The sequence below is a fragment of the Myxococcota bacterium genome (assembly GCA_041389495.1).
GTDB lineage: Bacteria > Myxococcota_A > UBA9160 > UBA9160 > UBA4427 > JAWKRT01.
Genome location: JAWKRT010000006.1, coordinates 115343 through 171623, shown reverse-complemented (window position 1 = coordinate 171623; position 56281 = coordinate 115343). Strand labels below are relative to the sequence as shown.

At 73.8% G+C, this 56281-nt stretch carries 52 protein-coding genes and 1 pseudogene (2 of these 53 cut by a window edge); 34 read left to right on the top strand and 19 right to left on the bottom strand.

Features of this window, described 5'->3' with window-relative positions; all coding sequences use genetic code 11:
* Both R3E88_21855 and R3E88_21850 read left to right on the top strand, forming a co-directional pair.
* Positions 1-2840 carry the 3' portion of a transglutaminase family protein gene (locus R3E88_21855; GenBank protein MEZ4219125.1) on the top strand. It extends 481 nt beyond the left edge of the window, so the window shows 2840 of its 3321 coding nt (coding positions 482-3321); its start codon lies beyond the left edge, outside the window; the stop codon is at positions 2838-2840.
* A gap of 25 nt (positions 2841-2865) precedes the next feature.
* Positions 2866-4713, top strand: coding sequence for a class II glutamine amidotransferase (locus R3E88_21850; GenBank protein ID MEZ4219124.1), 1848 nt, complete (start codon positions 2866-2868; stop codon positions 4711-4713).
* Positions 4714-4723: 10 nt separating this feature from the next.
* Here the strand turns inward: R3E88_21850 and R3E88_21845 are convergent, their stop codons facing one another.
* From R3E88_21845 to R3E88_21835, 3 genes are read right to left on the bottom strand one after another with little or no spacing between them, the layout of a single operon-like run.
* Positions 4724-5743, bottom strand: a complete 1020-nt coding sequence (locus tag R3E88_21845; GenBank protein MEZ4219123.1) for an alpha-E domain-containing protein — start codon at positions 5741-5743, stop codon at positions 4724-4726.
* A gap of 5 nt (positions 5744-5748) precedes the next feature.
* A complete protein-coding gene (locus tag R3E88_21840; protein ID MEZ4219122.1) occupies positions 5749-7227 on the bottom strand; it encodes a circularly permuted type 2 ATP-grasp protein in 1479 nt (492 codons plus the stop codon).
* A gap of 58 nt (positions 7228-7285) precedes the next feature.
* A complete protein-coding gene (locus tag R3E88_21835) occupies positions 7286-7585 on the bottom strand; it encodes a helix-turn-helix domain-containing protein (GenBank protein ID MEZ4219121.1) in 300 nt (99 codons plus the stop codon).
* 361 nt (positions 7586-7946) lie between these two features.
* Here R3E88_21835 and R3E88_21830 point away from each other — a divergent pair, with 361 nt between their 5' ends.
* The 5 genes from R3E88_21830 to R3E88_21810 all read left to right on the top strand — a co-directional run bounded on the left by R3E88_21830 (position 7947) and on the right by R3E88_21810 (position 11639).
* Positions 7947-8285, top strand: coding sequence for a P-II family nitrogen regulator (locus R3E88_21830; GenBank protein ID MEZ4219120.1), 339 nt, complete (start codon positions 7947-7949; stop codon positions 8283-8285).
* A gap of 64 nt (positions 8286-8349) precedes the next feature.
* On the top strand, positions 8350-9768 hold the full coding sequence (glnA, locus tag R3E88_21825) for a type I glutamate--ammonia ligase (GenBank protein MEZ4219119.1): 1419 nt from the start codon (positions 8350-8352) through the stop codon (positions 9766-9768).
* A 135-nt stretch (positions 9769-9903) separates the two neighbouring features.
* On the top strand, positions 9904-10800 hold the full coding sequence (locus R3E88_21820) for a ThuA domain-containing protein (GenBank protein MEZ4219118.1): 897 nt from the start codon (positions 9904-9906) through the stop codon (positions 10798-10800).
* Between the two features lie 3 nt (positions 10801-10803).
* A complete protein-coding gene (locus R3E88_21815; GenBank protein MEZ4219117.1) occupies positions 10804-11205 on the top strand; it encodes a hypothetical protein in 402 nt (133 codons plus the stop codon).
* Between the two features lie 23 nt (positions 11206-11228).
* A complete protein-coding gene (locus R3E88_21810) occupies positions 11229-11639 on the top strand; it encodes a GFA family protein (GenBank protein MEZ4219116.1) in 411 nt (136 codons plus the stop codon).
* A gap of 15 nt (positions 11640-11654) precedes the next feature.
* Here the strand turns inward: R3E88_21810 and R3E88_21805 are convergent, their stop codons facing one another.
* From R3E88_21805 to argH, 7 genes are all read right to left on the bottom strand, one after another.
* Positions 11655-12182, bottom strand: a complete 528-nt coding sequence (locus tag R3E88_21805; GenBank protein MEZ4219115.1) for a thioredoxin family protein — start codon at positions 12180-12182, stop codon at positions 11655-11657.
* A gap of 150 nt (positions 12183-12332) precedes the next feature.
* Positions 12333-12815, bottom strand: a complete 483-nt coding sequence (locus R3E88_21800) for a tetratricopeptide repeat protein (GenBank protein ID MEZ4219114.1) — start codon at positions 12813-12815, stop codon at positions 12333-12335.
* A gap of 52 nt (positions 12816-12867) precedes the next feature.
* The gene (gene dapB / locus R3E88_21795; GenBank protein MEZ4219113.1) at positions 12868-13656 is read right to left on the bottom strand and encodes a 4-hydroxy-tetrahydrodipicolinate reductase; all 789 of its coding nucleotides are present in this window, start codon (positions 13654-13656) and stop codon (positions 12868-12870) included.
* Positions 13653-14528 (bottom strand): 4-hydroxy-tetrahydrodipicolinate synthase, encoded by an 876-nt coding sequence (gene dapA / locus R3E88_21790; GenBank protein MEZ4219112.1) that lies wholly within the window; start codon positions 14526-14528, stop codon positions 13653-13655. Before dapA ends, dapB begins: the two co-directional genes overlap by 4 nt.
* Before the next feature lie 33 nt (positions 14529-14561).
* On the bottom strand, positions 14562-15407 hold the full coding sequence (gene dapF, locus R3E88_21785; GenBank protein MEZ4219111.1) for a diaminopimelate epimerase: 846 nt from the start codon (positions 15405-15407) through the stop codon (positions 14562-14564).
* A gap of 33 nt (positions 15408-15440) precedes the next feature.
* Positions 15441-15710: a hypothetical protein gene (locus tag R3E88_21780; GenBank protein ID MEZ4219110.1), complete on the bottom strand. Its 270-nt coding sequence runs from the start codon at positions 15708-15710 to the stop codon at positions 15441-15443.
* 8 nt (positions 15711-15718) lie between these two features.
* On the bottom strand, positions 15719-17164 hold the full coding sequence (gene argH / locus R3E88_21775; GenBank protein MEZ4219109.1) for an argininosuccinate lyase: 1446 nt from the start codon (positions 17162-17164) through the stop codon (positions 15719-15721).
* Between the two features lie 284 nt (positions 17165-17448).
* On the opposite strand from argH, the gene R3E88_21770 reads away from it, so the two are divergent.
* The 10 genes from R3E88_21770 to R3E88_21725 all read left to right on the top strand — a co-directional run bounded on the left by R3E88_21770 (position 17449) and on the right by R3E88_21725 (position 26391).
* Entirely contained in the window at positions 17449-19845 is a 2397-nt protein-coding gene (locus R3E88_21770; protein MEZ4219108.1) for a PBP1A family penicillin-binding protein, read from the top strand.
* Positions 19846-19898: 53 nt separating this feature from the next.
* Positions 19899-20426: a tetratricopeptide repeat protein gene (locus tag R3E88_21765; GenBank protein ID MEZ4219107.1), complete on the top strand. Its 528-nt coding sequence runs from the start codon at positions 19899-19901 to the stop codon at positions 20424-20426.
* Positions 20423-20968: a signal peptidase II gene (gene lspA / locus R3E88_21760; protein MEZ4219106.1), complete on the top strand. Its 546-nt coding sequence runs from the start codon at positions 20423-20425 to the stop codon at positions 20966-20968. Before R3E88_21765 ends, lspA begins: the two co-directional genes overlap by 4 nt.
* Positions 20969-21465: 497 nt before the next feature.
* Complete coding sequence (locus tag R3E88_21755) at positions 21466-22245, top strand: IclR family transcriptional regulator (protein MEZ4219105.1); 780 nt, start codon at positions 21466-21468, stop codon at positions 22243-22245.
* Between the two features lie 218 nt (positions 22246-22463).
* Complete coding sequence (locus R3E88_21750) at positions 22464-22916, top strand: FHA domain-containing protein (protein MEZ4219104.1); 453 nt, start codon at positions 22464-22466, stop codon at positions 22914-22916.
* Between the two features lie 21 nt (positions 22917-22937).
* A complete protein-coding gene (locus R3E88_21745) occupies positions 22938-24326 on the top strand; it encodes a serine/threonine-protein kinase (protein MEZ4219103.1) in 1389 nt (462 codons plus the stop codon).
* Between the two features lie 50 nt (positions 24327-24376).
* Complete coding sequence (locus R3E88_21740) at positions 24377-24640, top strand: hypothetical protein (protein MEZ4219102.1); 264 nt, start codon at positions 24377-24379, stop codon at positions 24638-24640.
* Between the two features lie 141 nt (positions 24641-24781).
* Complete coding sequence (locus R3E88_21735; protein ID MEZ4219101.1) at positions 24782-25306, top strand: hypothetical protein; 525 nt, start codon at positions 24782-24784, stop codon at positions 25304-25306.
* Positions 25307-25401: 95 nt separating this feature from the next.
* Positions 25402-26001 (top strand): DUF4124 domain-containing protein, encoded by a 600-nt coding sequence (locus R3E88_21730; GenBank protein ID MEZ4219100.1) that lies wholly within the window; start codon positions 25402-25404, stop codon positions 25999-26001.
* A gap of 15 nt (positions 26002-26016) precedes the next feature.
* Positions 26017-26391, top strand: coding sequence for a hypothetical protein (locus tag R3E88_21725; protein MEZ4219099.1), 375 nt, complete (start codon positions 26017-26019; stop codon positions 26389-26391).
* Between the two features lie 16 nt (positions 26392-26407).
* Here R3E88_21725 and hflX read toward each other — a convergent pair whose 3' ends face one another.
* Entirely contained in the window at positions 26408-27883 is a 1476-nt protein-coding gene (gene hflX / locus R3E88_21720; GenBank protein ID MEZ4219098.1) for a GTPase HflX, read from the bottom strand.
* Between the two features lie 81 nt (positions 27884-27964).
* Here hflX and R3E88_21715 point away from each other — a divergent pair, with 81 nt between their 5' ends.
* The 5 genes and pseudogenes from R3E88_21715 to R3E88_21695 all read left to right on the top strand — a co-directional run bounded on the left by R3E88_21715 (position 27965) and on the right by R3E88_21695 (position 34984).
* Positions 27965-28213, top strand: coding sequence for a hypothetical protein (locus R3E88_21715; GenBank protein MEZ4219097.1), 249 nt, complete (start codon positions 27965-27967; stop codon positions 28211-28213).
* A gap of 122 nt (positions 28214-28335) precedes the next feature.
* Positions 28336-28944, top strand: a complete 609-nt coding sequence (locus tag R3E88_21710; GenBank protein ID MEZ4219096.1) for a DUF4919 domain-containing protein — start codon at positions 28336-28338, stop codon at positions 28942-28944.
* A gap of 248 nt (positions 28945-29192) precedes the next feature.
* Positions 29193-30446: pseudogene (locus R3E88_21705) on the top strand (malic enzyme-like NAD(P)-binding protein).
* A gap of 115 nt (positions 30447-30561) precedes the next feature.
* Positions 30562-32229 carry a carboxyl transferase domain-containing protein gene (locus R3E88_21700; protein ID MEZ4219095.1) on the top strand — a complete coding sequence of 556 codons (1668 nt, stop codon included), beginning with the start codon at positions 30562-30564 and terminating at the stop codon, positions 32227-32229.
* Position 32230: 1 nt separating this feature from the next.
* Positions 32231-34984, top strand: coding sequence for a biotin/lipoyl-containing protein (locus tag R3E88_21695; GenBank protein ID MEZ4219094.1), 2754 nt, complete (start codon positions 32231-32233; stop codon positions 34982-34984).
* Positions 34985-35011: 27 nt separating this feature from the next.
* Here the strand turns inward: R3E88_21695 and R3E88_21690 are convergent, their stop codons facing one another.
* Complete coding sequence (locus tag R3E88_21690) at positions 35012-36649, bottom strand: alkaline phosphatase family protein (protein ID MEZ4219093.1); 1638 nt, start codon at positions 36647-36649, stop codon at positions 35012-35014.
* Positions 36646-37965, bottom strand: a complete 1320-nt coding sequence (locus R3E88_21685; protein ID MEZ4219092.1) for an SGNH/GDSL hydrolase family protein — start codon at positions 37963-37965, stop codon at positions 36646-36648. The genes R3E88_21690 and R3E88_21685 overlap by 4 nt, the downstream gene beginning before the upstream one ends.
* A gap of 93 nt (positions 37966-38058) precedes the next feature.
* On the opposite strand from R3E88_21685, the gene R3E88_21680 reads away from it, so the two are divergent.
* The 3 genes from R3E88_21680 to R3E88_21670 all read left to right on the top strand — a co-directional run bounded on the left by R3E88_21680 (position 38059) and on the right by R3E88_21670 (position 40762).
* The gene (locus tag R3E88_21680; GenBank protein ID MEZ4219091.1) at positions 38059-39393 is read left to right on the top strand and encodes a glutathione S-transferase family protein; all 1335 of its coding nucleotides are present in this window, start codon (positions 38059-38061) and stop codon (positions 39391-39393) included.
* Between the two features lie 254 nt (positions 39394-39647).
* Complete coding sequence (locus R3E88_21675) at positions 39648-40271, top strand: hypothetical protein (GenBank protein MEZ4219090.1); 624 nt, start codon at positions 39648-39650, stop codon at positions 40269-40271.
* Positions 40268-40762: an emopamil-binding family protein gene (locus tag R3E88_21670; GenBank protein ID MEZ4219089.1), complete on the top strand. Its 495-nt coding sequence runs from the start codon at positions 40268-40270 to the stop codon at positions 40760-40762. The genes R3E88_21675 and R3E88_21670 overlap by 4 nt, the downstream gene beginning before the upstream one ends.
* On the opposite strand, the gene R3E88_21665 is transcribed toward R3E88_21670, so the two are convergent.
* The 5 genes from R3E88_21665 to R3E88_21645 form a co-directional block, all read right to left on the bottom strand.
* Positions 40744-41277 carry a GNAT family N-acetyltransferase gene (locus R3E88_21665; protein ID MEZ4219088.1) on the bottom strand — a complete coding sequence of 178 codons (534 nt, stop codon included), beginning with the start codon at positions 41275-41277 and terminating at the stop codon, positions 40744-40746. The two genes, R3E88_21670 and R3E88_21665, sit on opposite strands and share 19 nt — an antisense overlap.
* A gap of 4 nt (positions 41278-41281) precedes the next feature.
* Positions 41282-42034 carry a twin-arginine translocase subunit TatC gene (tatC, locus tag R3E88_21660; GenBank protein ID MEZ4219087.1) on the bottom strand — a complete coding sequence of 251 codons (753 nt, stop codon included), beginning with the start codon at positions 42032-42034 and terminating at the stop codon, positions 41282-41284.
* A complete protein-coding gene (gene tatA, locus R3E88_21655) occupies positions 42027-42389 on the bottom strand; it encodes a twin-arginine translocase TatA/TatE family subunit (GenBank protein ID MEZ4219086.1) in 363 nt (120 codons plus the stop codon). The genes tatC and tatA overlap by 8 nt, the downstream gene beginning before the upstream one ends.
* A 304-nt stretch (positions 42390-42693) precedes the next feature.
* The gene (locus tag R3E88_21650; GenBank protein MEZ4219085.1) at positions 42694-43119 is read right to left on the bottom strand and encodes a PilZ domain-containing protein; all 426 of its coding nucleotides are present in this window, start codon (positions 43117-43119) and stop codon (positions 42694-42696) included.
* 161 nt (positions 43120-43280) lie between these two features.
* Positions 43281-45710, bottom strand: a complete 2430-nt coding sequence (locus tag R3E88_21645) for a sigma 54-interacting transcriptional regulator (protein MEZ4219084.1) — start codon at positions 45708-45710, stop codon at positions 43281-43283.
* Between the two features lie 494 nt (positions 45711-46204).
* Between R3E88_21645 and R3E88_21640 the strand changes: the two genes are divergently transcribed.
* From R3E88_21640 to R3E88_21630, 3 genes are all read left to right on the top strand, one after another.
* Positions 46205-47020 carry a hypothetical protein gene (locus tag R3E88_21640; GenBank protein MEZ4219083.1) on the top strand — a complete coding sequence of 272 codons (816 nt, stop codon included), beginning with the start codon at positions 46205-46207 and terminating at the stop codon, positions 47018-47020.
* 46 nt (positions 47021-47066) lie between these two features.
* Positions 47067-47603: a GNAT family N-acetyltransferase gene (locus R3E88_21635; protein MEZ4219082.1), complete on the top strand. Its 537-nt coding sequence runs from the start codon at positions 47067-47069 to the stop codon at positions 47601-47603.
* A 65-nt stretch (positions 47604-47668) separates the two neighbouring features.
* Positions 47669-49018, top strand: coding sequence for an aminotransferase class I/II-fold pyridoxal phosphate-dependent enzyme (locus R3E88_21630; GenBank protein MEZ4219081.1), 1350 nt, complete (start codon positions 47669-47671; stop codon positions 49016-49018).
* A 21-nt stretch (positions 49019-49039) separates the two neighbouring features.
* Here the strand turns inward: R3E88_21630 and R3E88_21625 are convergent, their stop codons facing one another.
* Positions 49040-50293 carry a M20/M25/M40 family metallo-hydrolase gene (locus tag R3E88_21625; GenBank protein ID MEZ4219080.1) on the bottom strand — a complete coding sequence of 418 codons (1254 nt, stop codon included), beginning with the start codon at positions 50291-50293 and terminating at the stop codon, positions 49040-49042.
* Positions 50294-50793: 500 nt separating this feature from the next.
* Between R3E88_21625 and R3E88_21620 the strand changes: the two genes are divergently transcribed.
* From R3E88_21620 to R3E88_21595, 6 genes are all read left to right on the top strand, one after another.
* Complete coding sequence (locus R3E88_21620; protein ID MEZ4219079.1) at positions 50794-52422, top strand: peptidoglycan DD-metalloendopeptidase family protein; 1629 nt, start codon at positions 50794-50796, stop codon at positions 52420-52422.
* Between the two features lie 169 nt (positions 52423-52591).
* Positions 52592-53056: a hypothetical protein gene (locus tag R3E88_21615; protein MEZ4219078.1), complete on the top strand. Its 465-nt coding sequence runs from the start codon at positions 52592-52594 to the stop codon at positions 53054-53056.
* On the top strand, positions 53053-53688 hold the full coding sequence (locus R3E88_21610; GenBank protein MEZ4219077.1) for a DUF84 family protein: 636 nt from the start codon (positions 53053-53055) through the stop codon (positions 53686-53688). The genes R3E88_21615 and R3E88_21610 overlap by 4 nt, the downstream gene beginning before the upstream one ends.
* Entirely contained in the window at positions 53685-55070 is a 1386-nt protein-coding gene (locus R3E88_21605) for a glutamate--cysteine ligase (protein ID MEZ4219076.1), read from the top strand. Before R3E88_21610 ends, R3E88_21605 begins: the two co-directional genes overlap by 4 nt.
* A gap of 62 nt (positions 55071-55132) precedes the next feature.
* Entirely contained in the window at positions 55133-55693 is a 561-nt protein-coding gene (locus tag R3E88_21600) for a YkvA family protein (GenBank protein ID MEZ4219075.1), read from the top strand.
* A 58-nt stretch (positions 55694-55751) separates the two neighbouring features.
* A protein-coding gene (locus R3E88_21595; GenBank protein ID MEZ4219074.1) for a response regulator crosses the window boundary here: on the top strand, positions 55752-56281 show its beginning. It continues 631 nt past the right edge of the window; the window shows 530 of its 1161 coding nt (coding positions 1-530); the start codon lies at positions 55752-55754; its stop codon lies beyond the right edge, outside the window.

The window sequence follows — 56281 nt, the reverse complement described above, 5'->3', positions numbered from 1 at the left end:
GGCTCGAGCCGGGCGTGCAGACGCCGGAGGAGACGCTCGCGCTCGCGCGCGGCTCGTGCCGCGACAGCGCGTGGCTGCTCGTGCAGATCCTTCGGCGCCTCGGCATCGCGGCGCGCTTCGCGTCGGGATACCTGATCCAGCTCGCGCCCGACGTGCGCTCGCTCGACGGGCCGTCGGGGCCGGCGGCCGACTTCACCGACCTGCACGCGTGGGCGGAGGCGTACCTGCCCGGCGCGGGCTGGATCGGGCTCGACCCGACGTCGGGGCTGCTCGCGGGCGAGGGCCACATCCCGCTCGCGTGCAGCCCGTCGCCGTCGAGCGCCGCGCCGATCAGCGGCGCGCTCGAGCCGTGCGAGGTCGACTTCGAGCACGCGATGTCGGTCGCGCGCATCCTCGAGACGCCGCGCGTCACGAAGCCGTACGACGAGGCGCAGTGGCGCGCGATCGACGCGCTCGGCGACGCGATCGACGGGAGGCTCGCGGCGCACGACGTGCGCCTCACGATGGGCGGCGAGCCGACCTTCGTGTCGGTGGACGACATGCTCGGCGCGGAGTGGAACACGGAAGCACTCGGGCCGACGAAGCGCGTGCGCGCGCACGACCTCGCGCTGCGGCTGCGCGAGCGCTTCGCGCCCGGCGGGCTGCTGCACTACGGACAGGGCAAGTGGTACCCGGGCGAGCCGCTCCCGCGCTGGGCGTTCTCGATCCACTGGCGCGACGACGGCGTGCCGCTCTGGAGCGACCCGGAGCGCATCGCCGACGAAGCGGTCGACCACGCGCCCACCACCGCGCAGGCGCGCGCCCTCGCGGAGGGCATCGCGTCGCGGCTCGACATCGCCCCGTCGTTCGTCGCGCCGGCGTACGAGGACCCGCTGCACGCGGTCGCCGCCGAGGCGGCGCTCCCGGAGAACGAGACGCTCGATCCGGCGGATCCGCGGCTCGCCTCGAAGCCCGAGCGCGCGCGCCTCGCCCGCGCCCTCGCGCGCGGCCTCGCCGAGCCCGCGGCCTTCGTGCTGCCCGTGCAGGCGTGGAACGCGCGCGACGGCGGGCGCAGCTGGCTCTCCGAAGTCTGGAAGACGCGGCGTGGCCACCTCTTCCTCGCGCCGGGCGACTCGCCGGCGGGCTTCCGGCTGCCGCTCGGATCGCTGCCCTCGATCGGTGCGCTCGACTACCCCTACGTCGTCGCGGCCGATCCGAGCGTGCCGCGCGCGCCGCTCGCGCGTCCGCCCGTGCGACGCCAGCCGTTCGCGCGCAGCGGCGAGCGCGCGCCCGCGCCGCCCGAGGGCAGCGGCGCCGCGGACGCGACGTCGCTCGGCCACGTGCGCACGGCGCTCGCCGTCGAGCCGCGCGACGGTCGGCTCTGCGTCTTCCTCCCGCCCTGCGAGACGGCCGACGACTACGTCGAGCTCGTCGCGGCGATCGAGGATGCGGCGGCCGAGCAGGACGTCGCGATCCACCTCGAAGGCTATGCGCCGCCGCCCGACGCGCGCCTGCAGAAGATCTCGGTGACGCCCGACCCGGGCGTCGTCGAGGTGAACGTGCACCCGGCCGCGAGCTGGCGCGAGCTCGTGCACACGACGACCGCGCTCTACGACGACGCGCGCGCGGCGCGGCTCGCGACGGAGAAGTTCCTGATCGACGGCCGCCACACGGGCACGGGCGGCGGCAACCACGTCGTGCTCGGGGGACGGACGACGGCCGACAGCCCGTTCCTGCGCCGCCCCGACCTGCTGCGCAGCATGCTCGGCTACTGGATCGACCACCCGTCGCTCTCGTATCTCTTCTCGGGGCTCTTCATCGGGCCGACCAGCCAGTCGCCGCGCATCGACGAGGCGCGACACGAGTCGATCTACGAGCTCGGCATCGCGTTCGACGAGCTCGAGCGAAGGAGCGCGGCGGGCTCCGCGCCGCCGTGGCTCGTCGACCGCGTGCTGCGCGACCTGCTCGTCGACGTCACGGGCAACACGCACCGCGCGGAGTTCTGCATCGACAAGCTCTACTCGCCCGACTCGCCGGCCGGGCGGCTCGGCCTGCTCGAGCTGCGCGCGTTCGAGATGCCGCCGCACGCGCGCATGAGCCTCGCGCAGCAGCTGCTGCTGCGCGCGCTCGTCGCGCACTTCTGGGAGCGGCCGTACCGGCGCCCGCCGCGGCGCTGGGGGACCGCGCTGCACGATCGCTTCCTGCTGCCGCACTTCGTGTGGAGCGACTTCCGGGAGGTCGTCGGCGACCTGCGCGAGGGCGACATCGCGATCGACGAGGCGTGGTTCGCGCCGCACTTCGAGTTCCGCTTCCCGGTCCTCGGGCGCTTCGCGTACCGCGACGTCGAGGTCGAGCTGCGCCAGGCGCTCGAGCCGTGGCACGTGCTCGGCGAAGAGGGCGCCATCGGCGGCACGGCGCGCTACGTGGACTCGTCGCTCGAGCGCGTCGAGGTGCGCGTGCGCGGGCTCGACGAGCGGCGCCACGCGCTCGGCTGCAACGGCGTGCGCGTGCCGCTGCGCGCGACGGGCGCGCGCGGCGAGCACGTCGCGGGCATCCGCTTCCGCGCCTGGCAGCCCGCGCGCTGCCTGCACCCGACGATCCCCGTCGACGCGCCGCTCGTCCTCGACCTCGTCGACACGTGGAACGGCCGCGCGGTCGCGGGCTGCCGCTACGACGTCGGCCACCCCGGCGGGCGCAACCACGAGGCGCCGCCCGTGAACGCCTACGAAGCCGAGGGGCGGCGGCTCGCGCGCTTCTCGGTGCTCGCGCACACGCCCGGCGCGTGCGCGCTGCGCGAGCTCGCGCCCGACCCCGACTTCCCGCTGACGCTGGATATGCGAAGGTTGGGCGGCGCCGCGTGACGCGGGCGCGCGCGAAGGACACCCGATGAGCGAGCTGCTGGCCCTGTGCTTCGACGGCGATGCCTCGCCCGCGGTGCGTTTCGCGGACCCGCAGGCGCCGTCGGGCGGCGGGCGCGCACCCGCGCGCCACTACGGCTGGGGCATCGGCTGGTATCCGAAGAGCGAGCGCGGCGCGTCCGTGCTGAAGGATCCGAGCTCGTCGGGCCAGACGGCGGTCGGCGACGCGCTCGGCGACTGGGAGCGCTTCCGGTCGACGCTCTTCCTCTGCCACCTGCGCGGCCACAACCGGCCGCGCAGCCAGCAGGACGCGCAGCCCTTCGTCCGCAGCTACGGCGGACACCAGTGGATCTTCGCGCACGACGGCGACCTCGCGCACGACTACGCGGAGCGCCTCCCGCTCGGCGACGACCCCGCCTTCGAGCCGCTCGGCTACACGGACAGCGAGCACGCGTTCTGCTGGCTGCTCGCGCAGCTCCACCAGCGTCGCGCGCGCGCGCTCGCCGACGTGGCGCCCGAGGACCTGCACGGCTGGTTCCGTCGGCTCAACGAGGGCGGGCACATCAACGCCATCCTGTCGGACGGCGACATGCTGCTCGTGTACGGCGACGTCGCGCCCGCGCGGCGCCTGTGCTGGAGCCGGCGGATTCCGCCGCACGTGCAGACGTCGCTCGAGTCGCAGGCCGTGTCGATCTCGCTCGACGCGGCGCGCGACCCGAACCGCACGCTGCTCGTGTTCTCGAGCGTCCCGCTCTCGCGCGACGAGTGGCTGCCGCTCGCGCCGTCGCAGATGGTCCTCGCGCGACGCGGCGCGGTGGTGTTCGACAGCGCGCCCGCGGCCGAGACCGCGCCGGGCGCGCCGCGCGACCCGGGCGCGCCGCCGCCCACGCTGCGCAGCGAGACGTCGCACCAGGTCGCCGCGGCCGTGCCGCTCTCGCACTACTCGGAGGACGCGCATGCGCCCGCGAGCGCCCCGGCGTCGCGCGTGCTGCGCGTCGTGCACGAGACGCGGTACGCGTACACGGACGCGGTCGAGCGGAGCTCGCACCGGCTCCTGCTGCGCCCGCTCGACGACCGTCACCAGAAGCTCCTGTCCTACGACCTCGACCTCTCGCCGTCGGCCGAGGTGGCGGAGTTCGAGGACGTGTTCGGGAACACCGCGTTCCACCTCGAGATCGACCGGCCCTACGCGGAGTTCTCGATGCGCGCGACGTCGCTCGTGCGCGTCGCGCCGTTCCCGCGTCTCGAGGAGCGTCTCGGAGCGACGCGGCAGACGATCCCGTTCCCGTGGATGCCGTGGCAGCGGCAGATGCTGTCGGCCTACCTGATGCCGGCCGAGCTGCCCGAGACGCAGCTGCAGGAGCTCTCCGAGTTCGCGCTGAGCTTCGTCGAGCGCAACGACGCCGACCTGCTCGGCACGCTGCTCGACATGAACGCGACCATCCACCGCGACTTCGAGTACGTGACGGCGTCGACCACGATCGCGACGACGGCCTTCGACGTGTTCGAGTCGCGGCGCGGCGTGTGCCAGGACTTCGCGAACCTGATGATCTGTCTCGCGCGGCTGCTGCAGATCCCGGCGCGCTACCGCATGGGATACGTGTTCACGGGCGGCGACTACGAGAACAAGGCGCAGTCCGACGCCTCGCACGCCTGGCTCGAGCTGTACGTGCCGCGCGTCGGGTGGCACGGCTTCGACCCGACGAACGGACGCCAGATCGGCAACGACCACGTGCGCGTCGCGTGCGGGCGCAACTATCGCGACGCGACGCCGACGTCGGGCACGATCTACCGCGGCGGCGGCATGGAGACGCTCACGGTGAGCGTGCGCGTCGAGGAGGCGGTCGAGGCCGACATGATGGCCTCGCTCCGCTAGGCGAGAGCCGTCAGCCCGCGCCCTGGCTCTGCGACTGCGACGACTGCGGCGGCGGCGATGGCGCCGCGCCCGGCGCCGCGGGGTCGAAGAACTCCGCGCGCACGCTGTCGCAGATCGCGGCGATGGCCTCGACGAGCTCCGTGATCACTTCGTGCAGGCCGCGCGCGAGCGCCTCGTCGATGTCGAGCTCGTCGAGGAAGCCGGACACCCGCGTGATCCGCTCGCGCGTCGCCGACCCGGGCGCGCCCTCCGCGCTCGAGCTCACGAGGTCGAGGAAGTTCCGCGCGCGCGAGAGATTGTGGGCGATCGAGCGCGCGAAGTTGCCGTCGAAGATCAGGAACTCGGCGACGTCGCGGCCCGACAGCACGCTGTCCTCGCGCTTGAAGAACGGCTCGACGCCCGAGCAGAAGCGCAGCGTGGCGAGCCACTGCGCGGTCTCGACGGGCATCTCGTCGCCGCGGCCCGTCGGCCCGACGCTGTGGTGCTTGACGTCGAGGATGCGCGCCGTCTGGTTCGCGCGCTCGAGCGACGTACCGAGGCGCGTGAAGTGGAACGGGTCCTCGTGCAGCATCGTGGCGTTCGCGATGCCGTGGTAGAGCAGGCACTGGTCCTTGATCCGGCGGTAGAAGGCGTTGCGATCGCCGCGATAGGCGCGCTTCGCGGCGCGATCGTTGAGCCAGACCCAGAGGTCGTTCACCGTCTCCCACATCTCGAGGCTGATCGTCTCGCGGATGGTGCGGGCGTTCTCGCGCGCGGCGCGGAGCGACGCGTAGAGCGAGCTCGGGTTCTGCTCGTTCCACACGAGGTACGCCTGGATGGCCTCCGCCTCGTCGGCGGCACTCGCGCGGAGGTCGGCCGGCGCGGAATCGCCCTGGCCCGTGACGATCACGAGCGGCCACCATCGCTCCGCGTCGGGAAGCGCCACGTCGAGCTGGAACGACAGGTTGACGTCGAGCATGCGCGCGAGCACCTCGACGCGCTCGATGTAGCGGTTGAGCCAGAAGCAGCTCTCGGCCACGCGCGAGATCATGCCGTTCACGGCCGCTCGTCCTGCAGGACCCACGTGTCCTTCGAGCCGCCACCCTGGCTCGAGTTCACGACGTAGGAGCCCTTCACGAGCGCGACGCGCGTGAGGCCGCCGGGCAGCGTCCAGGTCGACTTGCCGTTGACGACGTAGGGGCGGAGGTCGACGCGCCGCGGCGCGGGCCCGGACTTCGTCCAGGTCGGGCAGGTGGAGAGCTCGATGCGCGGCTGCGCGATGTAGCCGCGCGGGTTCGCGGCGATGCGCTCGCGGAACTCCTTCTGCTGCTTCTTCGTCGACTGCGGCCCGATCAGCATGCCGTAGCCGCCGGCCTCGTTGACGGACTTCACGACGAGCTCGCCCACGTGGTCGAGCACGTAGCGGCGATCCTCGTCGCGGAAGCACTGGTACGTCGGGACCTGGCCGAGCAGCGGCTCCTCGGACAGGTAGAAGCGCACCATGTCCGGGACGAAGGGATACACGGCCTTGTCGTCCGCGACGCCGTTCCCGATCGCGTTGGCGAGCGCGACGTTGCCCTTCGCGTAGGCGCGCACGAGGCCGGGCACGCCGAGCAGGCTCTTCGGATCGAAGGCCTCGGGGTCGAGGAAGGGGTCGTCGATGCGCCGGTAGACGACGTCGACGCGCTGCGGGCCGCGCGTCGTCTTGGCGAACACCTTGTCGTCGTCGACGAAGAGATCGCGGCCCTCGACGAGCGGCACGCCCATCCGGCGCGCCAGGAAGCTGTGCTCGAAGTAGGCGGAGTTGAACGGGCCGGGCGTGAGGACGACCGTCATGTCCTCGTCGTCCGGCGCGGGCCCGACGGACGCCAGCGCGTCGCGCAGACGGATCGGGTACTCCTCGACGCCGCGGACGTGCGCGTCCGCGAACACCTTCGGGAACACCTTCTTCATCACCTGGCGGTTCTCGAGCACGTACGAGACGCCCGACGGCGTGCGCACGTTGTCCTCGAGCACGAGGAACTCGCCGTGCGGGTCGCGGATCATGTCGATGCCCGCGATGTGGATGTGGACGCCCTTCGGCGGGCGCACGCCGCGCATCTCGGCGACGTAGCCCTGTGCGCCGAGCACGAGATCCTCGGGGATCACCTTCTCGCGCAGGATGCGCTGGCTGCCGTAGACGTCGGCGAGGAAGGCGTTGAGCGCGCGCACGCGCTGCTCGAGGCCCGCGGAGAGCTTCTTCCAGTCCGGAGCGGCGACGAGCCGCGGGATGAGATCGAACGGGAAGATGCGCTCGGACCCGCGGTCGTCCGAGTACACCGAGAACGTGATGCCGCTCTTCAGGAACGTGGAGTCGGCGAGCTTCTGGCGCGCGCGGAACTCGCGCGGGCCGATCGCTTCGAGCAGCTCGACGGCGCGTCGCGCGGGCGGGCGCACGCGGCCCTTCGCATCGAACACCTCGTCGTAGGTGCCGGCGATCGGCTCGTACGCGGCGAACAGGCGCCCGCCGTGGTCGTTTCTCGAGCGTCCAGCCATGGGCCCGCCTGGGTCTGGGGGTTCGCCGACGGCCCGCCATGCGGCGCCGGGGCGGTGCTCAGCCCCGGCGCCCGGGCTGCCAGCTGGCCTCGATCCCGAGCTTCTGCATCTTCGCATAGAGCGTGCGTCGGCCAATGCCGAGCACCCTCGCGGCCGCCGAGCGGTTGCCTCGCAGCGCGCGGAGCGTTCGCGCGATGTACCAGGCCTCGGCGAGCTCGAGCCATTCGCGAAGCTCGAGCGGGCTGCCCGGCGAGCCGCCGGCGCGCAGGAGCGCCTCGACCGCCTCGAGGTCGGTGTCGGGCGCAGGTTCGGGGGACGTGGCGCGCGGCTCGTGCGCGCGCAGGGGATGGGTCTGCATTCGGATCTCCCAGCTCGTGCTGCTGCGTGGCGCGTGCCGCTCCGACCCGACTGCCTGTGGGACGACCGGCTCGCCGGGCACGACTCGTGCAACGTCCGTACCCACGAACGGCGAGCGGCTCTGGCGGGACGGCGGGCGAACGAGCCAGAGTGTGCTGCCTACGGCACGGGCAGATCTGCACAAAGGCTGGGCAGATCACGGCTCGGAACGGCGGTCGAACGCGGCGGTGGCGACGGCAAAGGTGATACCGTGCGGCGGCTCGCGAGCCGGGAGCCACGCCGCCCGAGCGGGCGCCGCACGGCCCAGCTCCGCGATCCCGAACTAGCTTCCGTCGGCGGCTCGCACACGAACGGAGTCAGCGATGAAGAAGATCGAAGCGATCATCAAGCCCTTCAAGCTCGACGAGGTCAAGGAAGCCCTCCACGAGATCGGCATCCAGGGCCTCACCGTGACCGAGGTGAAGGGCTTCGGTCGCCAGAAGGGACACACGGAGCTCTACCGCGGCGCGGAGTACGTGGTCGACTTCCTCCCGAAGATCAAGCTCGAGATCGTCGTGGCGGACGACACGGCGGACAAGGTGGTCGACGCGATCGCGAACGCGGCGAACACGGGGCGCATCGGCGACGGGAAGATCTTCGTGCTGCCCCTCGAAGAAGTGATTCGCATCCGGACGGGCGAACGCGGCCCGGATGCGGTCTGAGAACGCACGGCCCCCGCCAGGCACCTGGCGGGACTCGAAGAAGAGAAGGAATGGAGACGTTGCGATGAGCACCCCCAAGCAGGTTCTGGAGATGGCCAAGAAGGCGGGCGCGGTCATGGTCGACTGCCGCATCACCGACTGGCCGGGCAGCTGGCAGCACTGCTCGCACCCGATCGATCAGCTCACCGAGGACACGTTCGAGGACGGCTACGGGTTCGACGGCTCGTCGATCCGCGGCTGGAAGGCGATCAACGAGAGCGACATGCTCATGATCCCCGACCCGACGACGGCGTTCATCGACCCCTTCCTGAAGCACCCGACGCTCGTGCTGACGTGCGACGTGGTCGACCCGATGACGCGCGAGCCGTACTCGCTCGACCCGCGCCACATCGCGAAGAAGGCCGAGGCCTTCCTCAAGCAGAGCGGCATCGGCGACACGGCGTACTTCGGCCCCGAGGCGGAGTTCTTCGTGTTCAACGACGTGCGCTTCACGACCGCGTCGAACCTCGGCTACTACGAGATCGACTCGGACGAGGCCGTCTGGAACACGGCGCGCGACGAGGACGGGGCGAACCTCGGCTACAAGGTCCGCCACAAGATGGGCTACTTCCCGGTGCCGCCGAGCGACACGCAGCAGGACCTGCGCACCGAGATGTGCCTCGAGATGGCGAAGCTCGGCCTGCGGATCGAGACGCAGCACCACGAGGTGGCGACCGCCGGGCAGGCCGAGATCGACATGGTGTTCGACACGCTCGTCACCATGGCCGACAACGTCATCAAGTACAAGTACGTGGTGAAGAACGTCGCGCGCCGGCACGGCCTGACGGCGACGTTCATGCCGAAGCCGCTGTTCCAGGACAACGGCTCGGGCATGCACACGCACCAGTCGATCTGGAAGGACGGCAAGCCGCTCTTCGCGGGCGATGGCTATGCCGGCCTCTCGCAGTTCGCGCTCTGGTACATCGGCGGCATCCTGAAGCACTCGCGCGCGCTCGCCGCCTTCACGAACCCGACGACGAACTCGTACAAGCGGCTCGTCCCGGGCTACGAGGCGCCGGTCAACCTGGCCTACTCGTCGCGCAACCGCTCGGCCTCGTGCCGCATCCCGACCTACTCGCAGAGCCCGAAGGCGAAGCGCGTCGAGGTGCGGTACCCGGACCCGGCGGCGAACCCGTACCTGGCGTTCTCGGCGATGCTGATGGCCGGCATCGACGGCGTGCTCAACAAGGTCGATCCGGGCGGTCCGCTCGACAAGAACATCTACGCCCTCTCGCCCGAGGAGGCGGCCGGCATCCCGACGATGCCGGGCAGCCTCGACGAGGCGCTGCGCGAGCTCGAGGCCGACCACGACTTCCTGCTCCAGGGGGGAGTGTTCACCGAGGACGCGATCTCGGGCTGGATCAACTACAAGCGCGAGGCGGACGTCGATCCGATCCGCCTGCGCCCGCATCCGCACGAGTTCGAGCTCTACTACGACATCTAGGAGCGCGCGCGGTCCGCGCGCGCCCGGGAGCCCGAAGGAGCCCCGTCGGCCGGAAGGCCGGCGGGGCTCCGCACTTCGTGCGCCGCGCGTGCGGAAGGCGCGCCGCACCGCGCGTCGCCCTGATAGGCTCCGCACATGCGCATCCTCAAGCGCGCGCTGCTCGCACTCGCGGCGCTCGTCGTCGTCCTCGTCGTCGTCGCGCTCGGCGTGATCCGGTACGTCGGGGCGTGGAACCTCGTGTTCCCGAACCGCACGCACGAGGTCGAGCCGCCCGCGCTTCCCGACGCGCGCGCGCTCCCGCACCCGGCCGTGCTCGTCTTCACGAAGACGAACGGCTTCCGGCACGTCGAGGGCATCGCGGCGGGCCGCGCGCTGCTCGAGGACGTCGCCGCGCGCCGCGGCTGGCACCTCTTCCCGACCGAGAACGGCGCCGTGATGCGGCCCGACCTGCTCGCGCGCTTCGACGCCGTCGTGTTCCTGAACGCGTCGGGCGACATGTTCGACGAGGCGCAGGAGCGCGCGTTCCAGGAGTGGCTCGAGTCGGGCGGCGGTTGGCTCGGCGTCCACGCGGCCGGCGACGGATCGCACGCCGAGTGGCGCTGGTACGTCGACACGCTGATCGGCGCGGGCTTCATCGGCCACCCGATGGGCCCGCAGTTCCAGACGGCGCGCGTGCGCGTCGAGGACGCGACGCACCCCGCGACGGCCGCGCTCCCGGCGACGTTCGACCACGAGGAGGAGTGGTACTCGTGGGATCGCAGCCCGCGGCTCGCGGGCATGCACGTGCTCGCGACGATCGACGAGACGACGTACTCGCCGATCGCGCGCATCTTCGGCAGCGAGCGCGACCTCCGGATGGGCAGCGACCACCCCGTCGCGTGGACGCGCTGCGTCGGGCGCGGGCGCGCCGTCTACTCCGCGCTCGGCCACGCGGCAGCGGCCTACGACGTGCCCGAGAACCGCGCGCTGCTCGAGGGCGCACTCGCCTGGGCGCTCGGCGCCGAGGGCGAGGGCTGCGGCGAGGATCGCTAGGCGATGCAGACGGGAGTCACGATCCACCCCCTCCGGCTCGCGGCCGCTCGGCTCGTGTGGCTCGCGCACACGGGCGTCACGGGCTGGCTGCTGCTCGGGCCGCTGCTGCCGCACCGGGCGGCCGCGTGGGCGCTCGTCGTCGGGAATCCGCTGATCCATCTGCAGTGGCGCGCGTTCGGCGACCGCTGTCTGCTGACCATCCTGGAGGAGCGCCTGCGCGGCGCGACGTTCGAGCGCCGCGCGGCGGTCGTCGACGGCGACGAGCCCGTCGGCTTCGTCGCCGAGACGCTGTCGCGCGCGCTCGGGCGCCCGGTGACGCACGGCTTCGCGAACGTGCTGAGCTACGGCGTGCTGTGGGCGGGATTCGCGATCGCGGTGGTTCGGCTCGCATTCGCGCGCGCGTGAAGCGCGGAGCAGGGAGGACGGAGATGGAGATCGAGGGCGGATGCTATTGCGGCGCGGTCCGCTACCGCGCCGAGGGCGAGGCGATGCTGCGCGGGCAGTGCCACTGCCGCGAGTGCCAGTACATCACGGGAGGCGCGCCGAACGTCGTGCTCGGGATGCCCGAGGCCGGCTTCGCCTTCACGAAGGGGAAGCCGCGCCCGTTCGCGCGCGCCGACCTCGAGACGCCGGTCACGCGCGAGTTCTGCGGCACGTGCGGCACGCATCTGCTGACGCGCGCTCCCGGCCTGCCGGGCGCCGTGCTGCTCAAGGTCGGAACGCTCGACGATCCGGGCGTTTTCGACGGGCCGCAGATGGCGATCTACCACGCCGAGGCGCAGCCGTTCCACTCGGTGCCGGAGGGGTGTGCGGTCTTCGAGCGCGCTCCCGGCGCGTGAGCGCGCGCGCCCGCGTCAGTCGCGGGGTGCGGCGATCGGCGATGCGGCCACGGGCGCCATCGGCGGGAAGCTCTCCATCAGGGCGATCAGCTCGGCCGGGTCGCGCTCGTCGAGGAAGTACGGGTACCGCGTGTTCGCGCCGTGGTGGTACCAGTCGACGCGTCCATCGGCGCGCACGAAGAGCGTGCGCGGAACGTACTCGCCGAACTTGCCGTACTGCGCGCTGACGCCGTCCTGGTCGTCGCGATCGACGCGGATCATCACGAAGCGCTTGGCGAGCTCGACGACGCGCGGGTCGTGGAAGACGCGGCTGTACTCGATGCAGTGCGGACACCAGTCCGTCTTGAAGACGAGGAGCGCCGGCCGGCCGGTCTCTTCGATCGCCCCGATGCCCTCGTCGTAGGAGTGCCACTCGATGGCGGTGTCGTTCCACTCGGGGCCGCCGCTCGCGGGAACCTCGAACGGAGGCTTCGCCGACGCGGATGCGGCGGCGAACAGGAGTGCGAGCGCCAGGACGAGGGCGCGGGGGGTGGGGCGGAGCACGGCGGGGGGTCTCCTTGCCTGGCTTCGGCTCGGAGTCGGCGCTTTCGGAAGCAGACTTGAGGTGTAGATCACACGCTGCGATGTGCGTCAAGTCACGCGCAGCGCGGGCGCAGCCGGGAGAGCGGCGCGCGCGGCGCCGCCGCCTCGCGCCTACTTGACGGGGAGCTGGTCGAGCCGGTCGCGCGCGAGGCTGCTGCCGCCCGCGGCCGCGCTCTCGTACCACGTGCGAGCGGCATCCGTGTCGGGCGCGACGCCGCGGCCCTGCTGGTAGATCACGCCCAGCATGAACTGCGCGTGCGGGTGCCCGCCGGCGGCCGCCTGCTCGTACCAGTGCCGCGCGAGCTCGAGGCTCTGCTCGACGCCGCGGCCGTGGAAGTAGAGATCGCCGAGCAGGGTCTTCGACGAGGCGAGCTCGGCGTGCGAGGCGGCGCGCGTGCACCACTCGAACGCGCGCGCGTAGTCCTGCTGCACGCCGTCGCCGTAGCTGTAGGCGTGGCAGAGGCGGTGCTGCGCGAACCCGTTGCCGCCGTCGGCGAGCATCAGCACCTCGGTGAGCGGGAGCGCCGCGATCTCGTCCTGGGTCGGCGCCGCGCGCCCGACGCCGAGCGCGGCGCAGCCGGCGACGCCGAACATCGCGGCGGCCGCGGAAAATCCCCGAGCAGCGCGCGCGCGGCGCGGGCGCACGTCAGTCGAGCCCCAGCACCTGCTCGATGCGATACGCACCGGCGGGCTTGTCGACGAGCCAGGCCGCGGCGCGCGCGGCCCCGGCCGCGAAGTGGCCGCGCGTCGACGAGCGATGGACGAGCTCGAGGCGCTCGCCCTTCCCGATGAACATGACCGTGTGCTCGCCCGTGTTGTCGCCGCCGCGCAGCGTCTGCACGCCGATCGCGTCGCGCGGCCGCGGGCCCGTCTCGCCGGCGCGCTCGAGCACGAGGTTGGGCTCGAGCGCGATGCCGCGTCCCGCCGCGACGGCCTCGGCGAGCCGCAGCGCGGTGCCCGACGGCGCGTCGCGCTTCGCCGCGTGGTGGAGCTCGACGATCTCGGCGTCGTAGCCCGGCCCGAGACGCGCCGCGGCCTCGCGCACGACCCACGCGAGCACGTTCACGGCGACGGAGAAGTTCGGGGCGTGCAGCACGGGGATCGTCTTCGCGAGCGTCGCGACCTCGTCGAGCTCGCTCGGCGTGAAGCCCGTCGTGCCCGTGACGTAGGCGATGCCCGCCTCGGCCGCGACGCGCAGGTTCGCGAGCGTCGCCTTCGGGACCGAGAAGTCGATCGCGACATCGCAGCCCGCGAAGGCCGCGGCGGCGTCGCCGGCGATGATGACGTCGTTCTCGATGCGTCCGCCGATGCTCGGGTGGCCGGGGGCCTCGAGCGCGCCGCCGATGCGGAGCTCCGGCCGCGCGGCGACGGCGGCGCGCACCTCCTTGCCCATCTTGCCGAGCGCACCGACGACGGCGACGGGACGCTCGCTCACGAGAGCAGCCCCAGGTCGCTCAGGACGCCGCGCAGCCGCATGGCCGAAGCCTCTCCGATGCGCGTCATGGGCAGCCGGATCTCGTCGCCGATCTTCCCCTGCATGGCGAGCGCGGCCTTCACCGGGATCGGGTTCGTCTCGCAGAAGAGCGCGTCGAAGACGGGCATGAGCCGGAAGTGCACGTCGCGCGCGCGCGCGTAGTCGCCCTCGTTGCAGGCGCGCACGATCTCGCACATCTCGCGCGGCACGAGGTTGCTGCTGGTCGAGATCACGCCCTTGCCGCCGACGGCCATCAGCGGGAGCGTCATCGCGTCGTCGCCCGAGAGCACGGTGAAGTCGCTCGGGCAGGTGCGCACGACCTCGGAGATCTGGCCGATGTCGCCCGAGGCCTCCTTCACGCCGACCACGTACTCGATGCCGGCGAGCATCCGCTGCGTGGCGGCCGCGATGTTCGACGCCGTGCGACCGGGGATGTTGTAGTAGACGAGCGGGAACGAGGTGGCCTTGGCGATCGCCTCGTAGTGCTGCGCGATGCCTTCCTGCGTCGGCTTGTTGTAGTAGGGCGAGATCAGGAGCGCGCCGTCCGCGCCCGCGTCCTTCGCGTGCTGCGTCAGCTCGATCGCCTCGCGCGTGTTGTTCGAGCCGGTTCCGGCGACGACGGGAACGCGGCCGTTCACGGCGTCGACCACGATCTCGACCACCTGCCGGTGCTCGGCGTGCGAGAGCGTCGCGCTCTCGCCGGTCGATCCGCACGGGACGAGCCCGTCGATGCCGGCCTCGACCTGCTCCTCGACGAGCTGCCGCAGGGCGGGCTCGTCGACCTCGCCGTCCTGGAAGGGGGTGACCAGCGCGGTCAGCACGCCCTCGAACATGGTGTCCCCTCCCGCGGCGCGAGCCGCGTTCCCTCAGGCCGCGATGGTGCCGGTGAAGACCTCGGCGGCCGGGCCGGTCATGAAGACGCGCGCGTCGTCGCTCGCCCACTCGATGCGCAGCTCGCCGCCCCGGAGCTCGATCGCGACGCTGCGATCGACCACCCCGCGCAGCATGGACGTGACCGCCACCGCGCACGCGCCGCTGCCACACGCGAGCGTCTCGCCGGTGCCGCGCTCCCAGGTGCGCTGCCGGATGCGGTCGCGCGCGACCACGGTGATGAACTCGACGTTGACGCGGTTCGGGAACGCGGCGTGGTGCTCGATGCGCGGCCCGACCGCGCCGACCGGGAACGCGTCCGGGTCGGGCACCTCGATGACGCAGTGCGGGTTCCCCATCGACGCGCTCGATACCGTGTACGTCTCGCCGTCGACCTCGAGCGCGACGTCGAGCACGGGGCCGTCGCCCGCGCCGAGCCGGGTCGGGATCTTCGCCGGCTCGAGCACGGGGCGACCCATGTCGACGGTGACGAGCCCGTCGCCGGCGTGACGCGGCACGACGACGCCGCCGAGCGTCTCGACGCGCACCGCGTCGGCGCGCGTGTGGCCGTGATCGCGCAGGAACTTGTAGAAGGCGCGGATGCCGTTCGCGCACATCTCGACGCGCGAGCCGTCCGCGTTGTAGATGTCCATCCGGAAGTCGGCTTCCGTTCCGGGCGTCGGGCGCTCGACGACGAGCACCTGGTCGCAGCCGATCCCGAAGTGCCGGTCGGCGATGCGGCGCGAGAACGCCTCGAGCGGCGGCAGCGGCTGCGCGATGGCATCGAGCACGACGAAGTCGTTGCCCGCGCCGTGCATCTTCGTGAACGCGATGTCGCTCATGCCGCTTCTCCGTGCGCGGGCGCGCTGCGGCGCCTACCAGGCCGTCTCGCGCGCCGGGCCGCTCGCTCGCGCTCGCGCGTCGTCGGCCTCGGGCGTCGCATCGTCCGCGCGCCAGACCTCGTCGTCGCTCGCGGTCGCATCGTCCGCTTCGGTGGCGGCCTCGGCCTCGGAGCCGGGTGCGACGTGCACGGGCGGCGACTCGATGCGCCGCGGCGGACCGTAGCGCCCGCACGCGGCGGCGACAGCGAGGAGCGCGCCCGCGAGTGCGAGGGCGCGAGAGAGGCGGCCGGGGGCGGTGATCATGGGGTCTCTCAGGGTGCGGAGGCGAGGTCGAGCGCGCGCAGCGCGCCCTCGAGCTCGCCGCGCGCGCGCGCGAGCTCCGATGCCACGCGCTCGCGCGACGTCCCGCCGACCAGGTCGCGCGCGGCGAAGCTCGCCTCGATGTCGAGGAGCTCGTCGCAGCCGGCCGGAAAGGCGGGATGGAAGACGCGCAGATCGTCGCGCGACAGATCGCGCAGGTCGAGCCGCCCGTCGGTGACGTGCGCCACGATGCGCCCGACGGCCTCGTGCGCCTCGCGGAAGGGAACGCCCTCGCGCACCAGCGCCTCGGCGAGGTCCGTCGCGAGCAGCATCGGGTCGGCGGCCGCCGCGCGCATGGTCTCGACGCGGACGCGCAGCGTGGCGACCGCTCCCGCCGTCACCTCGAGCGCCGTCCGCAGCGTGTCGGCGCTGTCGAAGACGGGCTCCTTGTCCTCCTGCATGTCGCGGTTGTAGGTGAGCGGCAGGCCCTTCATCACGGTCAGGAGAGCGACGAGGTTGCCGACGACGCGGCCCGTCTTGCCGCGCACGATCTCGGGCACGTCCGGGTTCTTCTTCTGCGGCATGAGCGACGAGCCCGTCGAGTAGGCGTCCGCCAGCTCGACGAACCCGAACTCGCTCGACGACCAGACGACGAGCTCCTCCGAGAGCCGCGAGAGGTTGACCATCGCGATCGCGCAGGCCGCGAGGAACTCGAGGGCGACGTCGCGCGAGGCGACGGTATCCATACTGTTGTGGGTCGGCCCGGCGGGGAAGCCGAGCGCGGCCGCCGTGTGCGCGCGGTCGAGCGGCAGCGTGGAGCCCGCGATCGCGCCCGCGCCGAGCGGCGAGTGCGCGAGCCGGGCGCGCAGGCCGGCCATGCGGCCCGCGTCGCGCCGCAGCATCTCGACGAACGCGAGCCAGTGGTGGGCGAGCCGGACGGGCTGCGCGCGCTGCAGGTGCGTGTAGCCGGGCAGGACGGTGTCGACGTGCTCTTCGCCGCGCGCGACGAGCACGAGCGCGAGCTCGCAGAGGCCGCGTTCGGCGGCCGTGGCGACGTCGCGCAGGTAGAGCGCGAGGTCGGTTGCGACCTGGTCGTTGCGGCTGCGCCCCGTGTGCAGGCGCCCGGCCGCGGCGCCGATCCGCTCGCGCAGCGCCGACTCCACGTTCATGTGGATGTCCTCGAGCGCCGGGTCGAAGGCGAAGCGACCGGCCTCGATGTCGGCCGCGATCGACTCGAGGCCCGTGACGATCGCGTCGACGTCCTGCGCGGGCACGATGCCGGTCGCGCCGAGCATGCGCGCGTGTGCGACGGAGCCGCGGATGTCGTAGCGCGCGAGCGCCTTGTCGAAGTGCACGGAAGCGGTGAAGCGCTCGACGGCCGGGTCGGTCGCCTCGCTGAAGCGGCCGCCCCAGGGCTTCTTCGGGCTCTTCGCCCCGTCGTGCGCCGGCTTCGACATGGCCGGTAACTTTCGCGGCTTTCCGATCCGGCGACAACGCCCGCAGAGGCGGGGGCCGCCGCTCGGAGCGCGATGTCGCGCGCCGAGCGCAGCGGTCGGGAACCGCCGCTAGCCTCCGCCCGTCGATCGGGCTCGGCGGACGGCTCGGGGGGTTCGACGTGGCGGCGCGGCGCAAGGGGCGCAGCAAGGGCGCGCGCGCGGGAGCGCAGCGCGCAGGAGGGCCGGGCGGTCGCGGCCTCGCTCGCCGCGCCGTGGCGCGCGCGCGGCGCGCCGTCGCCCGCGTCGTGACGCGCCCGCGCGCGCGGCTCGGGCTGCGCGTCCTCGCCGTCCTCGCCTTCGTCGGTGGCCTGCTCTGCTCGCGCTGGCTGCTCGATCTCGACGGCGTCGTGCGCGAGCGGTTCGAGGGGCGCCCGTTCCGCGTCCCGTCCCGCGTCTTCGCGGCGCCCGCCATTCTCTATCCGGGTCTCGACACGAAGCGCGCCGACGTGCGCGGGCAGCTCCTCCGGCTCGGCTACCGCGAGCAGGACGGCGGGGCCGACGCGCCGCTCGCCGAGGGCCGGTTCCGCGTCTCGCCGGGCCGCGTGCGCATCCACCTGCGGCCGTTCGAGCACCCGACGCGCGGCGAGCCCGCGCGCGACGTCGTGCTGCGCATGAGCGGCTCGACCATCGAGCAGATCCGCGAGCTGCCGCGCGGCCGCGAGGTGGGCGCCGTGCTCGTCGAGCCCGAGCCCGTCGGCGCCTTCTACGGGAGCGAGCACGAGGAGCGCGAGCTCGTCCGCATCGACGAGGTCCCGCAGCACCTGATCGACGCGATCCTCGCCGTCGAGGACCGCCGCTTCGAGTCGCACCACGGCATCGACCCCGTGCGCATCGCCGGCGCCTTCCTCGCGAACCTGCGCGCGGGCTCGATCACGCAGGGCGGCAGCACGCTCACCCAGCAGCTCGTGAAGAACTTCTTCCTGACGCCCGAGCGGTCGTACACGCGCAAGGCGACCGAGGCGGCGATGGCCCTGCTCGTCGAGGCCCGCTACGACAAGCCCGAGATCCTGCAGGCCTACCTGAACGAGATCTACCTCGGGCAGCGCGGGTCGACGGCCGTGCACGGCGTCGGCGAGGCCGCGCACTTCGTGTTCGGCAAACGCGTTCGCGATCTCACGCTCGGCGAGGCGGCGACGATCGCCGCGATCATCCAGAGCCCGAACCGCCTCTCGCCGCACCGCAACGCCGAGGACGCCATCCTGCGGCGCAACCTCGTGCTCGAGCTGATGCGCGGGCAGGGGCGCATCGACGCGGCGCAGCAGGCGGCCGCGGTGGCCGAGCCGCTCGGCGTCGCCGAGATCACGCCCGACCCGGGCGACGCCCGCTACTTCCTCGACCTGCTGCGTCGCCAGCTTCCCGAGGTGTACGACGAAGCGATGCTCGAGGCCGAGGGCCTGCGCATCTACTCGACGCTCGACCTTCGCCTGCAGCGCGCAGCGGCGAAGGCGCTCGACGAGGGGCTCGCGCAGCTCGAGAAGGAGCACCCGTCCCTCGCGGCGAAGACCGCGAGCGAGCGTCTCCAGGGCTGCATCATCGCGCTGCGTCCCCAGACGGGAGAGATCCTCGCGCTGGTCGGCGGCCGCGACTACGGGCTGTCGCAGTTCGATCGCTGTGCGCAGGCGCGCCGCCAGGTCGGGAGCGTGTTCAAGCCCTTCGTCTACGCGGCCGCGCTCGAGGGCCGCGCGGGCGGGCCGCTCATCACGCTCGCCTCGTTCGTCGACGACGAGCCGTTCGAGGTCGCGACGCCGCAGGGCAGCTGGCGCCCCAAGAACTTCGACGGCGAGTTCCACGGACGCGTCGGCGTGCGCGAGGCGATCGAGCGCTCGATGAACGTCGCGGCCGCGCGGCTCGGTCAGGAGGTCGGCATCGCGCGCGTGGCGGACATGGCGCGGCGGCTCGGCGTCGAGAGCAGCCTTCCGAACGTGCCGAGCCTCGCGCTCGGCACCGCCGAGCTCGCGCCGCTCGAGGTCGCACGCGCGTACGCGACGCTCGCGGCGGGCGGCGTGCGCCCGTGGCCGCACGCGTTCGAGGACGTCGTCGATGCGCACGTGGGCGCGCTCGAGCGCCGCGAGCTCCGCTTCGACCGCGTGCTCGACGAGGGAACCGCGTTCCTCGTCACGTCGCTGCTGCGCGGGGTGGTCGATCGGGGCACCGCGGCGCGCGTGCGCTCGATGGGGATGGAGGGCCCGATCGCGGGCAAGACGGGCACCACCGACGACGAGCGGGACCTCTGGTTCGCGGGCTATACGCCCGAGCTCGTGGCCGTCGTGTGGATCGGCTTCGACACGCCGCGCAGCCTCGGCGTGTCGAGCAGCCGCGGCGCGATCCCCATCTGGGTGCGCTTCATGAAGGAGGCCGTGGGCACGAGCGTGCGCGGCGCCTTCCCGAAGCCGCCCGAGGTGGAGACGTTCGAGATCGATCCCGAGAGCGGCGCCATCGCGGCGGCGACCTGTCCGCAGCACCGCGACGAGTACTTCCTGTCGGGGACGGAGCCCGACTCCGTGTGCACGTACCGCGGCATTCGCAGCCGCGAGGAGGAGAGCTTCTGGAGCCGCTTCGGGAACGGGCGCGAGGAGGATCGCGACGCGCCGCCGCAGCGGCGACGGCGCGGCATCCTCGACTGGCTGCGGGGGCGGCTGTGAGCGCGCGCGCTGCGCGCACCGCGACGCGATGCAGCGCGCGGGCGCGGGTCGCGGTGCGGCCCGTCGCACTGCGGCCCGTCGCACTGCGGCTCGTCGCACTGCTGCTCGTTGCGGCGGGCTGCGCGGGAGTCGCGCCGCGGCTCGCGCCGCGCCCGTCGCTGCGCATCTCGCAGCTCGTCGATGCGGGTGACGCCGTGCGTCGGGCCTCGACGCGCCTGCTCGTCGAGGGCCTGCGCGCCGACGCCGCCGGGGACGCGCCGCGCGCGAAGGGCCAGTACGAGCGCGCCATCGCGATCGACCCCACCAACCCCTACGCCTACCTCGTCTACGCGCGCTTCGAGCTCGACCGCCGCCAGGTCGCGCAGGCGCGGCGCTTCCTCGACCGGGCGCGCTCGCTCGTCGAGGCCGAGCGCGACGCCGAGCCCGCGCCGGGCGTCGAGGCGCATCTCGTCGGCCTGCGCGGCGCGATCGAGCGCGCGTCGAGTGGCGGCACGGACGCCGGCGCGTGGCTCGACCGGGCGCGCGAGCTCGACCCGCGGGCCTGGAGCGACGGGCAGCTCGACGCCGCGGAGCTGCTGTGACCGACGCTCCGGCTGGCCTCGCACCCAAGCACGCCGCGTTCGCGATCGCCGCACTCGCGACGGCCGCGCTCGATCGCATCGCAAAGGCATGCGTCGTGCACGCGATCGAGCCCGGCTCGAGCGTCGACGTCGTGCGCGGGTTCTTCTCGATCACGCACGTGCGGAACCCGGGTGCGGCGTTCGGATTCCTCGCATCGAGCTCGCCCGAGCTGCGCGGCATGCTCTTTGCGACGGCGGCCGCTGCGGCGCTGCTCGTGATCCTCGTCCACCTGCGCGCCGTGGCGCGCGGCGAGCGGCGCGAGCCCGTGGCGCTCGGGCTCGTCGCCGGCGGCGCCGTCGGCAACGCGATCGACCGCCTACCCCTGATCGGGAGTGGCGAGGTGGTCGACTTCCTCTACTTCGACCTGTGGCAGGGCTACGCGTGGCCCCACTTCAACCTCGCCGACGTCGCGATCGTCGTCGGCGTCGTCGTCCTGCTCGTCGACATGCTCGCGCGCGAGGCGGTGTCGCGCGGCATCGACGCCGACGAATCGCGGCGTTAGCGCGCACGCGCGGTCGGCGATCGCGGCGTGTGCGACGTCGCGCACGCCGCGCGCGAAAAAAATCGCAGCGCGCGCATCGCGTCGCACGCGTGCGCGCCGTGACGAATCCCGTTGTTCGTCGCGATCCTTCGCGCGAAACGACGAACACCGTTCCGTGTGTACGTCGCGCGCAGCGAAAAAATGCGCGCATGCTTGCTTGACACCGTCGGCGGTGCTGGCAAGATGGGCCCGCTTCCGACGACGGGTTCACTTCCCCGGCCCTCGTCACCAAGCTCAACACTGCCAGTCGGTGCCAGCATGATCCCCCCGGTTGCTCTGGCGCCTCACGACGGTTCGTCGGTCGTGAAGAGCGCTCCTGTCGCTGAAGCCCCGCTCGCCCGACGTCCGATCCAGTGCTGCATTGCCAACCCGAAGGTTGCGCGTCCGCGAGGCGCGGCCCCGATTGCAGCGCGCGGTGGACGACCGCGTCCTACGCTGCGGAGTGCGATTGCGACACGATGACGAAGCCGAAGAGCGACTACGCGATCCAGACGGTGCAGAATGCGCTGCGCCTGCTCGAGATGTTCCAGGACGAGATCGAGCTCGGCGTGAGCGAGCTGTCCCGTCGCCTCGACCTCCACAAGAACAACGTGTTCCGGCTGCTCGCGACGCTCGAGCTCGAGGGCTACATCGAGCAGAGCGCCTCGACGGACCGCTACAGGCTCGGGACGCGGTGCCTCGAGCTCGGCCGCGCGTTCGCGCGCGGAAGCCGGCTGCTCGAACGCGCGCGCCCCGTGCTCGAGTCGCTCGCGCTCGAGCTCGGCGAGTCCGCGCACCTCGGCGTGATGCACGACTTCGAGGTGATCCACCTCGACGGCGAGCAGCCGCGCGCGCTCGTGCTCGCGGCCTCGCGCGTCGGCCGCCGGCTCCCCGTGCACTGCACGGCGCTCGGCAAGGTGCTCGTCGCGCACGCCGATGCACCCACGCGCGTCGCCTTCGACGAGCGCTGCATCGCCGCGGGGCTCGCATCGTCGACGCCCGCCACCATCACGGATCGCGACAAGCTGGTCGAGGAGCTGCGCGCCGTCGCGTCGCAGGGCTTCGCGCTCGACCTCGGCGAGTACGACGAAGGCCTCGCGTGCGCGGCCGCTCCCGTCTTCCAGGAAGGCGGGCGGTGCGTCGGAGCGCTCTCCGTGTCGGGGCCGTCGAACCGCCTGACGGAGATGCGCCTGCACGACGTCGCCGTGCCCGAGCTCGTCGCGGCGGCCGAGCGCCTCTCTCACCAGCTCGGCGCCTGACGCGGCGCGCGCGCCCTGCGCGCCGCCGCTCGCACGAGGTCGCTGCGCTTCCTCGTGCGCAATGCCGTGCGCGCGCACCGCGTCTCCTCCCGCGTCGTGACACGAGTCACGGCGCGGCTGGGGTGACGCGCCGACACGCCCGCCCCGAATGCGCACGACGCGAGCACCGCGCACGGCGGCGTGCGCTCGCTCTCGCCGCGCAACCCGGGGAGGCGAGCATGCGAGACGGTCGAACGCGGCGCGTGACGGCGAAGCAGTGCGGCGAGGACTTCCTGAAGGCGCACCGCGCCGCGCTCACGGTGCTGAGCGGTCCGGCGGCGGGCAGCGAGTACGAGCTCGGCGCGACGCGCGCGGTGATCGGGCGCTCGGCCAAGGTGTCGATCCGCATCGAGGACGCATCGGTCTCGCACGAGCACGCGTGCATCGAGCTCGGCGTCGCGGGCTTCGGCATTCGCGATCTCGGAAGCACGAACGGCGTGCGCGTCAACGGCGCGCGCGTCGCCGGCGCCGCACTCGAGCACGGCGATCGCGTGCACATCGGCTCCGTCGAGCTCCAGTACGTCGTCGAGGAGATCGCGGGCTCGGGCGCGGGGGGCCGCGTCTGGGATCTCGGCGACCTGAGCGACGTCGCCGATCTCGACGACGCGCTCGACACCGCGCGCCGCGCCTAGCGCGACGACCGCGACACCCCGATGGCAGCGACCTCGGCGACGGCGGGCCGCGCGTCCGCAGCGACGGGCGGCCGCACGCTCGGCGGCTTCACCGTCGAGCGCGAGATCGGGCGCGGCGGCATGGGCGAGGTGCTGCTCGCGACGCAGACGTCGCTCGGCCGCGCGGTCGTGCTCAAGCGCATCCTGCGCGACCTGGCGGGCGAGCCCGAGCTCGCGGCGCGCTTCGAACGCGAGGCGCGCGCCGCCGGCGCGCTCCACCACGGCAACGTCGTCGCCGTCTACGATCTCTTCACGCACCGGGGCGCGCAGTACATCGCGCTCGAGTACGTCGACGGCGTCGACCTCGCGAGCGCGATCGCGCTCGAGGGCGCGCTGCCGTGGCGCGTCGCGGCGACGATCGCGCTCGAGATGGCGCGTGGCCTCGAGGCCGTCCACGCGCGCGGCACGCTCCACCGCGACCTGAAGCCCGCCAACCTGCTCCTCGGTCGCCGCGGCGAGGTGAAGATCACGGACTTCGGGCTCGCGCTCGACGCCGAGGCGTCGCCGCTGACGCGCCCCGGCGTCGCGCTCGGCACGCCTTCGTACATGGCGCCCGAGCAGCTGCGCTGCGAGCGCGCCGATGCGCGCAGCGACGTGTTCGCGTTCGGCTGCGTGCTCTACGAGATGCTGACCGGCGCGCCGGCCTTTCCGCCCGCGGCGTGCGACGGCGCGTCGGGCGGCGGTGCACGCGGCACGGACGACGGAGCCGGCGTCGGCGCGGCGCGTCCGGCGAGCGACAGCGCCGCACTGCGCATCCAGCGCGGGCGCTACGTCCCGGTGCGGCGCGCCGCGCGCGGCGTGCCGCGACGGCTCGCGCGGCTCGTCGCGCGCTGCCTGCGCCCGAGCCCGAAGCGGCGCGTCGCGAGCGCGCGCGAGCTGCGCCGCGCGCTCGAGCAGCTCCTCGCGAGCCCCGCGTCGGCCGACTGCCAGGCCGAGCTCGCGCGCTTCCTGCGCGAGCGAAACGTGATCGAGCCGCGCAGCGACGAGACGCTCGTGCTCGTCGCGGCCGAGCCGCGCGCGCCCGCTCGCCGTCCGCTGCGCGCGCTCGCCGCGGCCGTCGTGCTCGCACTCGCGACCGCTGCGCTCGCTGGCGCGCTGGCGCGCCCGCTCGTCGTCGCGGGCTACACGGATCGCGCGCGAGCCGCGTTCGCGGACGTGCGCGCGCGCGCCGCCGCGCGCAGCCACCTCGTGGCTCGCGCCGCGCCGCGCGAGACGGGCGACGCAGCGCGCGCATCCGCGGCGCGCGCACCGGGTGGCCCCGCCCCTCCGATCGAAGCGCAGGCGTCGGCCGGCGACCCCCTTGCCGTCGAGGCTCGCGCACCGAGCGGCGAAGCCGTTACCGTGGAGGCTCGCTCGCCGGGCGAGTCGTGAGCTCGCGCGGCGCCCGCGTCCACCGGAGCGACGCTGGAGGGACGCCCGCCTTGGCACTGCGACCGATCCGCCTGCGGCTCCTCGCGCTGCTCGTGCTGGGCCTCTCCACGAACGCGTGTGTCGCGAGCGAGCGACGCGAGGTCGCGGCCGCGCGCGAGGCCCACCGCGCCTGCGTCGCCGAGCGCGGAGCCGACCACCCCGAGTGCGCCGCGCTCGCCGCGCGCCTTCGCGAGGCGCAGGCGCGCTACGAGTCGAACGCGCGCCGCGCGTGGGGCTGCGACCCGCGCGCCGAGGAGTGCCCGGTCGAACGCTAGTCGGGCGCGAGCCTGCGCGGCTCGCGGCGCGCCGTCCCGCGCCGGCGCCGGCCCTGCGGCTCCCGACGAGGGCGACGTCGAAGGGGAAGTGCGCGAGGGCGACTCCGCCATCGCGTATGCTGCGCGCCGGAGGCGCGCTCGATGACGGACCTCGCAACCCTCGCCAACCTGGCGGAGATCCTCGGCGGGGCGACCGTCGTGGGCGGCGCCTTCTTCGCGGTGCGACAGCTGCGCGAAGCGCGGCGCGTGCGCGAGGACGCCGTCGCGAGCGAGCTGATGCGCTCCTTCTACAGTCCGGAGCTCGCGCGCGCCGTCCAGGTCGTGATGGCGCTGCCCGACGAGACGGACGCGGACTCGCTGCGCGCGCTCGGGCCCGAGCACGAGTCGGCGGCCCTCCTCGTCGCCACGACGTTCGAGACGATGGGGCTGCTCGTGTTCCGGCGCATCGCGCCGTTCTCGCTCGTGCGCGACCTCGCGGGCGGCCTCTCGCGCGTGATGTGGCGCAAGCTCGCCCGATGGGTCGAGGAGACGCGCGTCCGCAACCGGCAGCCGACGTTCTCCGAGTGGTTCCAGTGGCTCGTCGAGCGGCTCGACGACTGGGACGGCGCCCACACTCCGGTGCCCGCGCACGTGCGCGGGGCCGGGTGGAAGCCGCGCGCGGACTGACGCGCGGCACGCGCGCATCGCACCGGCATCCGCGGCCGTCTCCTCAAGCGTTCGCCGGGCCCGGCCGACCGTGCGCGGCCGAGGAGGATGCGCGCATGCGATCGTGTCTCGCGCCGGCCCTGGCTCTCGCGTCGCTCGTCGTGCTGGCCGCGGCCGCACCGGCCGAGATCTACAAGTGGACGGATCCCGATGGGGTCGTCCACTTCACGTCGAACCCCGACGAGGTGCCGGCCGACCAGCGGGCGGCCGCCGCCGCGGCCGCGCGCGCGGGGAAGGGCTCCTTCCAGCGCGGCGTCGTCCCGAGCGCATCCGGCGCATCGAGCGCGCCGCGCGCAGGGGAGGCCCCGGCCGCCGCACCCGCGGCCCGACGGCGCGCCGGCCCGGCCGCGCGCACGGCGCGCGGCGCCGAGCCCGCCGAAGAGCGCGCGGGCGGGAAGACCGAGGCCGAGTGGCGGGCCGAAGCGCAGAAGTACCGCGACGCGATGGCCCGACTCGAGGGCGCGGCCGAGCGCTGCAAGGGCGACCGCTTCCGGTACACGGAGGGCGCCGGCCGGCGCGCCTACGACGAGGAGATGGCGGAGGCCAACGCCTGCCAGAAGGTGCGCGACGAGATCGACATGAACCGCCGCTGGCTCGAGCGCCTCGAGGAGCGCGCGCACGCGGCCGGCGTTCCGCCGGGCTGGATCCGCGACTAGCGTCGCGGCCGCGCGATGGACGTCCTCGCCGCGGTCGGCGCCGCGCTCGCACCGCCGCTCCACGCACCGCTCGCCCTCCTCGCCGCCGCGGTCGTGCTCGGGACGGCGGTGACGCTGCCGGGCTACGCCGCCCTCCTGCGACGCCTCGAGCGCGAGTGTCCGAGCGAGTTCGAACGCCTCGGGCGACCGTCGCTCTGGATGGCCTCGCCCGAACGCAGCCTCGCGCTGCAGCGCTTCCTCTACTTCGAGGCGGGTCGCGCCGGGCTGTCGCCGTCGCTCCTGCGCCTGTGCCGCTGGCTCGCGATCGCGACGCCGCTCCACGTCGGCGGCGTCGCGACGGGCGCGCTCTGGCTGCTCGTCGCGAGCCTCGCCGTGGCGAGCGCTCGTTAGTCCAGACTTCGCCGGGTCAGCGGTCGGCGGGCCGGCCCGACGCGGCGGCCGCCGCGAGCTCCGAGCGCAGGCGCGCGAGCGCCTGCGCGCTCGCCCGCACGCGGATGCGCGTCCCCTCGGCGTCGTGCTCCTCGCGGAGCACGTGCGCCGTCGCGTGCGCCTGCGCGACGACGCGCTGGAGCGCGTAGGGCACGACGAGCTCCGCCTCCTCCATGTCGCGCTCGAAGTGCGCGACGATGCGCTCGCGAAGCGTCGCGACGTCCTCCGCGCGGCGCGCGGAGACGAGCAGCGCGTCGGGGTGCGCGGCGCGCACGCGCGCGCGGGAGAGCTCGTCGAGCTTGTCGGCCTTGTTGAGCACGAGCAGGCGCGGGGCCTCGTCCGCGCCGATCGACGCGAGCACGTCCGTCGTCACCGCCAGCTGCGACTCGTGGGCCGGGTCGGAGGCGTCGACGACGTGGACGAGCAGGTCGCACTCGCGCGCCTCGTCGAGCGTCGAGCGGAAGCTCGCGACGAGGTCGTGCGGCAGGTGCTTGATGAAGCCGACCGTGTCCGAGACGAGGATGCGGTGCGCGCCCGCGTGCTCGAGCACGCGCACCGTCGTGCCGAGCGTCGCGAAGAGCTTGTCCTCGACGAGCACGCCGCTTCCGGTGAGCGCGCGCATCCACGACGACTTGCCGGCGTTCGTGTAGCCGACGAGCGCGACGGTGCTCACGCCCTCGCGTCGCCGGCGCCGCGTCGCGTCCTCGCGCTCGATGCTCGCGAGCTCGCTGCGCAGCTCGGCGATGCGGTCGCGCACCTTGCGGCGATCGAGCTCGGACGCGCTCTCGCCCGCGCCGCGGCCGCCGATGCCTCCACCCTGGCGGTCGCGGCCGAGGCCCGTCTCGCGCAGCCGCGGTGCGATGTACTCGAGCCGCGCGATCTCGACCTGCAGGCGCGCTTCGCGGCTGCGCGCGTGGCGCTGGAAGATCGCGAGGATGACGGCCGTGCGGTCGAGCACCTCGACGCCGGTCGCGCGCTCGAGGTTGCGCGCCTGGGACGGCGTCAGGTCGTGGTCGACGAGCACGATCGTCGCGGGCGGCGCGTCGTCGTCGGGGCCCTCCCCGGTGTCGTCCGCGTCGTCCTCGCGCTCGCCGTCGTCGTCGCGGTTCGCGTCGCCGGCCTCGAGCTCCTCGTGGCGCGGCTCGTCGCCGCGCGCGTCGTCCTCGTCGTCGCTCTCGTCGCGGCGGCGCGCCCCGGCGGCGCGCGGGCCGAGCGGGACGACGCCCGTTCCGCCCGTCCAGCGCGCGAGCTCGCGCAGCTTTCCGCTGCCGACGACCGCGCCCGGCGCCATGCGCGCGCGGCGCTGGACGACGCGTCCGACGACCTCGAAGCCGAGCGTCGTCGCGAGGCGCGCGAGCTCGTCGAGCGACGACGTGAAGTCCCGGTCGGCGACGCCCGAGAGCTGGACGCCTAGCAAGACGGCGCGGGGCCGGGCGGGCGCGGTCGACGACATCGGTTCGGAGCTCCACCGCGGGCGCGGCTCGGGGCGGGAGAGTACTCGAGTGCGGGCGCGCGCGCGCCGAAGAGGCGGCCCATGCAGACCCTCCTCGTCGCCGGTGTCGTGATGATCGTCGTCTTCGTCGTCGCGCGCGCGCTCGGAAGCGCGGGCGACGGCGCGCGCCTTCCCGCGGGCGGCGACGCGGGTGCCCACACCGTCGAGGGCCTGATGGCCGCCGGTCGCAAGATCGAGGCGATCAAGCTCTACCGCGAGCAGCACCGCGTCGGGCTGAAGGAAGCGAAGGAGGCGGTCGAGGCGATCGCGGAGGGCCGGACGCCGCGCTGAACGCCGCCGATCGCCGCCCGCGGTACGCTGCGCGCCGGCGCGTGCACGACGCGCCGCATCCGCCGCGCACGCGCGCTGCGGGGGAGGTGCGCATGCGGGAGCGCCATCGAGGGTGCGCGGCCGTGGCGGCGATCGCGCTGCTCGCCGCGGCCTGCGCGAGCGATCGCGCCGGGGGCCCGGGCGCCGAGCGTCTTCGCTATGCCGATTCCCGGACGGACTGGAGCCGGCCGGTCGACTTCGGCGAGCTGCGGCGCGAGTACGGCGAGCGCGACGACTTCGCACGGCGCTGCGAGGAGGGCCAGCCGATCGCGGCGGCCGCGGCGGCGTTCGCGCAGCAGCAGTGGAGCGAGGTGCTCGCCGTCGCGACCCCGTTCCTCGACCGCTGCCCCGTCGACATGGACTTCCACTACCTGCGCTCGGTGGCGCTCTCCTCGCTCGGCCGCGAGGCCGAGTCGATGCAGCACCAGCACTGGCGCCACGGGCTGCTCGAGTCGGTGCTGCGCTCGGGCGACGGCGCCTCCGCCGCGTCGCCCTGGGTCGTGATCTCGGTCGGCGAGGAGTACGCCGTGCTGCGCGCGCTCGGGCTCGAGCGCGAGTCGCAGGCGCTCGTCGAGGGCGGCGTCGATGCGCTCTCGGTGAGCGACGAGGACGGCGCGCGGAGCGTCGTCTACTTCGCGCCGCGCGCGCACTTCGCCCGTCTGCGGCGCGCGCTCGAGCGCGCGGCTCCGTAGCGCCGGCGGGCGCGGCTCCGCGCGAGCGCGTGGCGCACCGCCAAGTTGGCGCCTCTTCTGCGCTTTCTCGCAGCCCGGCGCCATCCCGAAGCGCCGTCGATCTGATAGACTGCGAGCCCTTTCACGCCGCCGGCAGCCACGGACAGCGGGCGTCCCTGTGCACTGTGCAGGGACGCTCTTGGTATCGGGCGCCGGACGGACGGGGCCGGGCGCTCTCCGCCCGTCGCCACATCCAGAGGAAGACCAAAGTGGGCTTGAAGGAAGACGCGCTCGAGTATCACCGCCGAGGGCGCCCGGGGAAGGTGAAGGTCGTTCCGACCAAGCCGACGGTGACGGCCGAGGACCTGTCGCTCGCGTACTCGCCCGGCGTCGCCGCGCCCTGCCTCGAGATCGAGAAGGATCCGGAGCAGATCTACTCCTACACGTCGAAGGGCAACCTCGTCGCCGTGATCTCGAACGGCACCGCCGTGCTCGGGCTCGGCAACATCGGCGCCGCGGCGGGCAAGCCGGTGATGGAGGGCAAGGGCGTCCTCTTCAAGCGCTTCGCCGACATCGACGTGTTCGACATCGAGATCGACTCGGAGGATCCGGAAGAGGTGATCCGCGTGTGCGAGCTCATCGCTCCCACGTTCGGCGGCATCAACCTCGAGGACATCCGCGCGCCCGAGTGCTTCGAGATCGAGGCGCGGCTCAAGAAGTCGCTCGACATCCCGGTCTTCCACGACGACCAGCACGGCACGGCGATCATCTCGGCGGCCGCGCTGCTCAACGCGCTCGAGATCACGGGGCGGCGCATCGAGGACGCGAAGGTCGTCTTCAGCGGCGCCGGCGCGTCGGGCATCGCGTGCGCGAAGCTGCACTGCGACCTCGGCATCCGCCGCGAGAACATGATGCTCTGCGACAGCAAGGGCGTCGTGCACACCGGCCGCACGGACCTGAACGCCTTCAAGCAGCCGTTCGCGCGCGACACGAAGGCGCGCACGCTCGCCGAGGCGCTCGAGGGCGCCGACGTGTTCGTGGGCCTCTCGCAGGCCGGGCTCGTCACCCAGGACATGGTCCGCTCGATGGCGGGCAAGCCGATCATCTTCGCGATGGCGAACCCCGACCCGGAGATCACGCCGCCCGAGGTCGAGGCCGTGCGCGACGACGCCATCACGGCGACGGGCCGCAGCGACTACCACAACCAGGTGAACAACGTGCTCGGCTTCCCGTTCCTGTTCCGCGGCGCGCTCGACGTGCGCGCGACGGACATCAACGAGCCGATGAAGCACGCGGCGGTGAAGGCGCTGGCGGAGCTCGCGAAGAAGGGCGACGCGGTGCCGGAAGCGGTGAAGCGCGCCTATCCGGGCGAGGTGTTCGACTTCGGCCCCCGCTACATCATCCCGAAGCCGTTCGATCCGCGCGTGCTGCTCTACGTGGCGCCCGCGGTCGCGCAGGCCGCGATGGAGAGCGGCGTCGCGCGCAAGCCGATCGACCTGCTCGAGTACGAGAAGCGGCTCGACCTCACGGTCACCGACCTCGCGAAGCTCTAGCCGAAGGCCGTCGGGGGCGCGCGGCACGCCGCGCGCCCCCGACGGCCGGGCGTCCCATCCGATCCCGCCGCGAAGGGCCCGATCCATGGAACAAGCGACGTTCAGCCTCGAGAACCCGCTCGCGACGACGCCCGCGCCGCCGCCGACCGAGGGCGCGCACCCGTCGGCGGCGATCTACGAGGATGCGCTCGAGTTCGGCCGCGAGATGCAGGCGCGTCCGGTGCGCGGCGGCGGCACCGAGCGCGTGCGCGTGCAGCACTCGAAGCAGCGCATGACCGTGTTCGAGCGCCTGCGCGTGCTGACGAAGTCCGAGCCGAACCTGCTCTGGACGAACTGGGGGCCCGGACTCGACGGCGCCTCGATCGTGACGGGCATCCTCGACATCGGCGGGCGCGACGTCGCCGTCTACGGCCACGACTTCACGCTGCGCGCCGGCTCGATGGACGCGACGAACGGCGCGAAGCTCGCGCGCCTGATCTACATGGCCGGCGAGAAGGGCATCCCGCTGATCGGCATGAACGACTCCGCGGGTGCGTTCGTCCCCGCCGGCGTCGGCGGCCTCGACGGCTACTCCGAGGCGTTCACCGCGCTGCGCAGGATCTCGGGCGTCGTGCCGAGCATCAGCCTCATGTTCGGGTACAACGCCGGCGGCGGCGCCTACCTCCCGCGCCAGGGCTCGTTCATGATCCAGTGCGACGACACGTTCATCGGGCTCACGGGGCCCGGCGTCGTGAAGAGCGCGCTCGGCGAGGACGTGACGGCCGACCAGCTCGGCGGCCCCGGCGTGCACGGACGCAACGGCGTCTGCGACATCACGACGAACGACGAGCTCGCCTCGCTGCGCACCGCGATCCGGCTGCTCGGCTACCTGCCCGACAACAACCACTCGTTCGCGCCGTACGTCGAGACGAGCGACCCCGTCGACCGCTACGTCGTCGAGGAGGACATCCTCTTCCGGCGCACGTTCGACTCGCCGGCGGGCATGAACGCGCCGCTCGACATCACGCTCTTCATCCAGAACATCTGCGACCACGGCGAGTACTTCGAGCTGCAGCCGGCGCGCGCGCGCAACATGATCACGGCCTTCGGCCGGATCGCGGGCCACGTCGTCGGCTTCGTCGCCAACAACTCGGCCGTCGCCTCGGGGCAGATCGACGTCGACGCGGCGCGCAAGGCCACGCGCTTCATCCGCTTCTGCAACGTCTACAACGTCCCGCTGCTCTTCCTCGAGGACACGACGGGCTTCCTGCCCGGCACCGACCAGGAGAGCCGCGGCATCATCCTCGAGGGCCGGCGGCTGCTCGACGCGATCATCGACGTCCGCGTGCCGTCGATGACGCTCATCATCCGCAACGCCTTCGGCGGCGCCTACGCCGCCTACAACAGCCACTTCACGGGCGCCGATCGCGTGCTCGCGATGCCGCACGCGCGCATCGCGGTGATGGGCCCGGGCGGCGGTACCGAGTTCGTGTTCAAGAAGGAGCTGCGCGACATCGCGGGCGCCTACCAGAAGGCCATCCAGGAAGGGAAGTCGCCGGCGGAGGCGTCGAAGGAGCGCGACCGCGCGCTCGCCGCCGTCCGCGACCGCTACGAGCGCGAGCTCATGAACCCGAAGGAGGCGATGGCGCTCGGCTCGGTCTCGAGCCTCGTCATGCCCGGCACGAGCCGCCGCGTGCTCGCGAAGAACCTGGATTTCCTGATGCGCCACTACGTGCCCGCCGCGATGGCCGGGCCGCAGCGGGAGTTCGAATAGCATGCGCGACCGCGACCTCGTGGCCGGCCGCTTCGCCGACGCCAGCAGCGACTGGGCCCGCTCCTTCGCGATCGACGACCTGAAGGTGCTCGTCGTGTGCCGCGGGCCCGTGCGGCTCGAGGCGTTCCAGGTCTTCGACGCGATCGGCATCGCCGAGTACGGGATGCTTCTCTCGGAGAAGGACTCGGTCGTCTATCCGCGCTGCCTCGCGCCCGAGCTGCGCGGCTTCCGCTTCCCGCACAACGTCCACCGCGTGCAGGACTACATGGGCGTCGGGCAGACTCAGAAGCTCCAGCGCATCCGCGAGATCATCGGGATCGCGAAGGACCACGGCTACACGCACCTGTTCGCGGGCTACGGCTTCATGGCCGAGGACGCCGAGTTCGTCGAGGCCATCGAGCGCGCGGGGCTCGGCTTCCTCGGGCCGTCGTCGCGCGTGATCCGCAGGGCGGGCGCCAAGGACGAGGCCAAGAAGCTCGCGCGCGCGCTCGGCAACGCCGTGATCCCCGGCGTCGACGACATCTCGGCGCGCGCGCTCGTGCGCAAGGCCGGCGACCGCGCCGCGCTCGCCGCGCTCGCGAAGGAGCACGGGCTCGACGCCTTCGCGTGGAACGCGGACGTCTCGCTCGCCGAGAACGCCGAGGCACTCCTGCAGGCCGGCTACGCGAAGTCGACCGAGCTCGTGACGATCGGCGAGCTGCAGGAAGAGGCGAAGGCGATCACCGCCGAGATGTGGAGCGACTACCCGAGCAACCGCATCCGCTTCAAGCACATCGGCGGCGGCGGCGGCAAGGGCCAGCGCGTCGTCGCGAAGCCCGATCAGGTCGCGAACGCGGTGATGGAGATCCTCGCCGAGAGCAAGGTCGTCGAGCCCGGCTCGAACCGGAACTTCCTCGTCGAGCTCAACCTCGAGACGACGCGCCACAACGAGATGCAGCTGATCGGGAACGGTGAGTGGTGCGTGTCGCTCGGCGGACGCGACTGCTCGGTGCAGATGCACGAGCAGAAGCTCGTCGAGGTCTCGCTCACGAGGGAGCTGCTCGAGACCGAGATCGAGCGCACCGAGGGCAAGGCGCGCGAGATCCTGCGCGGCGACGTCGCGACGCTCGCGCGCATGGAAGCCGAGGGCGAGAAGTTCGGAGAGGCGACCCAGCTCGACAGCGTGTCGACCTTCGAGTGCATCGTCGAGGGCTTCAACCACTTCTTCATGGAGATGAACACGCGCATCCAGGTCGAGCACGGCGTGACCGAGCTCGCCTACCGGCTGCGCTTCGCCAACCCCGCCGACCCGAGCGACTGCTTCTACGTCGACGAGCTGATCGAGGCGATGGCGCTGCTCGCGAAGCACGGGAAGCGGCTGCCTCGCCCCGAGCGCGTCGTGCGCTCGGTGTCCGGCCTCGAGATCCGCATCAATGCGACGAACCAGGCGTTGCAGCCGCACGCGGGCGGCGTGATCCGCAGCTGGTCGAAGCCGATCGACGGCGAGATCCGCTTCGACCAGGGCATCGGCATCCGCAACCCGGATACCGACACGTTCATCTGGTACAACCTCGCGGGCGCCTACGACAGCAACATCGCGCTGCTGCTCTGCGACGGCGCGAACCGCCGCGAGAACTACGAGCGCATGGCGGAGATCCTGCGCCGCACGGAGCTGCGCGGCGACGATCTGCAGACGAACCTCCCCGTCCACTACGGGCTCATCCAGTGGTTCCTCGGCAAGGGCGTGATGGCCGAGCCGAGCACGCGCTTCATGACGTCGTACCTGGCCGGCGTCGGTGCACTCCAGCAGGTGGTGAACGACGTCGACGTCGAGGCCGCGCTCGGGTTGCTCCTCGCGCGCGCGAAGGACGCGGACGAGAAGCGCGTGCTCGGAGCGAAGCAGACGCTGCTGCAGCGACCGATCGAGCGGCTGCTCGAGAACCCGCACGTGCTCGGCGGCTTCCTCGGCCGCTACGACGGCGAGCTGTGGGACGCGAGCGACCGCGCGCACGTGCGCTTCCGCGCGAACCCCGTCGACTTCCTCGCCGCGCTCTACGACTTCGTCGACCTCGAGGCGCGGCCGGGCGAGCCGCCGAGCGAGCAGATCTGGGACCACGACGCCGAGGTGCTCGACGCCGCGCGCGCGTTCTACGCCGAGGTCGCGGCGCGCACGGGCAAGCGCACGGCCGCCGAGCTCGAGGCGCTCTTCGGCGGCGCACCGGACCGCGCGCTCTCGGGCGGCGACGGCGCGCTCTGGCAGCGCTGCGTGGCCGCGCACCGCGGCTTCCAGGCGGGGCTCGACGCGCTGCTCGTGATCCCGCGCATCGGCGTGCGGAGCGGCTTCCTCGACATCACCGTGAACGAGGAGCTGCAGCCCGTCTTCCCGGCGAAGTTCACCGAGGCGGAGTCGGTGCAGGCGTGCACGCGCGCGCTCTCGCCGCCGCCGCCCGCCGCCTCGGACGAGATCGTGACGCCCATGGGCGGGACGTTCTACGCGCGCGAGGCGCCCGACCTCCCGCCGCTCGTCGCGGCGGGCGAGCACTTCGAGGCCGGCCAGCCGCTCTTCGTCATCGAGGTGATGAAGATGTTCAACAAGGTCGCCGCGCCGTTCGCGGGCACCGTCGTCGAGGCGCCCATGGACGGCAAGGACGGCACGGTCGTCAAGAAGGGCGACGTGATCTTCAAGATCGAGCCCGACGAGATGCCGGAAGTCGTCTCGCCCGCCGAGATCGCGGCGCGCCGCAAGGCGGTGACGGCCGAGCTGATGGCCGACTAGCGTTCCGCGCCGCGCACCGGCGCGGGCCTACTCGACGTATCCGAGCGCCCGCAGCTTGTCGATCGTCTCGCTCTCGAGCTGGCTCGGCTCGTCGGGCAGCAGGCCGACCTCGGGCGCGCGATAGCCGCCGTAGTCGATCGGCGTCGCGGGCGCGGCGGCGAGCCGCGCGGGCTCGAGTGCGCCTGCGACGGCGGCGCCCTCGAAGGCCGACGACGGCGGCAGTCCGAACAGCGCGAGCACGGTCGGCGCGACGTCGTAGACGCTCGGCGCGTCGGCGAGGCGCGCGCCCGCGCGCGCGCCCGGCCCGCTCACGAGGAACACGCCGTCGGGCGCGTGGTTGTGGCCGTAGTCGGCCTCCTCGTAGCTCCAGCCGTGGTCCGAGACGAGCACGACGGTCACGTCCGGCCCGGCCGCGGCGAGGATCTCGCCGACGAGCGAGTCCGCGAGCCGGTAGAAGTTGTGCACGACGCCGCGCTGCCGCCCGAAGCGGTGGCCGATGTTGTCGACGCCCGACATGTAGACGGCGAGGAAGTCGAGCGGCTCGGCGCGCAGGAGCGCCGCGGCCGCGCGCGCCGCGAAGACGTCCGCGTCGATCAGCTGGCCGGCCTCGTGGAGCGTGCCCGGATCGCGCGCGAGGAGCTCGCGCGCGTCGGGCGGCACCTCGGCGAAGACGGGATGGTCGAGCACGTCGAGCGGCGACGGCGCCGCCGGCGTCACGAACGAGCCTGCGTCGATGCGCTCGAGCAGGTCGGCCGGGTGCGTGATGGGCCCGGGCGCCATGTTCGACGCGCCGTGCTTGCCGCGGAAGAACGCCGCCCGCTTCGGGTTGTTGTCCGAGATGACGAAGCCGTCGAGCTCCTCGGCCGGATACGACGCGAACCAGTTCACGACGCCGACGCGCAGGCCCGCGTCGTCGAGCTCGTTCCACACGGCCTTCGCCTTGCGGTGGCAGCCCGAGACCGGCACCTGCAGCGCGATGCCCGTCGCCTTCGCGAGCCGCACGAACGCCGAGAAGCCGACGTGGTGCGGCGTCATCACCGGGTGCTTGAGGAGGCGCTGCGGGCCGCAGCGCGCGCCCGCGACGCGCAGCTGCTCGAAGTCGAGGATGCCGTGGCGCTCGGGCGCGACGCCCGTCGCGATCGTGTTCCAGATGAGCGGCGACCACGTGGGCTCGAACGTGCGGAGTGGCGCGCGCGCGCCGCGCGCGACGAGGCCGCCTAGCGTCGGGAGGTCGCCCGCGGCGACGAGCGCATCGATCTGGTCCCAGTCCGCGCCGTCGATGCCGAGCAGCAGGACGCGCGCGCCGGCCGCGGCGGGCGCGGGCGGCGGTGCGGCCGTCGCGACTTCGGGAGGGTTCGCGAGCGCGAGCACGCGCGGTGCGGCGACGGCCGCCGCGGCGGCGGCGCCGAGCGCGGCGACGAGGCCCGCGGCGCGCGCCGCGCGCGCCGTCGTCGGTGCGCCGGCGAGCGCGCGCAGCACCGCGCCGGCGACCGCGAAGAGCACGGCGCCCGCGCCCGCGTAGCCGAGCGCGAGCCAGCGCGCGAGCGCGAGTGCGGCATCGGGGTGGACGGTCGGGTTCGCATCCGCGAGCGCGAGCAGCACCCACAGGCCGGCGGCGGCGCCGGCCGCCGCGCCGGCGGCGACGAGGATCGCGATGGCCTTCATCGGGAGGCTCCCTCCTGGCTGGCTTCGCCTCGCGGCGTGGCTGCAGGCGTCGGTGCGGCCGGCGCGGCCGGCGCGTTCGCGGAGTCGACCCGACGGACGAGCGGCGCGAGCGCGTCGGCGAGTGCGCGGCCGGTGAGCTCGTGGCCGAGCGCGGTGTAGTGGTTGTCGTTCACGAACGTGACGCGCCGTCCGGCCGCGCGAGCGGGGTCCATGTAGATCGTGCGCGCGATCGCGCCCTCGATGCGCAGTGCGTGGGTGTCCATGCGGGCGAGCTCGGTGTCGCGGATGACGATCAGCAGCCTTGCACCCGAGGTGCGCACCTCGCGCGCGAGCGCCACGAGCAGCGCACTCGTGAGGCGCTCGCTCGCGCTCGCGGAGCGCGCTCCCGCTTGCAGCGTCGCCGCCTGCGCCGCGGCTGCGTTCGGCCCGAGCGCGCGGCCGGCGGCCGCGAATGCGCGCCCGCCCGCGTCGCGCGCGCGCTGCGCGGCCTTGCGCGCGGGCACTGCCCAGTACCAGATGGCCTCGAGCACGGGCTTGTGCTGCGCGAGGCGCATCGCCGCGAGGCTGAAGAGGGCCGAGCGGTCGGAGAGCGAGAGCTCGACGGCGCAGTAGGCGCGCTGCGCGACGCCGTCCATGCGCGTCGGCACGTAGCGCTCGTCGAGCCTCCAGTGCGAGCACAGCGGGTACTCGGGCACCGGCGTGCCGAGCAGCTCGAGGCTCCCGTCGGCGCGCAGCGCGAAGGCGCCCTTGCCGAAGAGCCGCCGCATGCGGTGGAGCTCCATGTTGTCGGTCGGGTCGTTCAGGCTGTGGACGAACACGACCCAGTCGGGCTGGAGGCCCTTTCCGCGCTCGCGATACCAGAGGTAGCTCTGGTCGGTGCCGTAGCCGCGCACCGCGCCGTTGAGCGTCTGTACGGGAACGCCGAGCCGTTCGGAGAGATGGACGCCCGCGAGGTGCGCGAAGGTCTGCGCGTACGGCACCTCGAAGCCCGCGACGACCGAGTCGCCGAGGAACAGGATGCGCACGCCATCGGGCGGACGCGGCGCGATCTCGGGCCCGCGCATGCCGAGCGAGTTGATCTCGACCTCGGCGTCGAACTCGACGGGGAAGGGGCGCGGGCCGACGTAGCGGCCCGACACGCCGCGGTCGTGGCGCCAGCCGAGCAGGTCGTCGTGCACCCAGAAGATCTCGGGCTTCGAGTAGACGTCGTAGAGCGCGCCGTAGCCGAGCGCGCGCAGCCCGAGCTCGAACGCGACCGCGACGAGGGCCGCGCTCGCGAAGGCGAGCGCGAGGCGGGCGGCGAGCCGTCGCAGCATGGCGGCGCAAGGTATCACGCGCGCCCGCCCCGCCCCGCGTGCGAGGCGCCCGCGCCGCGCACCGCAGGCGCGCGCCGCGCGTAGACTGCGCACATGTCGACGTACCGTCTCTACTCGTGGGAGCACAGCTACTTCTCGGGGAAGGTCCGCGCGTACCTGCGCTTCAAGCGGCGCGCCGGCGCGCTCGAGCCCGGCTTCGAGGACGTGCTCGCGACGCCCGAGCTGCTCGTCGGCCGGCTCGCGCCGCGCACGGGCTCGACGGCCGTGCCGCAGCTCGAGCTGCCCGACGGGCGCATCGTGCAGGACTCGAGCGAGATCCTCGACGTCGTCGAGGCCGCGCACCCGCGCGAGCCGGTCGTGCCGGACGCGCGCACGCGGCCGCGCCAGTGCATCGCGTCGTACCTCGTCGAGCTGCTCGCCGACGAGTGGCTCGTCGTGCCGGCGTTCTGGCAGCGCTGGTTCTACAGCGAGAACGGGCGCGAGCCCAACCACCGCGCGTTCAACGAGCAGCAGTGGGGCGCTGCGCTCGCACCGGGCGCGGGCGGTCTCGAGCGGCGCGCGGCGGGCGCGGCGTTCTTCGAGAAGGCGTTCGGCATCGCCGACACGCGGCACGCGCCGAAGGGCGTCTACGCCGGGCTCGTGCACCTCGGCTGCGATGCGCGGACCGAGCGCGCCTGGCAGGCGAGCCAGCACCGCGTCCTGTGCCTGCTCGAAGCGCACCTCGCGCGGCACGACCACGCACTCGGAGGCCGGCCGAGCCTCGCCGACTACGGCCTGCTCGGCCCGCTCTACGCGCACCTCTACCGCGACGCGATCCCGGGCTTCGCGCTGCGCGTCCTCTTCCCGCTCGTCGCCGAGTGGGTCGAGCGCACGAACGGGGAGGGCGCGCTCAACGCGCGCCGCTACGGGCAGCGGCTCTACACGCTCGACGGCGACGGCGAGCTGGTCGGACGCCCCGCGACGAGCGACGGCGGCGCGTGGCTCGACGACGACCGCGTTCCCGAGACGCTGCGGCCCGTGATCGGCGTGTTCTTCGAGGAGATGTGGCCCGTGCTGCGCGACTCGGTCGCGACGCTCGCGCGCTTCGTCGCGAGCGATGCGCACGCGCCGGGCGGCGAGCTCCCCGGCAAGACCTTCACCGCGACGCCGGGCTTCGAGGCGCACCAGACGGGCGAGGGCGCGCTGACGCACGCGTTCGAGATCGGCGGCGTGCGCGCGCGGCGGATGGTCGTGCCGTACCAGACGTGGATGCTCCAGCGCCTCGAGCGCGCGATCGACGCGGCCTGCGCGGCGCCGGGCGGTCGCGCCGCGCTCGAGGCGTTCCTCGCGCCCTTCCCGGGCGGGCTCGAGCTGCTCGAGCTCGGGCCGCTGCTCGACGGATGCCGGCTCCGCAAGGAGGGCGCGCGGCTCTTCTCGGAAGCTCGTTAGGCGCGGTCGCGCGCGCGCCGATCGCGGCCCGTTCGCGTGCGCCGGCGTCCGCTGCGCGCGGCCGCCGCCGGAGCCCGCGCAGGTGCAGGCGGTGCGCAACGGGGTGCTCGAACCGCGCGCGCTCGCGGTCGCCGGGCCCCGCGCACACCCGCGCCGGCGTCCGTGCGGCCGGCGTCGCGGTCGCGGTGAGGATCCCCCGAGCGCGTCGATCGCGCTTGAACCCGCGCGCGGCGCGTGCGTAGAGTGGCCGCGCCATGCGTCGCCGACGAACACCCCCCTTCGTCGCCGGCGGTCTCGCCGCGCTGCTCGTCGCGTTCGCGACGGCCTGCGCGAGCGCGCCGCCGCGGCCCTACGAGCCGCGGCTCGTCGACGTCCCCGACGACGAGCCGTACCAGCACCCGTTCAGCAACGTGCAGTTCGAGCCGCGCGCCGGCGTGCTCGTGCGCTCCGACATCGTCGCGCACGACGCCGAGGGGCTCGGCGTCTCCGCCTACTATCGGAGCCCGATGTTCGGCGCGACGGCCGAGGCGAACTTCTATCCCGGGACGTCGCACGACGCGCTGACGGACGCCGAGGTCGGCGCGCACGTGCGCGCGCTCGAGCGCGCCGTCGCGCGTTCGCTCCCCGGCGCGGAGGTGGTCGAGCGCGGCGAGGACACGTGGGTCGTCAACGGCGCCGACCTGCACGGCTTCCACACGGGCTACGCGCTGCCGCGCGTCGGCGACGTCGACGAGCCGATGGAGTCGCACCTCTACGTGTTCCCGGCCGGGAGCTGGTACCTCGAGTTCCGGATCATGTATCCGGCCGACATGTCGGACGACGTGCGGCCGCAGATCGCGCGCTTCCTCGGCGCGCAGTGGTGGAGCGAAGCCGAGTGAAGCCGTTGTGGCGCCGCCCGCTCGACCTCGGGCTCGCGCTCTTCTTCTCCGTCTCCGTGCTGTACGGCTTCCTGTTCAGCCTGCCGGAGGGGCTCGGCGTGCCCGTCGCGGCCGACAGCCCGTGGCCCCCGCTGCGCGCGCTGCACGACTGGGCCGTCGCCGAGGAGCCCGCGCACCTCGACCCGCCGCCGAACCTGATCGCGGCGTGCCTGTTCGACGGCTTCTTCCAGGCGCCCGCGCTGCTGTTCGTGATGATCGGGCTCGCGCGCCTGCGCCCGTGGCTCCGACCGCTCGGCCTCGTCTACGCCGGCGCCGCGGTCACGAACATGTTCTTCTACTTCGCGCAGACCTTCCTCGGCCCGCACCCGCCGCCCAACACCGCCTACTATCTCGCCTTCAACCTGCCGTGGATGATCGCGCCGGCCGTGCTCGGCGCGCGCGTCCTGCTCGGGCGCGACCTCGACGGCGGCGCTCAGCCGCGCGCGGCGTAGGGCCCGCGGCCGATCTCGAGCACGAGCGTGAGCGAGGTGCCGACGCGGCCGACCTCGCGGAAGCCGAGGCTCCGGTAGAGCGCGATCGCGCGGTTCTCGGGGTCGACGCTCAGCGAGAGCGCGCGCACGCCGCGCTCGCGGGCGCGTGCGACGAGCGCCTCCATGAGCGCGCGCCCGACGCCGCGGCCGCGCGCTGCCGCCTCGACCGCGATCGCGAGCTCGGGAACGTCCGCGGCGACCCAGCCGTACGAGTGCTCGGCCGCGGTCCAGAACCGGTACCACGCCGCGCCGAGCCGCTCGCCGGCGTCGCCTTCCGCCACGGCGATGCAGTCGCCCGCGCGGGCGCCGAGGTCGCGCAGCAGCTTGCGGTGCTCGGGCTCGCGGTCGCGGAACGCGTCGAGGGAGGGCCGTTCGGCGTCCGGCCTCCAGAAGAACGCCTCGAACAGCATCCGCTCGACGAAGGCGACGTCGAGCGCGCGTCCGTCGCCGTGCGCGTGTGCGTCGCGGACGCGCACGATGCTAGGCGGGGTCGCGCGCGTCGCGCTGCGCAGGCTCCTGCTTCGGCCCGAACACCCACGCGACGCCGACGCCGACGAGGTAGAGCCCGACCATCGGGATCGCGAGCAGGATCTGGCTCACGACGTCGGGCGGTGTCAGCACGGCGCCGACGACGAACATCGCCAGCACGGCGTAGGGCGTTCCGGCGAGCAGCTGCCGCGCGGTCAGCACGCCCGTGATGCTCAGGAAGAACACGACGATCGGCAGCTCGAACGCGACGCCGAACGCGAGGAACAGGCGCGTCGTCAGCGAGAAGACCTCCTGCATCGTCCACGCGCTCTCGGCGAAGGCCGAGTCGAAGCTCGTGAAGAAGCCGAAGATCACCGGGAAGATCATCGTGTACCCGAAGAACGCGCCCGACGTGAACAGGATGGTCGAGAAGAACACGAACGGGACGACGGCGCGCCGCTCGCCCGGATACAGGCCGGGCGCCACGAAGCGCCACGTGTGCCAGAAGAAGATCGGGAGCGAGAGCACGAAGCCCGAGAGCACGGCGCACTTCAGGTAGGTGAAGAAGATCTCGGTCGGGCGGATCGCCTGCAGCTTCGCGCCCTCGGGCAGCGAGGCGAGCACGGGCGCGACGAGGAAGCCGAAGATGCGCTCGGCCTGGTCGTAGGAGATCGCGGTGCCGACGACGAGGGCTCCGACGATCCACGCGAGTCGCATGCGCAGCTCGGCGAGGTGCTCGGTGATCGGGAGCGCCTGGTCATCCACCGGTCGGCGTCTTCTCTTCGCTCGCTTCGGCGGGGGTCGCAGACGGCGGCTCGGGCGGCGCGATCGTGCGGCCCTCGGCGGGGTCGCTCGCCGGTGACGCGTCGCCCGCCGCGGTCGCGCCCTCGGGCGCGGGCGTCGGCGCGCCGAGCGCGGTCTGCGCGGGGCCGCGCGGCGGGACGCGCCGCTCCGGCTCGTCGTCGAGCGCGAGGCTCTGTCGCAGATCGCTCGACGCGCGCCGGAACTCGGCGAGGCCCTTGCCGAGCGAGCGCGCGATCTCGGGCAGCCGCTTCGGCCCGAGGACGAGCAGCGCGACGATCAGGATCACGATGAGCTCTTGCGGGCCGATCCCGAACATGGGCGAGGATGCTAGCAGGGCGCTCGGTTCGTCCTCGCGCGCCGCGCGCGCGACTCGCGCGCGGCCGCACACCCTTCCGCGCGTCGGCGCCGTGCGCGCGCGGAACACCTCGCGCGGGCCGAGGCGGGAACCCGAAGCGGGGCGCAGGAAAGAGTGGGGCCGACGGCTACCCCCCGATCGCCGCCGGCCCCTTCCCCGTCGACGCGCGATGCGCCGCGGGAAACCTCGATGTCCGAACCGTTCGCGGGATGCTGGAGCCGACGGCCGCCAACCAGGAAGCGACCGCCGGCTCCATGCCCCCCGTTCAACCTTCTCCGGGCACGCGCCCACTCCGCACGGGCACCGGCTGTCGGTGTCGCTCGTGCTCGACGTGCAGCAGGCCTTCGCGCGCCTCGCGCTCGCTCACGATCTCGAGGCCCGCGTTGAACCGCCCGCCCTGCCGCGCCGTGCACCACACGACGCGCGCGATCTCGGCGCGCGCGATCTCGTCGTCGAGCGAGCGGAGCTCGAGGCGGAAGACGTCGCCGGGCTCGACGGGCGCGTCGAGCTGGATGCAGACGCCGCCCGCGCTCTCGTCGAGCGTGTAGCCGCGGCGCCGCGCCGCTTCGCCCTCCGCCTCGCGGTCGAACTCGACCAGCAGCGCGCTCCGCAGCGTGGGACGGCGGAGGTCGCCGCGCTCGCGCAGTGCGGCGTCGGCAGGCTTCGTCGTCTCGGGCTCACGCGGGCTCATGCCAGGCGGTAGAGCAAGCCCCGTGCCAGCCCCTCAGGAGACCGCACCGGGCCGGACAACTGATTGCCGAAGCAACGGAATCCCGATCGGGTGGGGCGCCTCGCACCGGCCGGCCGCAGGCCGGCTGCGAGCGCGGGTGTCGAGATGCCGGCGCCGCGGCGTCAGGGCGCCGTCGGGCCGGCCGCCGCGCGGGCCTCGGGCCGCGAGCCGGGGTCGCCCGCGGTGCGCGCGGCGGGGAGGTCGAGCACGACGAGCAGCTGGCCGCCGCCCCCGTCACTCACCGTGAAGGCGCCGCGCGCGGAGCGGACGGCGGCCTCGCAGGCGGCGAGCTCGACGCGCAGGGCGCCGTGCATGGCCGCGGCAGGCCGCGCGGGCGAGGTCGTCGCGCGCAGCAGCAGGCGGACCGCCGGCGCGCCGTGCAGGCCCGCCGCGTTCATGTGCGACGCGACGTAGAGCTCGCCGCCCTCGCGCGCGAGCGCGCCCATCCGCGCGAGCACCCCGCGCAGTGCGACGCGCAGCCGCCCGGGCTGCGCCGACGCGTGCGGGTGGCGGCGGTCGAGCTCCTTCAGCACGAGCAGGCCGCCGCGCGTCATCGCCTCGCGCAGCTCGGCGAGCAGCGACTCGACGAGCGCGCTCGCGTCGAACGCCTCGACGCGCTCGTCGAAGGTGCGGGCGAGCGCGTCGAGCCGTTCGGCCTCTGCGTCGAGTGCGTCGAGCGGCTCGCGCAGCCGCGCCTCGACGCGCGCCGCGTCCGCCGCGTCGGGCTCGGCGGGGAGCGCGTCGAGCGCGCCGCGCACCTCGTCGACGCGCCGGCGGATCGCGTCGCCGGTGGCCGCGAGCAGCCGGTGCCAGCTGCGCTCCTCGTCGAAGTCGCCGCCGCGCGCGGCGCGAGTCGGGACCTCGGCGGTGCGCGCCGCGGACGGAGTCGGCTGTGCGTGCGGCGCGCGCGGCGCGCGCGGCGCCCGCGTCGGGCCCGCGTCGGGCTTCGGCGCGGGCGGAGACGCCGCGACGCGCTCCGCGCGCCGAGGCGGGGAGGCAGGCGCCGGCTGCGTGCGGGCCTCGGCGCTCGGCGGGTCGACCAGGTCGTCGAGCGAGAGCTCGACGATCGCGCCGGCCTCGTCGAGCGCGTCGCGCGCCTCCCGCTCTCGCGTCACGCCGTCGCGCGTCACGGCGTCGCGTGTCGCCGCGGCGCGCGTCACCGCTGCTTCCCGCGTTCGCGTGCTCGCGCGCGTCACCGCGCCGCCCTGCGCGTGCGCGCTCGCGCGCGGCGGAGGCTCGTCGGCGACGATCTCGGCTTCGGGCAGGGAGCGCTCGTCGTCCTCGCGGCCGGCGACGAGCACGCCTTCGAGTGGCGCGGCGGGCTGCGGGCGCGCGCGCTCCGCGCTCGACGCAGGGACGTCGTGCGCCGCGCCGAGCCCGAGGTGGGAGGCGTGGATCGGGTCGGCGCCGGTCTCGGCGAGCGCGTGGACGACGGCGCTCTCGAGCTCGCGCGCGTTGCCCGGCCAGCCGTGCACGGCGAGCGCGCGCAGCGCGTCGGGCGCGAGCTCGCGCGGGCGGCGTCCGGCGGCGTGCGCCTGCGCGGCGAGCGTCGCGCGCGCGATCTTCTCGATCGCGTCCGGTCGCTCGCGCAGCGGGGGGATGGCGATCTCGAGCCCGGCGAGCGCAGCGCGCAGTCCGGGGTCGAGTGCGCGGGCGCGGGCCGTCGACGACGGGCCGAGCGAGGCGACGAAGCGCAGACGCGCGGCGGCTGCGAGCCCGGGCGGGAGCCCGTACTCGATCCAGCCCCGCAGCGTCGTCTGGAGCGACGGCGCGAGCCGGTCGAGGTCGGCGAGGAACACGGTCGCGGAGGCCGCGCCGCCGCTCGCGGCGATCGCCGCCGCGAGCTCGCGCGCGCTTCGCGCGCGGGCGCAGTCGATCGCGACGAAGGGCATGCGCCCTCCCGCCGCGTCGCCGCCGAACGTGTGCACGTAGCGCGCGAGCAGCTCGCGACCCGTGCCGGGCTCGCCGGTCACGACGATGGGCACGTGGGCGAGCTGCGGGTCCATCGCGCGCAGGAGCTCGGGCGCGTCGACGTCGCCGAGCCAGCGCGCGAAGCGATCGGACAGCGCGTCGCGATGGCGGCGCAGCCGCAGCGAGTCGCGCGCGACGGGCGGGCGCAGCGCGTCGACGACCGCGGCGCGGAGCGCGCGCGCGTCGAAGCCCGCGCCGAGACGGTGCGCGTCGAGCGCGTCGAAGAGGGTTGCGAGGGCGCGCTCGTCGTGGCGATCCGCGGCGAGCACGAAGCGACGCCCGGGCAGGCGGCGCGCGCTGCGGTGCGCGAACTCGAGCTCGACCTCGGGGTCGCGCGGCACGCCGAGCACGACGACGCGCACGGCGCGCAGCGAGGCCTCGTCGGCGAACAGCGCGTCCGAGGGGCTCGCGGCGCGGACGTCGACGCCGAGGCCCGCGCAGGCGGCGGCGAGCGCGTCGCGCCGCGCGGCGTCGCGGTGCAGCACCCAGATCCCGACGCCGACGCCGACGCCGGACGCGCGCGCGCCGCTCGCGCGCGCGTCGCCCGTTCGTTCACTCGTCGTGGGAGTCGGCGTCGTCATCGTCTCGTTCGCTGGTGCGCACCTGCGCGGTCACACGGGGCCCGCGCGGGCGCGGTCGCCGGACGGCCGCGCGGGCGCGCCCGTCCGGCGGCCTTCGAGGCAAGTCGCGTGCCACGCGCGCGCGCCGCGTCGCGATCGCCACTCGCGCGCAGCTCGCGTCGCAAGCGCCCGCGCGGCCGCGCGAATGGCGCGGGCCGCCGCCGCGCCGCCGCGCGCGCCGACGCACCCACGAGACCCGAGGTGTGGAGCGCGCCCGCCGCGCGCGGGAACGCGCGTTCCGCGCGCTGCGCACGCGGCGCTGCGTTGATGCGCGCCGGGGCCTGCGCGAGAGTTGCGGGCCGCTCGTCGAGCGCAGAGCGCGGAGGGCCTCGATGCGACGCGCCGACCCGACCCCGACGCACATCGCGCGCGCCGCGCGGCGTCCGAGCGCGCGCGCCGCCCGCCCTCCGAGCGTGCGCGCCGCGCGTCGCTCGCGCCGCTCGCGCCGCGCCGCGGTGCTCGCGGCGGCGGCCCTCGGAGCCGGGCTCTTCGCGGGCGCCGCGGCCGCGGGCGACGAGGTCGACCTCGTCGGCACGTGGCACGTGCTCGTCCACTACACCGACGCGGACTCCGCGAATCCCGACGCCGTGCACTGGGACGACCGCATCTGGGTGTTCGCGCGCGAGGGATCGCGCCTCGTCTGGACCGAGTATCCGATCGTCGTCTTCCGCGACGGCGAGGGCCGCTTCGAGCTCGGCCCGCACGGCCAGCAGCGCGTGCTGCACGCCTGGGAGCCGAACGACGCGCAGCGCGCGCAGATCCGCGAGGGGCTCGAGTTCAACTCGCGCGGTGCGAAGTCGAAGTCGCTGCGGCGGAGCCGCAAGGACGGACGCTGGCAGTCGGCCGAGCCGCTGCCGACGCAGTCCGCGAACACGATCGGTTACCACGAGACGTGGATCATCCGCGACCCGACGGGCCTGCCGGTGTTCGTGCGCGACGACGTCCTCGGGAGCGAGCGCGCCGAGGCGATGAACGGCCGCACGCTCTACACGACGGAGTCGGCGAGCCCGTCGGGAGCCACGCTTCGCGGGAGCTTCGCGCGCGACGAGAGCCGGCGCGGCACGTTCCGCATGACGCGCTCGGGCGAGGCGCGCTCGGTCGGCACGAAGCGCACGCAGGCGGAGCGGCTGCGCGACTTCTTCGGCGCCGGCGCGGACGACGGCGACGCGGGTGCGGGCGAAGACGCGAGCGCGGACGCGGACGACCGCGGCCCTGGCGAGGACGCGGACGGCGGAGAGGCGGACGCGGGCGAGCGCGATGACGCGCGCTGAGCGCGCGCCGTCCGGGCCCCTCGCCCCCGCGGCGACCGTCGGCCGGGTGCGCGACGCGCGGGCGAACGAGCTCGACCGCGTGGCCGCGCTGTGGACGGCGATCACCGAGCACCACGCGGCGCTCGACCCGTTCTTCACGCAGCGCCGCGACGCGCGCGCCGAGCGGGAGCTGCGCGCGCTGCTCGCCGCGCTCCATCGCGACCCGGACGCGCGCATCCTCGTCTACGAGCGGGCGGCGATTGCGGGCGGTGCGGCAGCGGCTCGCGACGCGGTCGGCGGCGACGCCCCGCCGGCCGCGGGCCGCGCGATCGACCTCCCGGGCCTGTGCATCGTGCGGGTCGACCGCGCGCCTCCCATTCTCCAGGAGACCGAGCGCGGCGAGATCACGGACGTGGGCGTGCGCGAGGACGCACGCCGCCAGGGCATCGCGCGCGCGCTCGTCGACGCGGCGCTCGACTGGCTGCGCGAGCGGGGCGTCGCGCGCGTCGAGATCCAGGTGGCGGTCGGCAACCGCGAGGGCCAGGCGTTCTGGCGCGCGATGGGCTTCGGCGACCTGATGGACGTGCTGCACAAGCGCATCTGAGCCGGTAATTTCCGCCGGCTTCGGAGCGCGCGCGCCCGCGCGCTCCTCCCCACGAGGCTCCCGTGATGGCTCCCCCCAAGCTCAACCCGCTCGCCCAGGCCCTGAACGACCAGATCGAGGCGGCGTCGCCCGAGGTGGCGTCGATGCTCTCGGCGTACGGACGACGGCTCTACTTCCCGAAGGGAATCCTCTCGCAGTCCGCCGAGGCGAAGCAGCGCGCGCACCGCTTCAACGCGACGATCGGCATCGCGACCGAGAACAAGGGCCCGATGTTCCTGCCGTCGATGCAGCGCTACCTCGCCGACGTCGACCCGGTGGATGCCTACACGTACGCGCCGCCCGCCGGGCGGCCCGGCCTGCGCGAGCGCTGGCGCGAGAAGCTCCTCGCCGAGAACCCGAGCCTCGCCGGCAAGCAGTTCGGCCTTCCGATCGTGACGAGTGCGATCACGCACGGCCTCACCGTGCTCGGCGAGCTCTTCGTCGACCCGGGCGACGTCATCGTCATGCCCGACAAGCTCTGGGGCAACTACCGCCTCACGTACGAGGTGAGGATGGGCGCGGAGATCCGCACGTTCCCGTTCTACGCGAACGGCGACGGCGGCGGCTTCAACGCCGAGGGCTTCGCGAGCGCGCTCGCGAGCGCGGCGGACGGGCGCGAGAAGGTCATCGCGCTGCTCAACTTCCCGAACAACCCGACGGGCTACATGCCGACGCCCGCCGAGGGCGACGCGATCGTCGCCGCGGTGCGGCGCGTGGCCGAGCAGGGCACGAAGGTCGTCGCCGTCTCCGACGACGCCTACTTCGGGCTCTTCTACCACCTCGGCGGCGCGTCGATGACGGAGTCGCCGTTCGCGAAGCTCGCGAACCTGCACCCGAACGTGCTCGCGGTGAAGCTCGACGGCGCGACGAAGGAGCTCTTCGTCTGGGGCCTCCGCTGCGGCTTCATCACGTTCGCGCCCGGGCGCGCGGAGACCGCGCAGGCCGTGTGCGAGGCGCTCGACGCGAAGGCGCGCGGCGCCATCCGCGGCAGCATCAGCAACGTCCCGCAGCTCTCGCAGACGCTCGTCGAGAAGGCGCTCGCCTCGGCCTCGATCGACGACGAGCGCAAGCAGAAGTGCGAGACGCTGCGCGCGCGCGCCGCGAAGGTGTTCGAGGTGGCGAACGCGCCGCGCTTCGCGGAGAGCTTCAGCGTCTACCCGTTCAACAGCGGCTACTTCATGTGCGTGCGCGTGAAGGGCGTCGACGCCGAGGAGCTGCGCGTCAAGCTGCTCGACGACTACGGCGTGGGGCTCATCTCGACGAGCCCGACGGACATCCGCGTCGCGTTCTCGTGCCTCGAGGTCGACGAGATCGAGCCGCTCTTCGAGGACCTGCACGCCGCCATCCAGCGGCTGCGCAGCGAGAAGGGCGAGTAGCGCGCGCCGGCGCCGGCGCGCCTAGCGTTCGAGCTCGTCGAAGGCCTCGATCAGGTCGACGAGCGCGCGCGCGCCGCGCTCGAGGTTGCGGATCGAGATGCGCTCGTCCGGGCCGTGGATGCCGCGCGCCGCGTCCGCCTCGAGCCAGCGCGGCACGAAGCCGTAGACGACGACGCCCTGCGCGCGCAGCCAGTGCGCGTCCGAGGAGCCGGCGCTCACGCGCGGGACGACGACGGCGCCCGACTCCGACGCCGCCGCGACGCGCGAGATCGCGGCGTAGAGCGGCGTCTTCACGGGCGAGCTCAGCGCCGCGTAGCCGAGCAGCCGCTCGATCTCGATCGCCGGGTCGGCGATGCGCTCGCGGATGCGCGCCTCGAAGTCGTCGCAGCGATCGCCGGGCAGGAGGCGGGCGTCGATGTGCGCGCGCGCGCGGGCCGGCGTCACGTTCGTGGCGGGCGCGCCCTCGAGGACGGTGATCGACACGGTCGTGCGCACGAGCGACGCATTCGACGGATGGCGCAGGAAGCGGCGCCGGAAGTCGGGGTCGCGCTCGAGCGCGCTCGCGAGGTCGGCGTAGCCGCGCTGGTCGAGCGCGCCCGCGAGCGGCGCCATCGCGCGGTACATGCGCGCGACCTCGGGCACGACGTGCACGCTCCACTCGGTCGTGCGGATGCGCTCGAGCGCCGCGATGAGGCGCGGCACGGCCGCGTCGGCGGTGGGCGTCCCCGCGTGGCCGGGCGTGCCGTGCGCGCGCAGCTCGAGCCAGCAGGGGCTCTTCTCGGCGACCGACACCGCCCAGAGCGGCGGCCGTCCCTCGGCCTCGCCGATCGAGCCACCCTCGGCGAGCGCGTAGCGCACCGGGTCGAGCAGCTCGGGCCGCTCGCGCAGCAGCCAGCCGAGCCCGAGCCGGCCGCCCGCCTCCTCGTCCGGCACCGAGAGCAGCACGACGTCGCGCCGCAGCGGCTCGGGGCGCCGGGCCAGGAGCTCGAGCGCGAGCGCGTGGACGACGGCGAGGCCCTTCGCGTCGAGGGCGCCCCGGCCGTGGACGTAGCCGCCGCGGATGGCGCCGCCGAACGGGTCCTCCGTCCAGCCGGTGCGGTCGACGTCGACGACATCCAGATGGGAGAGCAGGAGGAGGGCGGGGGCGCCGGGCGCGCTGCCGCGGACGCGAGCGATCGCCGCGGCGCGGGCCGGGCCGCCCTCGGGCGAGGGCGTCGGCACGAGCTTCGCCTCGACCCCCGCGCCCTCGAGCTCCGCGACCAGCAGCTCGGCCACGGCCGCCTCGCCGCCCGGCGGGTTCACGCTCGGGATGCGGATGGCCTCGGAGAGGAGTCGGGCCCCCTTCTCGGCGAGCTCGCCCGCGCCGAGCGGCGTCGAGAGCGCGCGATCGGACCGCGACGAGGGAGATTCCCCACCGTTCGTGGATACGCAGGATGCGCCCGACAGGGCGATCGCTAGTACAGAAATCACAGAAGCCGGCCGAAGGGCTGCTCCACACTCGCGGGGGCGCAGCGCGATCGCAGCTCGAGCCTGGCCAGTGCAGGAAGGGACACGGGGTTCCCGAGCTTCGATCTTCGGCTGACGCCTCCACCCGAGCCGCCGGGACATGCGGGAAGCCCTCGTCGGTTGCCCATCGCATGCGTGCGACGGAAACGGTCGACGGCTAACTATACCGGCCGGGTCAGGGGGGGCCCTTGGAGCAGCTCATGCATTTCCGTGCGCGGTCCACGCGCGGTGGACCGCTCTCGGTCCGAACTACGCTCGCGCTGCTCGTCGTGTCGTCGGCCTTCGTCGCGGCGGTGGGTGCGCGAACCAGTGACGACGTCGATCCCGGCGCGATGCTAGGCGACGCGAACGGCGTCTCGGGCGAGATGACCTACCGCACCGCCGCCCGCCCGGACTCCCTCTCCGACCTCGAAGCCGTCCTGTCCGACCTCCCCAGGGTTCCCGATCTCCAGTCTCCGGCTGCGCGGCCGTCCGATGCCGAGCGCCGCGCCGAGGATGCGCTCGTCGCGATGCTGACGGCGGGCACGCCGCGCGCGGGCGAGGCGCACGCGTTCGGCGCGCCCTCGGACATCGAGGTCGACGCCGCGAGCCTCGTCGAGGCCGACGCGATGACGGACCTCGAGATGGCCGACGCGCTCGAGCGCGAGGCGCAGGCCCACCTCGACTTCGGCGACCTCGCGGACGCCAGCGCGGGCCCCGTCGACGACGAGGCGGGCGGCGCGGCGACGGCCGAGCCGCAGGTCGAGCTCGCCCCCGGTCAGCGGCTCGTCGCCGGCGAGATCGGGCGGGGCGACTCGCTCTCCACGGCGCTGCGCGCGCACGGCATCCGGCCGAGCATCGTCCACATCATCGCGAGCGAGCTCTCGCCGATCTTCGACTTCACCCGGGCCCGCCCCGGCCAGACCTACCAGGTCGTCCTCGACGGCGACGACCAGCTCGTCCGGTTCGACTATCGCGTGAACGACGACGCCTCGGTCCAGGTCGCGCGCGACGCGCACGGCGTCTACCGCGCGAAGCGCAGCGAGGCCGAGCTCGAGCCGCACGTCGTGCGGATGGCCGGCGTCGTCGAGACGTCGCTCTACGACGCGATCCGCGCCCTCGGCGAGGACGGCGCGCTCGCGAGCTCGTTCGCCCGGGTGTTCTCGTGGCAGTTCGACTTCGACCGCGACACGCGGGCGGGCGACGAGTTCCACGTGCTCTACGAGCGCCTCTACCGCGAGCGCTCCGACGGCCGGCTCGAGTACGTGAAGCCGGGCCGCATCCTGGCCGCGCGCTACCGCAGCGGCGAGACCGAGTACGAGGCCGTCCACTTCGACCCGACGGTGCACGAGGACGCGCAGGTCGCCGACGCGGGCGGCTACTACCGGACGGACGGCACGTCGCTCGAACGCCAGTTCCTGCGCGCGCCGCTCGACAACGGCCGCGTGACGTCGGGGTTCTCGAACGCCCGCCGCCATCCCATCCTGAAGATCACGCGGCCCCACCACGGCATCGACTACGCGGCCCCGCGCGGGACGCCGCTCTACGCGGTCGCCGACGGGACGGTGATCCACAAGGGGCGCGCCGGCGGCTTCGGGAACCTGGTCAAGGTCCGGCACGCGGGCGGATACGTCTCGTACTACTCGCACCTGCAGGGCTTCGCGAAGGGCCTGCACGTCGGGCAGAAGGTCTCGCAGAAGCAGGTGCTCGGCTTCGTCGGCAGCACGGGCCTCGCGACCGGGCCGCACACCTGCTTCCGGATCGCGAAGAACGGCCAGTACCTGAACCCGCGCACGATCGAGTCGCAGGCGGCCGAGCCGATCCACGGCGAGCAGTGGGCGGCGTTCGCCTCCCAGCGCGACGAGCTGCTGCAGGGCCTCGACGGCAGCTCGGTGGTCGCGGTCCAGGACGCGCTCTAGCGCGTCGCTTCGGCGAGCCTCCGCGGGGCGGCCCTCCGGCCGCTCCTCGCCTTGGCCGCGCGCTCGCCGCGCGCTCCCCCCGGCCGCGCGCTCGCCGCGCGGCCTTGTTTCGGGCCTCCCGCCTGTGCGAGCCTGCGCCGGCCGCGCCCCACGCGTGTCGGAGACGTTCGTGACATCGCAATCGAAGACGCCGTCGGCGGCCTCGCTCGGGGCGGCGCTCGCCGCCGTCGGGCGCGAGCTCGGCGCGCGCGAGTCCGAGCACGCGGCCGCGCTCGATGCGGCGCGGGCGAAGGCGACCGAGCTGCACGCGCACGTCGAGCGCGCGCTCGCCGACTACCACGAGGCGATCGAGGCGGCCGGCGCGCCGCAGCTGCGCGTCGAGATCGGGGCGCCGCGGCTCGACGAGAAGCACGTGCGGTCGTGGGAGTTCGAGCTGCGGCGCGGCCGGTGGCGCGCGCTCTTCATCGCGAAGAGCCGCGGCGAGGTGACGCTCGTCGGCCCGTTCCGCACCGGCAAGAACGAGGGCCCCTGCAAGAGCCTGCCGTCGGGCGCGCCGGGCGAGCGCTCGCCCGAGCTCGACGCGGCGCTCGTCGCATTCGTCACGCACTTCCTCGAGGAGGCGGCCACGCCGTGACGGCGGGGCAGCGCGCGCTCGCCGGCGTCCGCCGCGTGCGCGTCGGGAGCGCGAACGAGCCGAAGGTCGAGGCCGTGCGGCGGGCCGTCGCGGCCTACGCGCCCGACGCGCGGGTCCTGGGCGCGGCCGTCGCGAGCGGCGTGCCCGAGCAGCCGGTCGGCTTCCCGGAGATCGCGCGCGGTGCGCGCACGCGCGCGCGCGCCGCGTTCGACCTCGGCGGATGCGAGCTCGCGGTCGGCTACGAGGACGGGCTCGTCGAGCTGGACCTCGGCTCCGACGGCGGCATCGAACGGCTCAACGTCGGCTGCGCGGCCGTGACGGACGGAGTGCGGATGGCGATCGGGCTCTCGTCGGGGTTCGCGTATCCGCCCGCGGTCGCCGAGCGCGCCGCGCGCGAGCGGCTGCCCGTCGGCGATCTCTTCGACGCGCTCTGGCGCGAGCGCTTCCCGCGCGAGGGCGCGCCGGAGGACGCACCGTCGGCGCGCGGCGAGGGCAACATCGGGAAGCTCAGCGCGGGCGCCCTGCCGCGCAGCGAGTACGCGCGGCACGCGGTCGTGTGCGCGCTCGTGCGCTTCCTGCATCCGGGTGTCTACGAGCGATCCGGCGCCGAAGGCGCGCGAGGTACGGCGTGAGCGGACGCGTGGTCGGCGGCGAATCGCCGCGGGTCGAATCGGTGGACGACCTGGTCGCGTACTTCGCGAGCGGCGAGAAGCCCCGCGAGCGATGGCGCATCGGCACCGAGCACGAGAAGATCGGCGTCCTCGCCGACACGCTCGAGCGCGTGCCCTTCGACGGCCCGCGCGGCATCGAGGCGCTGCTCGAGCGCATCGCATCGTACGACAGCGCGCCGCCGGCGGGCTGGGAGCGCATCCGCGAGGGCGGGCGCCTCGTCGCCCTCGAGCGCGACGGCGCCAGCATCACGCTCGAGCCCGGCGGCCAGCTCGAGCTCTCGGGCGCCCCGCTGCGCACGCTTCGCGAGACGTGCCGCGAGTTCAACGCGCACGTCGACCTGCTGAAGGCGGCCGCCGACGACCTCGGCCTCGCGTGGATGGCGATCGGCGCCGACCCGTTCCACGCGCTCGCCGAGATCCCGCGCATGCCGAAGGCGCGCTACGACGTCATGCGCGCCTACCTGCCCACGCGCGGCGCGCTCGGCCTCCACATGATGCACGCGACCGCCACCGTGCAGGCGAACTACGACTACGCGAGCGAGCGCGACATGGCCGAGAAGATGCGCACGGCGCTCGCGTGCTCGCCGATCGTGTCGGCGCTCTTCGCGAACTCGCCCTTCAGCGAGGGCAAGCCGAACGGCCTCGCGTCGTTCCGCGTCGCGATCTGGCGCGACACGGACCCCGACCGCTGCGGCCTGCTGCCGTTCGTGTTCGAGGACGGCTTCGGCTATCGCGACTACGCCGAATGGGCGCTCGACGTCCCGATGTTCTTCCTCGTGCGCGAGGGCGGCTACCACCCGGTGGGCGGAGCGACGTTCCGGCAGCTCCTCGAGCGCGGCGTCGAGGCTGCGGGGCGGCGCGAGCACGCGACGCTCGCCGACTGGGACCTGCACCTAACGACGCTCTTCCCCGAGGTGCGACTCAAGCGCTTCATCGAGGTGCGCGGCGCCGACGCGGCGCCGGGCCGCTTCATCTGCGCGCTGCCGGCGGTGTGGAAGGGCATCCTGTACGACCCGGAGTCACTCCGCGACGCCTGGTCGCTCGTCGCGGGCCTCTCCCTCGAGCAGCGCGACCGGGCGCTCGTCGACGTCGCGCGCGACGGGCTGCGCGCGCGCATCGCGGGCACCGAGGTGCGCGAGCTCGCGCGCGAGCTGGTGCGGATCTCGGCCGCCGGGCTCGACCGGATCGCCCGGCGCGGGGAGACGGACGCGGACGAGCGCCACTTCCTCGAGCCGCTCGAGGAGGTCGTCGCCGCGGGCCGGAGCCCGGCGCACGAGCTGCTCGACGTTTGGCGCGACGTCGGCGAATCGCCCGCGCGCTTGCTCGAGCGCATTCGCTACTGATAGATTCGCGCCGCCGCACCGACCGGACGGGCGGAGCGCCCCGCGGCGGAGGCTCCCACATCATGGCCACGCAGAGCTTCAAGGTCGTCTTCACGCTCGACGACGACGATCGCAAGTACTTCCGCGGCCTCGTCAAGGCGGCGCGCAAGGCGGCGACGTCCGAGGACGAGTCGAAGATCGTCGACGGCGCCAAGCAGCTCGTCGCGCGCATGCGCGGGGCGGCGAAGACGCCCACCTTCGTGCTCGAGGCCGTCGCGGTGCTCGAGGACCTGACGGCGATCATCGAGGACGGCGACTACGCGGCGCCCCGCGCCGTGCGCGACCGCGTGCTCGGCGCACTCGCCTACTTCGCGAACCCGGGCGACCTGATCCCGGACGACGTGCCCGTGTTCGGCTTCCTCGACGACGCGCTCATGATCAAGCTCGTCGAGCAGGAGTTCCGCCACGAGCTCTGGGCGTTCCGCAAGTTCCGCACGTTCCGCGACGGCGCCGAGCAGCGCCCGTGGACGCAGGCCGCGCGCGACCGCCTGCCGAAGCGGCTCGCCGACAAGCGCTCGCAGCTGCGGGCGGCGGTCGACCTGCGCCACAAGCGCGACGCGACGCGGAGCAAGCTCTTCGGCTAGGCCGACGGCCCGCAGCCCGGCGCGCCCCGTTCCGTCCGCGCACGCGCGGTGAGTTGCCATGACCGAAGTCCGACCCCGAAACGGCCTGCCGAAGCTGCTCGTCGTCGACGACGAGGAGGCCATCCTCGAGACGATGGCCTTCACGTTCGAGGACGACTACGACGTCGTCACCTCGAACGACGCGCGCCGCGCGCTCGACCTGCTCGACGAGAACGCGCCCGTCGCCGTCGTGATCACCGACCAGCGGATGCCCGACATGACGGGCTCGCAGCTGCTGGCCGAGGTCTACGCGCGCCACCCCGAGACGTCGCGCATCATCCTCACGGGCTTCGCGGACATGGCGTCGACCGTGCAGGCCATCAACGACGGGCACGTCTACGCCTACGTGAACAAGCCGTGGGAGCCGGACGACCTGAAGCAGGTCGTGCGGCGCGCCTACGAGCACCACGCGCTGCTCATGGAGAACCGGCGGCTCGTGGACGAGCTGCGCCGCTCGAACCGCTTCCTCGAGGCCGTGATCGACCGGCTCGACACGGGCGCGATCGCCGTCGACCCGGCGGGCGTCGTGCAGGCGGCGAACGCATCGGC

What these genes read in the sequence shown, in the direction of transcription:
- R3E88_21850 (MEZ4219124.1), top strand. Translation starts at nt 2,866, where the DNA reads ATGAGCGAGCTGCTGGCCCTGTGCTTCGACGGCGATGCCTCGCCCGCG.
- R3E88_21845 (MEZ4219123.1), bottom strand. Translation starts at nt 5,743, where the DNA reads ATGATCTCGCGCGTGGCCGAGAGCTGCTTCTGGCTCAACCGCTACATC.
- R3E88_21840 (MEZ4219122.1), bottom strand. Translation starts at nt 7,227, where the DNA reads ATGGCTGGACGCTCGAGAAACGACCACGGCGGGCGCCTGTTCGCCGCG.
- R3E88_21835 (MEZ4219121.1), bottom strand. Translation starts at nt 7,585, where the DNA reads ATGCAGACCCATCCCCTGCGCGCGCACGAGCCGCGCGCCACGTCCCCC.
- R3E88_21830 (MEZ4219120.1), top strand. Translation starts at nt 7,947, where the DNA reads ATGAAGAAGATCGAAGCGATCATCAAGCCCTTCAAGCTCGACGAGGTC.
- glnA (MEZ4219119.1), top strand. Translation starts at nt 8,350, where the DNA reads ATGAGCACCCCCAAGCAGGTTCTGGAGATGGCCAAGAAGGCGGGCGCG.
- R3E88_21820 (MEZ4219118.1), top strand. Translation starts at nt 9,904, where the DNA reads ATGCGCATCCTCAAGCGCGCGCTGCTCGCACTCGCGGCGCTCGTCGTC.
- R3E88_21815 (MEZ4219117.1), top strand. Translation starts at nt 10,804, where the DNA reads ATGCAGACGGGAGTCACGATCCACCCCCTCCGGCTCGCGGCCGCTCGG.
- R3E88_21810 (MEZ4219116.1), top strand. Translation starts at nt 11,229, where the DNA reads ATGGAGATCGAGGGCGGATGCTATTGCGGCGCGGTCCGCTACCGCGCC.
- R3E88_21800 (MEZ4219114.1), bottom strand. Translation starts at nt 12,815, where the DNA reads ATGTTCGGCGTCGCCGGCTGCGCCGCGCTCGGCGTCGGGCGCGCGGCG.
- dapA (MEZ4219112.1), bottom strand. Translation starts at nt 14,528, where the DNA reads ATGTTCGAGGGCGTGCTGACCGCGCTGGTCACCCCCTTCCAGGACGGC.
- dapF (MEZ4219111.1), bottom strand. Translation starts at nt 15,407, where the DNA reads ATGAGCGACATCGCGTTCACGAAGATGCACGGCGCGGGCAACGACTTC.
- R3E88_21780 (MEZ4219110.1), bottom strand. Translation starts at nt 15,710, where the DNA reads ATGATCACCGCCCCCGGCCGCCTCTCTCGCGCCCTCGCACTCGCGGGC.
- argH (MEZ4219109.1), bottom strand. Translation starts at nt 17,164, where the DNA reads ATGTCGAAGCCGGCGCACGACGGGGCGAAGAGCCCGAAGAAGCCCTGG.
- R3E88_21755 (MEZ4219105.1), top strand. Translation starts at nt 21,466, where the DNA reads ATGACGAAGCCGAAGAGCGACTACGCGATCCAGACGGTGCAGAATGCG.
- R3E88_21750 (MEZ4219104.1), top strand. Translation starts at nt 22,464, where the DNA reads ATGCGAGACGGTCGAACGCGGCGCGTGACGGCGAAGCAGTGCGGCGAG.
- R3E88_21745 (MEZ4219103.1), top strand. Translation starts at nt 22,938, where the DNA reads ATGGCAGCGACCTCGGCGACGGCGGGCCGCGCGTCCGCAGCGACGGGC.
- R3E88_21735 (MEZ4219101.1), top strand. Translation starts at nt 24,782, where the DNA reads ATGACGGACCTCGCAACCCTCGCCAACCTGGCGGAGATCCTCGGCGGG.
- R3E88_21730 (MEZ4219100.1), top strand. Translation starts at nt 25,402, where the DNA reads ATGCGATCGTGTCTCGCGCCGGCCCTGGCTCTCGCGTCGCTCGTCGTG.
- R3E88_21725 (MEZ4219099.1), top strand. Translation starts at nt 26,017, where the DNA reads ATGGACGTCCTCGCCGCGGTCGGCGCCGCGCTCGCACCGCCGCTCCAC.
- hflX (MEZ4219098.1), bottom strand. Translation starts at nt 27,883, where the DNA reads ATGTCGTCGACCGCGCCCGCCCGGCCCCGCGCCGTCTTGCTAGGCGTC.
- R3E88_21715 (MEZ4219097.1), top strand. Translation starts at nt 27,965, where the DNA reads ATGCAGACCCTCCTCGTCGCCGGTGTCGTGATGATCGTCGTCTTCGTC.
- R3E88_21700 (MEZ4219095.1), top strand. Translation starts at nt 30,562, where the DNA reads ATGGAACAAGCGACGTTCAGCCTCGAGAACCCGCTCGCGACGACGCCC.
- R3E88_21695 (MEZ4219094.1), top strand. Translation starts at nt 32,231, where the DNA reads ATGCGCGACCGCGACCTCGTGGCCGGCCGCTTCGCCGACGCCAGCAGC.
- R3E88_21690 (MEZ4219093.1), bottom strand. Translation starts at nt 36,649, where the DNA reads ATGAAGGCCATCGCGATCCTCGTCGCCGCCGGCGCGGCGGCCGGCGCC.
- R3E88_21685 (MEZ4219092.1), bottom strand. Translation starts at nt 37,965, where the DNA reads ATGCTGCGACGGCTCGCCGCCCGCCTCGCGCTCGCCTTCGCGAGCGCG.
- R3E88_21680 (MEZ4219091.1), top strand. Translation starts at nt 38,059, where the DNA reads ATGTCGACGTACCGTCTCTACTCGTGGGAGCACAGCTACTTCTCGGGG.
- R3E88_21675 (MEZ4219090.1), top strand. Translation starts at nt 39,648, where the DNA reads ATGCGTCGCCGACGAACACCCCCCTTCGTCGCCGGCGGTCTCGCCGCG.
- tatA (MEZ4219086.1), bottom strand. Translation starts at nt 42,389, where the DNA reads ATGTTCGGGATCGGCCCGCAAGAGCTCATCGTGATCCTGATCGTCGCG.
- R3E88_21650 (MEZ4219085.1), bottom strand. Translation starts at nt 43,119, where the DNA reads ATGAGCCCGCGTGAGCCCGAGACGACGAAGCCTGCCGACGCCGCACTG.
- R3E88_21645 (MEZ4219084.1), bottom strand. Translation starts at nt 45,710, where the DNA reads ATGACGACGCCGACTCCCACGACGAGTGAACGAACGGGCGACGCGCGC.
- R3E88_21630 (MEZ4219081.1), top strand. Translation starts at nt 47,669, where the DNA reads ATGGCTCCCCCCAAGCTCAACCCGCTCGCCCAGGCCCTGAACGACCAG.
- R3E88_21600 (MEZ4219075.1), top strand. Translation starts at nt 55,133, where the DNA reads ATGGCCACGCAGAGCTTCAAGGTCGTCTTCACGCTCGACGACGACGAT.